The organism is Synechocystis sp. FACHB-383 (genome assembly GCF_014698605.1).
GTDB lineage: Bacteria > Cyanobacteriota > Cyanobacteriia > Cyanobacteriales > Microcystaceae > Synechocystis > Synechocystis salina.
The window spans coordinates 1-57671 of the sequence record NZ_JACJTJ010000032.1 but is presented as its reverse complement, the minus strand read 5'-3'; the positions used below and the strand labels follow the sequence as shown (position 1 = coordinate 57671).

Genomic DNA, 57671 nt, shown 5'->3' with positions numbered 1-57671 from the left:
TTTTTCCCAACAGGGCATTGCCACCAAAACCATTGAACGGGAAGGCATGGCTTCTTTCACCATCTGTGACGTGGCCGATGAAGTAAATGCAGACCTGATCGTGATGGGCTGTCGGGGTTTAGGTCTCACTAGCGAAGGAGCAGCGGAAAGCGTCACTGCGAGGGTAATTAATCTTTCCCCCTGCCCAGTTCTGGTGGTGCCCTAGGGTTAGTCCCCAATTCCCATGGCAGAAATCAGCAACGTTGGGGACGGGGATTGGCTCAACCAAGCTTGGCAGCAAGACCATGGCCAACCCCTATGCCTGAACCGCCCCGATATCCTCTCCGGGTTAAAGATTATCGCCCCTGCCTGTACCGACTCCACCAACCAACTGCTGTGGAACTTACGACATCAGGGTTATCAACCGCCCCTAGCGGCGATCGCCAGGGAACAAACTGCTGGTCGGGGGCAATGGGGTCGGAGTTGGCAGTCTCCACCGGGGGGATTATATCTATCCCTGTGGTTAGCTACCCATTTACCCATAAGCCACAGTCCCCACTTGGTTTTATGGAGTGCCTGGGGCATCGCCTACGCCCTAGTTCAGCACGGCATTCCGGTACAACTCAAATGGCCCAATGATCTGCTGTTACAAGGTAGAAAATTGGCCGGCATTAAAACTGAAAGCAAAATCAGTGGGGGCATAATTACCGCGGCCATCGTGGGAGTGGGCATTAACTGGACTAACCCGGTACCGGCCACTGGCATTGCCCTAGGGCCCTTTTGCAAAGCCCAATCAATCCAGAGTGTGACCAACCTGACGGACTTAGCTGAAATTACCCTGGCAGGGCTTACCCTCGGCTGGCACCGTTACCAAAGCGAGGGGATTGGGGCCATTGTGGCGGATTACCTGCAATTATTTGCCCATCGGGGTCGGAAAATCAGCTTACCCCAGGGTGTGGGCATCATTGAATCCATCACCCCCCAGGGGGAATTGGTGGTAGTGATAGATCAACGGCGGGAAATAATCCTCCCCGGCACCATTAGTCTAGGCTACGATCAGGGCGGATAACGGCTAAAATACGGACAAGTTAACGCCTACGCCCCACCATGAACCGACGCAACACCGAATTGGCCAATCCCATTCCCCAGGCCGCCTTGCGGGCCTCCGTCGACTTAACCACCTGGGGCAACATCGGCTTTTGGGTGCAGATTGTCCTGGGAGCCTTTTCCGTCGTCACATTTTTGTTTGCCGGTTTTAGTTTAAGTGGTCCCAATCGCACCACCGGCATTGAAGCGGGCATTCTTTCGGCCTTTATTTCCATTGTCCTGTTGGGCTTTGGCATTTTCTTTTCCACCCGTTACCGTCGTTTAGGGCGCAATCTCAAAGATTCGGAAGCCACCAAGCATCCCCGTCGGGCGGATATTCTCAAGCTGATTCGTATTGGCTTGATCATTAACTTGGTGGGCATGGGTACCGCCATCATTGGGGGAGCGGCCATGAGTGGCATTGTGTTGGGCAAAGCCCTCAGTGTGCCGCCGGGAACCTTTGCTTCCGCTGCTGACCCCAACCGTTTTGTGCAATCCACCGATTTACTGGCCATTCAGGCTAACATCAACACCATCATTGCCCACTTCACTGGTTTGTTGTCATCCCTGTGGTTGCTAGACCGTCTGAACAAGTAATTTTTAAACGTACTGTGTTGTTGCCATCCTCATCCAGGGGCACTTCAATCACTTCCTGGGTTAATCCTTCAATGGCCGTCAACAGGGAACGCAGGTTGGGGGTACTGGCTCCGGTGTCCACATAGAGGCGATCGGACAGGGTGGCTAAACGTTTCCAGGTGGTGAACAGTTTGCCCACAGACTGCTCCAATTGGGTGGCCTGTTTGAGCAGATCCGCCGCTGTGTTGAGGCAATCTAAGCGCAGGGCCTCCTCTAAGGCCAGTTCCATATCCAACGGGAAAGCTTTCAGGGTTTGTACCTTGGCTGCCGCATCTAGATATTTAGATAGATTGCGGGCAGAAGTGGTGAGATATTTAACTGTGTCCACATCGGGGGAGGCGATCGCCTCTTCCTGTAGAGCTTGTAAATGACCTTCTGGTACCTTTTCCAATTCCTTCACCAGGGGCGCCAAATGACGGGGAGGCACAGTACCATCGGTGGCCTTTTCCTTGAGCACATCGGGCAATAGTTCCGAACTCATGGCAGTCCACTCATCGGCCAACTGCTTCACTTCCCGTCGGGTAATCCGGTCGCCATTATGGGCCGCATCACTGACCAACTTTTGCACTTCTGGATCAGCTTTCGCTGTTTCCACAAAAGCCCGTTTGCTGAAATTGTTGATGGAACCGGGGTCCAGTTGTCCTTCGGCAATGAGGGTATCGGCACTATTGGCCAGTTGAATGAGGGCATAGGCTTGGGTTTTAGAAATTTCCCGTTGCTTGAGCCAATTTAAAAAGCCAGTACCGCGGCCGTCTCCACCAATTTTTTCCCGGTCCCGCACCGCCCGGAGAATGCGCCCCCGCCAAATTTCCGTCTGGAGGTCAAAGCGCTCACACAGTTGCCAAAAATCATCCAACTGTTGCTGAAACTCATGCTCTTGGATTTCCTCATCCGCAGGATCCGGCAGGGCAAAGTTAATGTCAGCGGGAATTTCCAGCGCGGCGGTAATGGCTTCGGGGGAAGGCGCAAGCTCAACCATAGGGCTAATTTTTAATCTAGTTAATGTTTGGGAACGGCAAAGCAAAGGCTTGGGGAAAGCAATGATTGCCAAAGCTTTACCAAGCTATCACAAGGGGGAGATCTTCCTGGTCGGTCGTCCCTAAATAGGGCTAAGCCAATCCTGTCGGGCGTTAATTTTGGGGATTTTCCACCGGGGGTAAGGCCGGTTCCGTCGGCACAGAAGACTCAACCCTAGGGGCGGGGGGAGCAACGGGGGTAATGGGGAGCGGGGACGGTTGACTAAAGCTACGCCATTCCTGCAGAAAATTTTGGGCACTACCATAGGCGGCACTTTCGGCAGGAATTTGCTGGAGGGCCCGGATGGCCTGCTGGTAGTTACCGGCCCGGGCCTGTTCCTGGGCTAGGGACAAAATTTGGTAACTCCAATTGTTGACCAACTGTAGGCGTTGACCACCGGCATCGGTGCTGCGGGGCACTTGGCGAATTAGTTGTACCGCCTGGCCGAGGGAATCCACAGTGCGGACAGAGGCCATTTCCTGGGCTCTCTTCAGGTTATTTTGGGCGTTAATTTCCCCTTGCCACCGGCTAATTTGTAGGCGGGCTTCCCCGGACAGGGCCCGGTTCCTCTCTATCTGACGGGCGGTGCTAATGGCTGCTTCATAATTTTTGGCATTGGCCAAGGCGATCGCCTGGTCGAGGATGGGTTGGTCAGTGCGGCGCTGGATGGTGGCCTGCCATTGATTAATACTTTGGCGAGCCTCGGAGTGTAAAGCTCGGCCGGCGCCGATCCGTTCTGCTTGCTGAATAGCCTGTTCCAGATTACCAGCAGCGGCCAATTGTCTTGCTTGCCGCAGAATGGGACGGTCTTCATCTATTTGGATCCGTTCTGTCCAGTTGGCAATGTCCCTGGAAGCTTCCTGGTGACGGGGATTGTCCTTGGTAATCAATTTCGCCTGGGCGATCGCCTCGTTGAGGGCGCTGATGGTGCCAATTTCAGCGGTGTTGCGGGCTTGGGCCAACTGTTGCAGGGCAGTTTCTTCCCGACGCCAATCCTTAACTAATTCTTGGGCAAGGTTGTAGTAGGGGCTATTGCTGTCTGTTAACTTTTCTGCGGTGGTGATGGCTAAACCCAAACCTTCCACAGTGCCCATTTGCGCTTCCAGTCCCGCCGTGGCAAGAATTTGCCAATCGTTCAAATCCTGGGCGGGGAAGTAGGACTCCGGCAAACGACTCAGGGTATTGTTCAAAGTTTGCCAATCTTGACGCTCAATCATGGTTTCAATGGAGCCGGTCAGTTTATCCACCGCCTGGGTAATTAATTTCTGAGCCTCTTGGTAGGCGTAGCTATCCTTGGGAATTTTGGCCGCATCCTCGATCGCCTTGAGCCAATTATCAGCACCCCCACGGCGGAGAATGCGATAGGCGTTGTCTAACTTACTGCTCTCTTCCTGGGCAATTTGAATATTGCGGATGGCTTGGTCATATTTAGTGGTAGCCCAAAAGACATTGTCCAGATTCAACAAACGCACCGCATTACGAAAAGCACTATTCCAACGGGAGTTACGCAAATCCGCTTCCACTTCAGCATAGATAGTTTCCCCTTCCTGCCAGAGCCCCCGCCAAGCGTTAATTCTTTCCTCCACTAAGTCGTAGGCCTGCACATGGTCTGGGATTTTTTCTGCAGCGGCGATCGCCTCTTCCAACAATCCTTTTTGGAAATAATCCTCTGCTAGATCTAATAAATCCGTGGCCCAGGTTTCGATATTGCGGTTAACTTCCACTGCCAAAGGATGATCCTTGGGCAAGGCGGCCAAAAGATTAATGGCCCGCAACAGGCCATCAACGGTTTTTTCCTCCGCCGATAACTGGGCACAGTAAAGCCGCATGGAGGCCGAAGCCACCGGCCAAAACACCCTGGAACATTGGGGGCTTTTCGGCAAAACTAACAACCAATTGGTGGAAACTAGACCGATGCCCCCCGACATCAAAATCAGAAAAATCGCCCAAAACTGTAGGGGTAACCGTTGCAGTGGCAGACCAGATCGAAAATAGCGGACAACGGGGAGATTAAAGGTCTTATTCATCTGCAATTACAGGGGAGAAAGCTAGTCAGCCTCGGCTATCTAGGCGATCGCCGGCCAGGCTCAAACAAAACCAAGTTACTAATGGGAGCCATATTTTTCTGGCCAATCTTAACATTAGTTGACCTGGAAGGATTTTAACTGAGAGATGGCGTTAGGCTAGGGTCAGACTGCTTTCTCTTACTTATTTTTGTGGCGGGAATCCGGTCAAAATTAACCAGAGTCGTAAAGTTACCGATGGGGGACGGAGCCATGGTTTTCTACAAAAAAGCGTTTCTTACCATCGGCGCGGTTCACTTTGCTGAGGTGGTGGCCTTTTACCAATCCCTCCTGGAGCAGGAGCCCCTTCCCTACTCCCCGGGACGTTATGCCCAATTTCAGTTACCGGGCATGGTTTTAGCTATTTTCTCTCCCCATCCAGACCATGCCTGGGAATTTTCTGCCCCTGAACGGAGTGGCTTGAGCCTCTGTTTGGAAATAGCAGATCTAGCAACGGCGATCGCCAAGATTGCTCAGTTCTATGCCCCCATCAAGGAACAAACTATTATCTATGCCAGCCATGGGCGGGAAATTTATCTCTATGACCCAGCGGGAAATCGCATTATTCTTCACGAAAGTTGCTAGATCTTATTCGCCAGTTAGCTCGCAATGGACTCTAACCGGGCGATCGCCAATTTGAAAAAAGGCATCGGGCAAAACTGAGGTTACACTGTGGAGGACTGCCCAATTTTCCTCCCCTGACCCAGGCCAATGGTTCTATCTACCGTTAACCTTACCCTGATTGAAGAACTTGCCGCCCAAGCCCTGGCCCTGGAAGACCTGACTCCCCAACAGGGTTTGCAACTCCTACAATGTAACGACCCCCAAAGTTGGGAATTAATCAAACAATATGGCGATCGCCTACGGCAGAAATTAGTGGGGGAAACGGTCACCTATGTGGTCAATCGCAACATTAACTTCACCAATATTTGCGAGCAACATTGTAATTTTTGCGCCTTTCGTCGGGATGACGGGCAAGCGGGGGCCTACTGGTTAAATGACTCGGAAATTTTCAACAAAACTAAGGACGCAGTGGCCCAGGGAGCAACGGAAATTTGCCTCCAGGGGGGGTTAAATCCCCAGGCAAAAATTAACGGTTCCAGCTTGGCCTATTACGTCAACTTGGTGGAAACCATCAAGGGACAATTTCCCCAACTCCATCTCCACGGTTTTTCTCCCCAGGAAATTCAATTTATTGCCCGCCAGGATGATTTGACCTATGGAGAAGTGCTGATGGCCCTCAAATCCGCTGGGCTGGATTCCTTACCCGGTACGGCGGCAGAGGTATTGGTGGACCGGGTACGGCGTATTATTTGCCCCGAAAAAATCGACAGTCAAACTTGGTTGGAGATCATTGGCTTAGCCCATCGCCACGGTTTACCCACCACCAGTACCCTCATGGCTGGCCACATTGAAACCCCAGAGGAGATTATTACCCACCTCAATCGCCTGCGACAAAGACAACAAACCAGTTTGGCCCGAGGTTATGCCGCCAGTATTACTGAATTTATCCTCCTGCCCTTTGTGGGGGAAAAAGCGCCCCCTAGCCTGAGGAAAAGGGTCGGTAGAGACCAGCCAGATTTAAATCAAGCCCTGCAAATTATGGCGATCGCCCGGTTGTATCTAGGAAAATGGATCGGCAATCACCAACCAAGCTGGGTCAAACTAGGGCTAACGGGGGCCACCACCGCCTTGGCATGGGGCTGTAACGATTTGGGGGGCACTTTGATGGAAGAACACATCACCACCATGGCCGGGGCCAAAGGGGGCACTTGCCTGACCGCAGCCCAACTGCAAAATGCCATCATAGCCATGGGCCGTCCCCATCAACAGCGCACTACCCTCTACAAGCATCTCAAGGCGAATTAAAATAAAATTGACCTAAAATAATTCTTTAAGCGTTTAAGCAGGTAATCAGTTGAAGCTCTGATTCCGTTTTTCCTTTGCTTGAGTTAGCCACAGCGGATCTTTACTCGGATTAGCAAGATTGACATTAGTAATTTCTATGAATCTATCAAATCCTACTGCCCTCACTGCCCGCTTTGGTGATGCTCTGGTATTGGCTAACCAATTACATGCTGAACAATACCGTAAGGGTTCCCGGGTGCCCTACGTCAGTCATTTGTTGGGGGTGACGGCCCTGGTGTTGGAAATGGGGGGCAATGAAGATGAGGCGATCGCCGCCTTACTCCATGATGCGGTGGAAGACCAAGGAGGCATGGAAACTTTAGCTATGATCGAAAATAAATTTGGCCAAACGGTGGCGACCCTAATCAGGGCTTGTTCCGACAGTACGAGCGTGCCCAAACCTCCCTGGGAACAACGCAAACAAGAACATTTAGCAAAAATGCGTCAGGTTTCCCTCGCGGTGCTGAAAATTTCTTTGGCAGATACCCTCCACAATGCCCGCACCATCGCCATTGATTTACGTCGCCATGGGGATGAAATTTGGCAAAAGTTCAATCGGGGTAAATCCGGTATTCTTTGGTATTATCAATCCCTCTGGAGCATTTACCAAGACCGTAACCCCAATGCCTGGTCCAATGAGTTGATTGATATCATCGATGGGTGGCGCTATGGCAAGTTGTGATAATTTTTAGCAGAAGTAATAAGGATTGCAAAAATGGCTAAATCAACCATCACTTACTGGAACCCATTAACTTCAAACAATCAAAACGAGTGGCATCCCATCAAAGGTCTTGAAGGCATGGCCGAAGAACTAACCCTTAGTATTGATTGCGAATCGGGGGAATATACCCGTTTAACCCGCTTCTTTCCCCGGGCCGACACAACGCCATTAGGAAGTAAAAGTCATGAATATCCTGAAGAGATCTTTATCGTGAGCGGTCGCCTATATGATTGTGCTTTTCAGATGTGGTTAGAAACTGGCCATTACGCAAGCAGACCCCCCGGCGAAATTCATGGGCCCTTTAAAACGGAGGAAGGGTGTGTGGTTCTTGAAGTGTCCTTCCCAAATAAAATCAGTAATCCACCAAATACTTAGCAAAAAGTGTATTTGGGTCAATTTTACGGCAAATTCCGAATTAACCTGATGCAAATAAAACAGTTGTAACGCCCATTCTGTAGAGTTTTTACTGTGCCCCCCTGATACCGCCACCGCTGTATTGGGGTGGAATTGCCATCGAAGCAAAGAAGTTAGACAACGATCGCCAAAGTTAGACATGGCCGTAAACAGGAACGTAGATCTGCCCCTGGGATAGTAGGGATAGGTCAACGGAGCCCCCTCCCAGACCGATGCCTCCTTCACCCCCTGGTAATCATTATGGCTAGCGCTGTTCAACTAATTGAAATGCCCGCTCTGTTTGGTCAAGCAGAAGTAGTTGCTCTCCATGATCAGTTAAGAAATTGGCTCCATCAAGAAATTAACGTAGAAGCCCAACTGCAACGAGTAATTTTTGATTTTGCTAAAACCCAGGGGTTGGATAGCAGTGCCATCATTTATCTACGACGGTTAGGGCGTTGGGCCCAGGCCCGGGGCATTGAAATTATGGGTTGGAGCGTGGGGCCAAAAGTACAGACCCTTTTCCAGCAGGCTGGCATTGACGAATATTTAACCCTGCCAGCGGTCACCAACCAAGTGATTGCCCCAGAAGAAAAATTAGCGCTGGAAGTCCACCCCTCAGTCCAGTCCAAGGCAAAACGGTTTATGGATATGGTAGGGGCAGTTATGGGTTTGGGAATCACCGCTCTGTTATTTGTTCCCATGGCGATCGCCATTAAGTTAGATAGTCCTGGCCCGGTGCTTTATTCTCAACTGCGCTGTGGCTATCGGGGTAAACAATTTCGGATTTGGAAATTCCGTTCCATGGTGGTCAATGCCGACGACCTGAAACAGAAAGTAGAAAACCAAATTGAAGGAGCATTTTTCAAAAACGAAAATGACCCCCGCATCACCAAATTGGGTCACTTTCTACGCAAAACCAGCCTGGATGAGTTTCCCCAATTTTTCAATATCCTATTGGGAGAAATGAGTTTGGTGGGTACCCGCCCCCCCACATTGGATGAAGTGGACCAGTACGAAATCCACCACGGTGAACGGCTGGAAGTCAAACCTGGCTTAACGGGGGAATGGCAGGTCAATGGTCGCTCCTCCATCAGTAATTTTGAAGAAGTGGTAGCCCTGGATTTGCAGTACCAACAAAAGTGGAGCATTTGGCATGACTTCAAGCTCCTGGTGAAAACCATCACCGTAGTATTTTCTAAACATAGCGGTGCTTGCTAGGTTGCCATTTTCCATCATTGCCCATCCTCACTAAGTTTCCCCTTCCCCATGGCTACTACCCTTTCGCCCCATCTCTCCACCACTGCCCAAGTCAACCGGTTGCCCAACTTCTTCATTGTTGGCGCGGCCAAAGCTGGCACCACCGCCCTGCACCATTACCTCCAACAACATCCCGCCATCTATATGACCCCAGGCAAAGAAACTAACTTTTTTGCCTACGAAGGACAGCAGTTAAATTTTCGTGGTCCAGGGGATGAGGCTGTGGCGGATTTTTCCATCACTAATCTGGCTGATTACCAAGCCCAATTTCAAGGAGTAACTACCGAAACGGCGATCGGGGAAGCCTGTCCTTTATACCTTTACGATCGCCAGGTAGCCCAGAAAATCCAGCACCATTGCCCCACCGCAAAAATTATTATTATTCTGCGGGAGCCAGTGGCCCGGGCCTATGCCAACTATCTCCATTTAGTGAGAGATGGCCGGGAAACAACCTTGGATTTTGCCCAGGCCCTAGCCCAGGAACCGGAGCGGACGGAAGCGAACTGGGAATGGTTTTGGCACTATCAACAGGCCGGCTACTACGCCGAGCAGGTGCGGCGATACTACGACCTTTTCCCTGCCAACCAAATTCGAGTTTACCTCTACGAAGACTTGCGGCGCGACGCCCAAGGGTTAATGAAAGATATTTTTACTTTCCTAGGAGTTGATGCCCAATTCCTGCCGGATTTCAGTGAACGGCCCAATAAATCAGGAATGCCAAAAAATCCCTGGCTCCATGGCCTGTTGACCAAACCCAATGTCCTCAAAACCCTTGTCAAGCCCCTATTACCGCAAAAACTACGGCAGTCCATCCAGCATAGTAATTTGATTACGCCCCCCCTCGATCCGGTGCTGAAGCAACAATTGCAAACCCAGTACCGAGAAGATATTCTGGCCTGTCAAGCGCTGATCAAGCGAGACCTAACCTCCTGGCTACCATGAAAACTATCTGGCATTTAATTGGCGATCGCCGGCCGGGAGGCTCAAACCACCTGGTCCGTAATCTGTTGAATTCTTCCCTGGGAGAGAGTTTTGCTAGCCAAACCCTGACCCTGGAGCAAGGGCTAAAGCGAGTCAAGGGGGAGTTACCAGACGCTATCATTTTCCATTACGCCAGTGCTTGGAAATATTTACCTGCCCTGTGGCGACTGCAGACCATGGCACCGGTATATATTTGTGAGCATCACTACTGTGCTGGCTTTGAACAGCATCAAGTTAAATCTCTCCAGCGCTTCCGGCTTTTACTTAAAACTGCCTACGGATTGGCTGATGGGGTGATCAGTGTTTCCCAAGCCCAAAAACAATGGCTAATCGGCCATAAATTAGTGCATCCAGCCAAGGTAAAGGTTATTCGCCCGGCCTCTCCCCTGGCCAACTTTTTGGCTTTGCCCCTGAAACCCCCCAGCTCGATCTTAACCCTGGGGGTCTATGGACGGTTTGCGCCCCAAAAAGGCTTCGATCTCTTGTTAAAGGAGATCGCCAATGTGCCCCCGGATCTCCCAATCAGAATCAAATTGGGGGGCTACGGTGAGGATGAAGCCTTGATTAGGCAATTAACTGCTGCCCTGCCTGCAGTGCAATTGGTGGGGCCAGTGGAAGATGTACCAACTTTTTTGGCCGATTGTGACGGGGTAATTATTCCCTCCCGTTGGGAACCTTGGGGCTTGGTGGCGTTGGAAGCCAAAGCGGCCGGAAAAGGTATCATCGCCACCGCCGTGGATGGACTGTCGGAACAGGTAGAGGGGTTTGGTCTGCTTTGTCCCCCAGAAGATCTGGAAATGTTGACCAAGGCGATCGCCAAGGTAAGTCCAAAACAGTTACAACAATGGGGCCAGGAAGGAAGGATAGCCGTGACCAATGCTTGGGAAAAATGTGTACAGGAATGGCATGACTATCTGACGGCGGCCATAGAGCCATAGATTAGGGCAATGGGAGCTAGCTAACTAGCGGAATGTCGTTGGCAATCTCTTACAATGAAGCCTTTACAGTCAAATCAATCCGGTGTCCAGGGACGGTTAGGGGAGAAGAAACCCGGGTGAAGGAATTAATCGCCAAGCTTAAAGCCAAATTTAGCCACAAAGACGGTACTTTTGTGCGGAACCTCGGTTGGCTGGGGGGATCGGGGGCGATTATTCGGGTTTCTCGGTTGATTGCAACGGTTATCCTAGCCCGGTTTTTGACCAAGGAAGATTACGGCCTAGCGGCGTTGGTGTTAACCACCAATGAGTTTGTGCGAGTTTTTACCCGTAACGGGGTGGTCATTCGCCTGATCCAAACTGAAGCAGAGCGGCTGGAAGAGTTGGCCGAATCGGCCTACTGGCTCAATTGGCTGATGTTTATTGGGTTATTTATGGTGCAATGTTTAGTGGCGTTCCCCATTGCTGCTTTTTACGACAATCAACGCCTAATTTTGCCCATCTGTGCCATGGCAGTGAACCTGCTCACCATTCCCCTGGGCATTATCCAAGCGGCCCTAATTCAGCGCGAAGGACGGTTTAAAATTATTGCCCTGGCGGAGTTAAGCCAAATTTCCAGCGACAATATCCTCTCCGCCATCTTTGCCCTGTTGGGGTTTGGTCTCTGGGCGATTATTTTGCCTAAAATTTTAGTAGCCCCCATTTGGGTTTACTTTATGCGCCGCTACCATCCTTGGCGACCCTCCAAAGGATTTCACCGTCATCACTGGGGGGATTTAATTGGCTTTGGCAAATCGGTGTTGGGGGTGGAACTGTTGAATACTCTGCGTAGTAATTTGGATTACCTAATCATTGGCCGCTTTTTGAGCGTGGAGGCTTTGGGGGTTTACTATTTTGCGTTTAATGCTGGTCTAGGTATTAGTTTGGGCATTATCACTTCCATTAAAGCGGCTCTGCTCCCCCATCTGTGCGACGTGCGGGATAACTTGGCCCAGTTCCGGGCCCGCTATTGGCAGAGTCAAAAAACCATTGCCATGGTGATTATTCCCTTTGTGCTTCTGCAAGCCAGTTTGGCTCCTTTTTATGTGCCCCTCGTTTTTGGCGATCGGTGGGCTGGAGCCATTCCTATTTTGATGTTAATTTGTCTATCGGCCATTCCTCGACCCTTTGCCGATGCTGCTTCCCAATTATTGCTAGCGGTGGATAAGCCCCAATGGGACCTTTGGTGGAATTTAATTTTTACTACCCTTTTTGCTGGTTGTTTAATGTGGGGAGTGCAAGGGGGCAATGTGGGGGTGGCGATCGCCGTTTTGGCCAGTCATTGGCTCTGTTTACCTCTATTTTCGCTTTGGGCCTCCCGCACAGTATTTCGACGTTTGGCTTTGGCCGGGGAAGTATAAATGATGGGGCGTTGGTTGCTTACTTTGGGATTACTTGCACTGGGTTGGCAACAAGGGGTCTGGGCCCTGCCCTTTTCCCCAGGCGATCGCCTAGAAGTTTCCATTCCCAACGAAAAATATTTTGCCGGCGTTTATGTGGTCAACCAGGCCGGGGCGATCGAAGTGCCTTTTTTGGGTCCTGTGGCCGTGGGGGGTCTAGAAAGTGCCGCGGTGGAGAAAAAACTCCATCAATTGCTAACCAATCAGGGTTATTTTCCCCCGGATAAACTCCAGCTATCAGTGCAGGTGCTGCAATGGGCGCCGGTACAGGTAACGGTGGCAGGGGACGTATTCCAGCCAGGGCGGGTACTAATTGAAAATCCTGGAGAACCCAGCAACGAAATTACAGTGCCCCCAGAAAGTCAGTCGGTGACGGGGGATTATCCCTTTTGGCGCTACGGCATTAACGCACTCCGGGCCGTGGGGGGCGTTTTACCCACAGCGGATGTGGCCAATATTGTGGTGCAACGGGGAGAGGAAGAAATTCCCCTAGATCTGTCGGGAGTATTCACTGGGGATGCGGTGGCCGATATTCCCCTCATGGCTGGCGATCGCCTAGTGGTGCCCAGCGCTGGCCAGGTGCAACCGGCCTTGGCCCGTCCCTCCCAAATCACTCCCCCTGGTATTAAGGTATTTATTTCCAACCTCACCGTACCCGCCAATAGTAATGCCACCTCGGCAGTGGGGAACCAACAAGAAGGCATCACCTTTCCCTATGGGGCCCGCTTTAGTCAAGCAGTGGTGGCGGCCAACTGTGTGGGAGGTACTGTCAATGTCAACGCCGATCGCCGGGCTATTTTGGTGCGGGTGGATACGGCCAGTGGAGCAACCCTGGTCACCGAAAAACCGGTGGAAGAATTGGTGCGTAATTCCCACAGCAACACAGACAATCCCCTGCTCATGCCAAGGGACGCCATTGCTTGTTACGATTCCGGTATGACCAACACTAGGGATATTTTCCGCTCCATCACTGATTTCCTCAGTCCCCTAGACCCCTTTTTGATTTTCCGTAATCTTTTCTTCCGTTAGGGGTTTTAACTACACCGTTAGGTTAATCGCTATGGCCACCACTTCCTCCTCCCCAACTAAGGACCGGTTTCCCAACGGTAATGAATCTGAAGCCCTTAACTCCCCCGAAGATGGTGCCATGGACAATGTTGAAGTAGGGGAAATGGATGGAGAAGAGGACATCGCAACAATTAAACCAAGATTAAGCTTGCCTTTGGGGCGCATTGCTAAATATTTAACTTTGGCAGTGGGGGCCAATACATTACTGTGGGCGGGAACGTTAAGTTACCTGAAGCACACCGCTCCCACCTACACCAGTGAATTAGTGGTGCATGTCGCTGGTAATGCCCTGGGGGTAAACCTCAACCTCCCCGACGTGGGCCAGGCAGCCACTTCCACCACCTCCGCCTTTGGCAGTTCTTCCGACCCAAGGGAAAATTACAAATTACTAGCCCTGGGGGATACGGTGATTCAAGAAGCGGCGGCCAGTGTGAGCATAGAAGTTAAAGAATTTGGTGATCCGAAAATTGTCCTCATTCCCAACACCACCACCATCCGCATTTCCCAATCGGGACCAAGTCCCAAAATTGCCCAACGCAAAGCCCTTAGCCTGTACCAAACCCTAGAAAGACGGCTTAATACCCTCAGGCAAATTGAACAAGAAAAACGGGATGGGGCTATTACTTCTGCCCTGGAGGATTCCCAAAACAAACTTACCCAGGCCCAAGCCCAGTTATCAAACTATAAAGCCCAGTCTGGCTTGAGTTCTTCCCAACAGGTGACTAATTTGATCAGCACCATCGAGACTCTCCGCAAACAACGGGCGGAAAAGGTGGCCCAAAGCCAACAAATTGGCGATCGCCTACAAAGTTTGACCTTAGCGGTGCAGTTAGCGCCGGAACAGGCTCCCACGGTGTTGGCCCTGCAAACAGACCAATATTTTCAGAAAAGCTTGCAGGAATATACCACCACCAGCACAGAGTTAAATGCTCTGTTGGAGGAGCGGGGCCCCAACTATCCCGATGTAGTGCAACTCAAACAAAAGCAAGGGGCAGCCCTGGCCACAGTACTAGAACGGGGCAAAGCTCTGTTGGGTAAGGCCATTACCCTGGAGGAGATTGAACGGTTAAATTTGGACAATAGTAACGAGTCCGGTGTGAAGCGGGGGGAACTCTTTCAACAACTAATTACCCTCCAGGCTGAGTATGAGGGCATTAGGGCGGAGGTGGATGCGTTAACCCAACAGGTGAGCGAGTTAGAAGCTCGGCTGAAAATTATGGTGCAAAAGGAATCAGTGCTGGAAAACTATCTCCGTAAAGTGCAAATAGCAGAGGCCATTTTTACTTCCACCCTGGCCAAGGCCGATTTGGGCAAAAGTGACCCCTTTGGTTCCTTTCCCCTCATGCAATTGGTGGAACCTCCCACCTTGCCCGATGCCCCCTCCGCTCCCAAAACTAAGCTGGTTCTGGCCGGGGCGGCGATCGGCTCTGTTCTGGTTACCTTCGGCCTGACATTACTGTGGTGGCGCAACACAATTTTAGTAGTACTGACCAAAATTTCTCGCCAAATCCTCGCGTGAACGATCCCATCAAGCCCGAAAATTTTCCCGAACGGCTGGTTTGGTACAGCATGGTCTATATCTATGGCTTTTACCTCCTGGGGGCCATCTACATTGTCGGGTCGGTGTTGGGGGTAATTCTGGGACTATACGTAGGGCTGAAATGGTGGTTGCAAACGGAAGCCACCCCGGAAGCGGAAAAAATTAAAATCCATTGGCTAATCTGGGTTTGGATCATTGGCATGGCCATGATGCAGGTGGCCCTGATAATTGGGCATTTGGATTTTGACCTGCCCACAAGCACCATTATTAAGTCCTCCATTGGCTGGCTCAAGGGATGGGCGGCCCTAGCCTTGTATCCCCTGGCGGGCTGTTTACCCATTCGGCCCCGACTGATTTACCGAGCCGTTTGTGTGATCTGTTTGCAAACCCTGCTCATTTCTCCCCTACTAATCATTGCGCCCCTACTCCATTTCCCCGAAATTCTCTATGTTTCTCCCCTCAAAGCGGTGGGAGGCCCAGGCACAACTTTTTTTGATGTTTCTTTTTACGAAGTGGATTTTGACGGTTCCATTCGCCAACGATTGTTTACCCCCTGGGGGCCGGCGTTGGGCTTTGTGGCTAATATCTATTTTGTGCTCGCTCTCAAGGAGAAAAATAAAAAATGGCGTTGGTTTGGCATTATCGGTTCTCTCTACCTGGCCCAAATTTGTAAGTCCCGCTTGGCGATCGTTTCCCTGATTTTGACCCCCATTTTCACCTTTTGCCTGGCCCGTCTCAGTCGCCCCTTTACCCTCATGGTGTTGGGCATAGGGAGTACCATTACCGGCATCATGGCGCCCTGGTTATTCAACTTATTAGATACCGTAATGCGAAAATTCACCGAGGCCCGGTCGGAATCTAGCCGAGTCCGCACCACCTTGAAGCAAATTGCCGGTTATCGCTGGGAAACGGAAGCACCCATTTGGGGCCATGGCATTGTGGAATCGGGACCCCACGTGGTGGAATATATGCCCATTGGCTCCCACCATACTTGGTATGGTTTGTTATTTGTCAAGGGCATTGTTGGTTTCTATGCTTTGGCCATTCCCATGGTTCTTAGTCTTTTTTTGTTGCTAATTAAGGCTCAACGCTATGCAGTGGCGGAGGCGGGATTGGCAGTATTATTTATTCTTTTTCTCTACACCTTTGGGGAAAATTTAGAAATCCTCGCCTATCTTTATTGGCCTGGTCTAATTATCATGGGACTGGGTTTTTATGCTTCTGGTGATCGCCCGGATTATCAATGAGTCAATGTCAACTAGCTAAGGTAAGTTGCTAGAAATTGATGGTGCATAAGTCAAGAGATTATTTTCCAGTTCTGCCTGCACAGCGGGGCTAACGTAACAACCACTGTGGAGACATTTATGGAAAAAAACTAGCCCATGGTAGTATTGCCGCAAAAGATTACTTTGGCTGGGGCTTAGTTCAGCTACACAACCAAGCTGATGATGTTGACACACGATGGTTTTCATCCCCCGGTACCAATCTGGCCCCTGCATCCGCCACCATTGCAACAAGGATGATTTCTCTTCCATGGGGGAAGGTAGTTGCTCTTTGCAAATTTGTAACGCTTTCGTCAAGGCAGGAGTGAGGGAAAATTTTCTTTCAATATCAAGGGCAAAACCAAGGTTCAAATACTGTTCAAAAGTAGGATTTTGGGCGAGGGACTGGGCTAAGGAGAGAATGCGGATCAATTGTAAATCTAGGGAAATTTCCTGGTGGGGATTTTCGCTCAAACTCCGGTCTAGACGGGTAGCTAAATTAAGTCCAAAATCGTAGAGAATGCCCAAATAAAAAGCCCTAATGGCCACTGGTTTATGGTTAGTTTGGAGCAATTTACTTTTGGTATCTAAATATTTTATTACAGCAATTAAACCATCATCACTGGCTACTAGGCGATCGATCTCGAATTTCAGTTGCAGTAAAAAATCATCCGCTAGGGGAACAAGGGAAATGGCCAGAGCAATAACTTCCTGCCAATGGGGATCGGTGAGCCGTTGGGCAGTAATTTCTGGGTCATTAACGACGGAATCTGCAATGGCTAATTTTTTGCAAAAAACCCACTGTTGAGCCGTTAGGTATTCCTGAAAAATGACATGGGAAAAGCAATACACTGCCTTGGCTTGCTCCACCAAAAGCCCATGTTGCACTTGAATAGCTCGTAGGACATTTTCGCTTTTGAGCCACAGCAAATCTCCACTAATGGGGGCGCTGGCAATGCTAGCTAAATATTGTTGAATAATTAATAAAACTTGATCTTTTTCAAAATAAAAATAACCCTGCGCAAACATGCGGGCAGCTATTTCTGATAATAGTTTTAACTTTTGGAGCAGAGTTAACTCGTTATAGCCGTAGTCTGTTTGAAATGCCTGGGAGCGGGAACCCCGGTTAAGCAGAACGTTTAGCCCTTCTTTATACAGTTTGGCGGGTTTACTGGGCAGTTGGGCCCTTTCTTGGAAAGCACAGCAAATTAACTCTAGTAAGAGGGGCGTTTTGGCTAGTTCGAGGACAAAGCGATTTTCTGGTCGTCGAAGATGGGCTAATAACTGGTCGCTTTTGCTAATTTTACCATTGTCTTCAGGGACACCGGACTGGTTAAACCAATTGTCAATATAGGATCTAATTTGTTGCTCATTGGCATTGGCAACTTCCAGGTATGTAAAACCAGTAAAAAAATAATTTTGAGCAGCAATGCGGGAAGTAATTAAGATATTATTGTTCGGAAAAGATTGCACAAACTCCTGGATTTTTTGCAGAAATTTTTCACTGGTTTTGCGGGGAATTTCATCCAATGCGTCCAACAGTAACCAGAATTTGCCCTGTTGCAGTAACTCAGTTTGTAGCTCCGGAGTAATCTCTTCGATCGCCAATAGGGTTTGGAGGTAATCTGCCACACTCCAATCTGGTTCATGCTGTTGGTAGCGTTCAATGTCCCGCAGGGGGATGAAAACGGGGATATGATCGGGCTGAATTTGGCTGTTGTAACACTGTAGAGCTAGGTACTTCAACAAGGTAGTTTTGCCGGAGCCGGGCCGGCCCAAAATGACCAAATGTCCATGGTGGTCGATGGCCTCCTGAATGGATAAACCGATGGGCTGGGGCTGGGTCACACCTTGGAGTAAAGACCCTTGTAAATCGTCCACCTCCAACCATTGTTGGTGGCTAAGGTGGGGCAACAAACTCAGATCGGTGTAAATGTCGTCTAAGGCAAACTGCTGAGTCAAATTAAAAGAAGATTGCACCCTGCTGTACTGTTTACAGAACTGGTGCCTCAACTTAGCTTTGACTGCTAAATAAGTTTCCTCCAAGCTTGGTGGGGGCTGGGACTCGGTGGCTTCCATAACCGGGCGATCGCCTTCCTCGGTGACAACGCCATCATTCCCAATGTCAGGGTCGTCGTCCCCCTGGGGAAGGTCCGCAATTTCTTCCCAATCCAAGCCCAACTGGAAGCATAGTTCCATAAAAATGTAACGCTCCACTGGCCGCCCGCTGAGAAACTTCCAGACCGAATTACGGGTGGAAAGTCCGGCTTCAGTGGCCAAATAGGCTTGGGTCCAGCCCCGCCTGGTCATGGCCTGCTTTGCCCTGGCCTGACCGCTAGACGAAGACTTGAGGGAGCGTTTGCTCATGAATTTTTCCACAACAACAGTTAGCAAACAAAAACGCCATTACCCCACCACTATCAACTCGGCTGCAGGGGGGAGGGGGCGGTCGGCTATCCTTTATTATCCATCGATTTCCTGGAGTAGGAATCCCAGAAGATGGGAAAGATTTTCTATTTGTTGGGGAATTTCTACTTCTGCAAGATCAAGATCCGATCGCCATTGGATAATCACTCGTCCTAGGGGCTGACCCCGCCAAGCAACGGGCTGGACCGCCGTGGGAAATAGGGCCATGGAAGGCAACTTGGTTGACCAATGGTTCTTTGCCGGGGGAGTCACACCGGCTTTAAACACAATGCCTCCATCTATTTGCAGGGAAACTAAGGCGGCAAAGTCATCATTAATGGCGGTGAAATCAATCCCCATAGACTCCACTTCCGGATCGATAACCACGAAGGGAATGGCATCGGCGATCGATGTCACCAGCACAATGCGCAATCCGTTGAAAAGTTTTAATGCCCCTGTGAGCATGGTGTTGAGGTAATTTTGGTTAGGACTAGTCTGGGCCAAAGACCGCCAATTTTCTTGCCAGAAACTATCCCAGCTCCTACGGGAAACCAACTCCTTTTGGGTTGCTTCTACTTCGTTGAACAAGGATTTGACATTAATTAGTTGATGAATGCGACGACGGAAAGAAGACCAATGGATCGGCTTATTGATGTAGTCCGTTGCTCCGGCCGTAAAGGCTTTATCAATGGATTCTTGATCATCCAAAAAAGTGATCATTAAAATGGGTACTTTATCCCCTCCAGGCAGAAGACGGATTTGCTCGCAACAGGTGAAACCGTCCATACCGGGCATAATCGCATCCAACAGTACAATGTCCGGCTGTAACTGGATAAATTTATCGAGGCACTCCTGACCGTTAGTGGCTTCCGCCAGCCCATAATTATCTTCTTTAAGGGCCATCAACAGTAGCGATCGGGTGACTCTATCGTCTTCAACCACAAGAACCTTAAAAGTGCGTTGCCCACCAGCCAGATCATCAGACAACATTATTGTGAATAAACCCTAAATTAACGAGAGATGATTGGGACCACTGCTTGCCTAAAGAAAAAATCCCACTATTGCCTGATTTTTCGGGAAAATAAAGCCCCACAGACCGCCAAAAATAGTTTCCGTGCTTGAGGAGGAGTGGTTTTGTCTTCGTTTCCTGCACGGGTTCGGCCCGGTAAACGGTGAGATAGGCTTGACGTACAGACTTTATTCTAACTATTTTGGGCAGGGCATTTCACCCCATTGGGTTAGACGTTTGGAACCGATTAATCAGAAGTTAGACAAATTTGCCCTGAAGTTAAACATTGGCGTCAACAGAAACGTAGATCCTCGTCCTCCATCATGGGAGTTATGGAAAACGTTTCGCCCCGAGGATGCCTACGATGAAACTGGTCTCTGTGATTATTCCCCTCCACAACACCGAAGCCTACATTGCCGATACAATTCGTTCTGTGCTGGCCCAAACCTATACCAATTTTGAACTCATAGTTGTGGATGATGAATCCAGCGATCAGAGTGCGGCGATCGTCCGTCAGTTCAAGGACCAACGGATTAAACTAATTCATCAGAAAAATCGGGGACTAGCGGGGTCGCGCAACACGGGAATTCGCCATGCCCAAGGGGAATATCTCGCTTTTTTAGATGCGGATGACCTCTGGTTACCAGAAAAATTGGCCAGCCACGTTGAACATCTAGACCAAAATCCCCACATTGGGGTAAGTTTTAGCCGTTCTTCCTTCATTGATGGTCAAGGTCAACCCTTGGGAATCCATCAAATGCCCAAGTTAAAAAACATTGATGCCGGCCATCTCCTCTGCCGTAATCCCGTGGGCAACGGTTCCGCTCCAGTGATCCGTCGCCAGGTATTGGATGATATTGGTTTTTTGGACGATCGCCATGGTTTTCCCGAGTTCTGTTACTTTGACGAAGCGTTCCGGTTGCGGTCAGAAGACATTGAGTGTTGGATTCGCATTGCTATCGTGACCAACTGGGTAATTGAAGGCATTCCCGCTGCGTTGACTCTCTACCGTGTCAATAATCAAGGACTGTCGGCGGATGTGGAGTTGCAATTCCAGTCCTGGCTCCAGGTAATGGAAAAAACTGCCCAGTACGCACCAGCATTGGTGGCCCGATGGGGCAAACCGGCCAAGGCTTATCAACTGCGTTACCTGGCTCGGCGGGCAGTGCGTTTCCAAGACACAGACCATGCTCTGAATTTATTAGGCCAGGCCCTCAGCACCCATTGGCAAATTATTCTGGTGGAACCCCGTCGCACCGGCCTGACCATTGCCGCTGCCTGTTTGCTCAAAATCTGTCCCCCTACTTTTTATCAATCCATCGAGGCGATCGCCATTAAAGTTACCGGAGCTCTGCAGGCCAGAAAAATTGAACGGGAAGCCAACGCTTCGTCCCAACTGGCCTAGGGAATTTACTAGGAATTTCATCAAAAGCATTAGGTTAGACAATTACGTAAACACGACTGTAAACATGCCCCCCTCATACTGAAAATTAAGGAAAACGGGGTATGCCCCCACCATCAATGGGATGCAGACAATGAAACTTTTACTGATTAGCTCCAGCGGCGGCCACTTCAATGCCTTATGTCAACTGGCTTCCTTCTGGCAAAACCACGATCGCCAATGGGTAACCTTCCCCACCGCCACCACCCGCAACTACCTCGCCCAGGAAGAAGTCCATTGGGCCTTTGGCCCCACCAACCGAAATTTGCCCAACCTCTGCCGCAATCTGGGTTTAGCTGTCCGCATTATCTATCAGGAACGGCCGGACATGGTGATCACCACTGGGGCCGGGGTAGCGGTGCCCTTCCTTTTATTCGCCAAACTGTTGGGCATTAAAACTATTTTTATTGAATCTTTCACCAGGGTTAATGACCTCAGCCTCTCTGCCAAATTAATTCTGCCCTGTATTGATGTGCTTTATGTGCAGTGGAAACAGTTACAACAGCGTTATCCCCAAGCTAAGTTAATCGAAGTTTTAGCCCAGTAAATAGTAATAATCTGATTATTTTTGCATCTTTTCTATTTAAATTTACTAAACCTAACACCCTTCTCAAACTCCAATAAAACCATGATTTTAATTACCGTCGGCACAGAAAAATTTCCCTACAACCGCCTCCTGCAATGGATTGATTATCTAATTCAACAGCAGTTTATTGATCCCCAACAAGAAAAAGTACTAATTCAATACGGCAGTTGTACATTTCTGCCCCAAGGGGGAGAGAAATATCAAGTTTTGGCAGAAGCAGATTTTAAAACCATGCTAGACCAGGCCCGGCTAATTATTTCCCACTGTGGAGAAGGCAGTTTCGATATTCTCGCCAAACTAAACAAACCCTTTATTTTGGTTCCCCGTAGCCATGGGTTCGATGAACATGTGGACAACCATCAAGTGGAACTGGCCCAAGCCTTAGCCGAAAAGGGAGTGCCCATTGCCCATACCCCCGGTGATTTGGTGCGGTTTCTGGCCAATCCTGTCCATGTTATCGTCCCGGCCCCCAGTCATTACTACGCCCAGGCTAGTCAGTGGTTAACTCAGACAGCCCAGACCACTCACTCACCTCGCAGAAGTTCTGTTTACCCAGGCTGGATCAATGCTGTAGTCGAATTTGCTAAGGGCCTGGCCCGTCGTCTGCCAGGGTTGGCCCAGGAAGACCAATGTTTTTCTCCAAGGTAATCTGCCGATAACTCGTAACCCCCTGCCTAACCATATTGTTCACCTTACCAACACTCCACTATGAATACTTCCTCCTTAGCCCCGGTCCCTGACCAACTAGAAATTGTTAATCAACCAATCTATTGCCCGTCGGAGCACATTGCCCCCCACGAAATGTTCGACTGGATTCACCATGCCCCTTTCTCTACATTAATTATTGATTTGGGACAGGTAAAAACTATTCATAGCAATTTACTGATGGTCCTAGCCAAAGCCCAGCATCAGGCAAGAAAAATCAGCAAAACCATCGCCCTGACTTCCGTTTCCCCAGAATGGAAAATTGTCCTGGAGATTTCCAAACTGGATGGCCTATTTCCAATCTTGCCGTCGTTGTAAGGCCAGTTATTATTCACATTCAACCAACTCTCAACTGGGGCGGTAATATAGCGTTGATTCACTCCTCGGCATAGTTGAAGAGAAAATATTGATTCCTGCCTGCCTGTTTGGCGCAATACAAAGCTTGGTCTGCTTGTTTAAGCAGTGTTTCCTTGTCACCTTCAAATCCAGAATGGGCCACAGCAATGCCAATACTACAGGTGACATTGGCGACCGAATCCACTGCTTGGTGGGGAATACCTGGGGTTTGCAGGGCAGTTTTAATTCTTTGGGCAATGGCGATCGCCCCGAGTTGGTCTACTTCCGGCAATACTAGGACAAATTCCTCGCCGCCGTAACGGGCGACAAAATCAGACCCTGGTTGACGGATGCAACTTTGCAATATTTGGGCAATCTCCGTGAGACAAATATCTCCCTGGCAGTGGCCATAGTGGTCGTTATAGAGTTTGAAATGGTCCACATCCACCATCATCACTGTTAAGCGCTGGCCCCTCTGGAGGAAAATTTGCCATTCGGCGGCAAATTGTTGTTCAAAGTAACGACGGTTAGGGATATGGGTCAGGCCATCAATGTGGGCTAGTTTATTGAGTTCAACATTGGCCAATTCCAAGGATTTGTTAACGGCGGTCAATTTGTCAGTTCTTTTCTGCACTTCATTTTCTAAACTTTTTACTGCTTGGTAGAGGGATTGTTGAGCAATTCTCTTTTCTTGAATAATGGCGGAGAAAAATAATGCTGTCATGGAAATCACCGCTGTAAACATCTGTAGGAATATTACCGAATTATTGCCGGAGTCATAGTTGAACACACCTTGACCTTGGGCAGTGGCAAAAATAGCAAAAAAAGCAAAGAACGCCACAAAAACACTAGCAAAAAAGTCGCCAAAATGAAAAACCACAAATAGAATTAGTGGCAAAAACATGTAGGCGAGTGGGTAGGATTTATAAAACGATAAAAACCAAACTAAAACGGTTAAAGCAATGGAGATAATTAACTTGGTATTGAACAGATGATGGCGACGAAAACGATAAAAGCGAATATTAATTAACACCGGCGTGAAGACAATAATTGCCAGCACGCTATTAGACCACCAAGTTATCCAAGAGTAGAGAAAGTTTTCCTTGGCAACAATGCCCAAACACAGCAGCGTGGTAACACCAATAACCGCTGACAAAAACGGACCAATGACAGCCCCCTGGACAAAAGCAATGGTGGTGGAAACCCTTTGGAATGGATTGAGGACGGCCAATGGTTCTCGTATACTCTCACTGTCCTTGATAATAGGGAACGATTCCCTTTGGGCTAAGGACCTCAGTTTTCTTTTTAGCCATAGATCCCCCACAAAGGGTTGAAGAATATTGGCAAAAGCAAAGGCTGTTTCTAGCATCAGAAATTGAGCAATGCTGGGGGGAGGATCAAAGGTAGAAAATACTGAAACTAAGCCTAACACTGACCCAAGAATAATACCTGGGGTGACCCAATGGCCGAAGTGAAAAAACACCCCAAAGGTAAGGGCAGAGGGAAACCAAACGGGGGTAATTCTTCCTGGCAATAGGGTGCTAACTAGCTGATCACTTAGCTTAATGCCTACAACATAAAACAGAGCTACCAGAAGATTTAAGAGAATATTATGAAGCAGGGGACTCTGCAAAAAACTCGCACTGCCATTGCCCTTAATCCAGCGGACTAGTTCACGATGGTGGATGGGAAACCAGTAACCCTGTTTATTCATAATTGCACTGCCCCCACAGCTTAAAATTTCCCGATGCTTCAGTGTGCCAATCTGTCGATAGCTTTGCAGTATAGCGTCCGACATTGGAGTAAGTATAGGCTTAATTGCCTAGACTTTTTATTTGTGCTAAAAAGGACCGGGGCCAACTGGGAAAAGTTGTGCTGGCAAAATATAAAGATGAAGCCGAAGATGGGATTTGAACCCACGACCAACTGATTACGAATCAGACCTAAAGATAATATCAAAATCTTGTAACCACCGCAAAACCTAAATCCTGAGGCATTTTTAGCCGTTGCCATCTCCACGTTTTGCACGGCAATAAAACGAATTGCTAGGGAAGGTTTAGGGACAAAGATTGCCGCCGTATAAATCCACAATGGCTTTGATTCTCATTGCGGGGGCAGCATGGCCAATCGGTATTTCAGGGGACAGGGCACGGTCAAAATTGGTACTAGGGACAGCGCTGGGGCCCCGGTGGGACTGCGTTCTATTGGTAACTGTCCTATGCTCAATATTGCGATCGCCGAAGAATTTTCCGAGCATTACGAATCCGAAACCGGCGATCGGCGCATGGACTTAAAGGTGCGGACAAGCTTAAAAGTAGACATCACCTTCATGATTGAAAGCTTCGACTTGGCCAATTGGCTGATGGCTTTTAATGGAGCGGCGGGCACCGGCGGCGCAGGGGAAGAAGTGGTCGAAGCATTCAACGCTGACCGGGTGGACTACTATATGCGCTTTGAAGGCATGAATACCCTGGAGGGTAAAAATCCCATCACAGTCAATTTGTTTAAAGTTGACCTGTCCCCGCCATCTTCCCTGGATTTGATTTCCGATGAATTAGTGGGGCTGGAAATGACCGGCAGTGTTTTGTACGACAGCCTAAACGAAGACCTTGGTGGCTACTTCACCATCACCCAAGTAGCGCCAGCGTAGGAATAACTAAATGGTCTGGAATTTAGTTGCTGGTCTGGGGATTTCCTTTGGGGCCCGTCTGCTGGGGGGGCTATTTGGTGGTGGCCGGCAAACCACTAGCCAAATTAATGAACAGGGATTTGTCAGCGACCTCACCCAGCCTGCCAGTCAATATGGGGCGCATATCCCCAGGGTATGGGGAAATACCAGAATCACCGGCAATATGGTCTGGTGCGCTGAGCCCCAAGAGCGGGTAGACCAGTGGGACACAGAGCAGGTCAGCGGTGGTTCCCGCACCATTACCACCAACCGCCAAGCCTATTACTATGGCCATGCTGTTTGGGTATTGTCCAGGGAGATTAGTTCTTTTCGACGGGTGTGGGCCAATGACATCCTAATTTGGGAGAAAAACACGCCCGATGACAACATCCACCCCGAACAAAAAGCTAAATATTTTTCCGACCCCAATCTTCCCCTCAATTCCGGCAGTATTATTTCCCCTGGCCTTGATGCTTCTTTTTGGAATGGGGACGGCACCAACCCAGCCTTCCTTGACGATCGCCCCTACGGCTGGAATGACCGGGCCGTAGTTCAACTAGAAGAATTATTTCTAGGGCAATTTAATAATTCCTACCCGGCGATCGCCGTGGAGACCTATCGGGAAACGCCATTTTTCCTGAGCGAGATTATTACCGACTTAATGGTGGAAGCGGGCTACGAGCCAGAACAGTTCGAGGTGGGGGAATTAGACGATATTTTTGTGCGAGGCTTTAGAACGACCAGCGCCGACAGCACCGAATCCTACCTGAGGCAACTCCAGCAAGCGTATTTTTTTGAATATTTTGAAAGCAACGGCAAAATAAAATTCATCAAAATATTGCGCCCTTCGGTGGCCGCTAGTATCCCGATCGCCGACTGTGCGGCCCATGAAGCGGGGGGACAGGTGCCCGATGAAGCGGTACAAGTGGAGGTCACCGCCGAGGATGACCTACCAAGCCGGGTGGAATTAAGTTACATCAGCATTTTTGACTCCGTTTATGAGCGAAAAACCATCCTTTCTCCCCCAGTTAGGGTGGATCGGGAAAATATATTCTCTGTCAACTTAGAAATCAGCCTGGCTGATTCAGATGCAGAAATTATAGCCAATCGCCTACTGCAACTAGCCTGGAGTCAGCGGCGAACCTATAAATTTTCCCTGCCCCCTAAATACGGCTACCTGGAACCTGGGGATGTGGTGGCGCTGCCTTGGTTGGGGGATGGGCCCCAGCAAGTCCAAATTACCCGCACCGATTGGGGAGCCAACGGGTTAATCAAAATTGAAGCCCGCAGCTACAATCCCACGGTATTTAATGGGGCTTGGGTGTCTGCCCCCTCTGAACCAGAGCCGCCTCCTGGTGGGGGCAATTTCCCCGGCAATCCTGGCACCGGAATCCCCCCCATAGTTCCCACAGCCTTGGTGGCCCAGGAATTGGAAGCCAATGGCATTGGCCTATTTATTAGCGCCGATCCGGGTTGGGTGGGAGCACAGCTTTTTTACGCCCGGGACGACGTTGATTATTTCCCCCTGATTTTTACCAAAACCCTATCCACCTCCGATGGTGGTAGCGGCTTCCTGTTGACGGGCTTTTACGGCAAATTCGATATTCTCCCCAGTGACGTGGGGGAAACTCTTTATTTCAAAGCGGTATCCGTCGGGCAGGACATTGACGATGTTACTGCGGTCACCATTGTCCCCACTGGGCTAGGACTCCGAGGGGCGATCACGGGCTTTTCTCCCAGCCAAGGCCCAGAGGAAACAGAAATTTCCATCTATGGCTATGGGTTCATCACCGCTACCGGCGCAGAAATTAACGGTACTGCCATAACTAGCTTTGTTGTAGTGGACGATGGCACTATTACAGGCATTGTCGCAGTCGGAACTACCACCGGCAAAATTGTTGTGGCGACTCCGGCGGGAGACATTACCAGCATTACTGATTTTTCGGTTGTCGAGCCAGGTATTGACTGGGGCCAGATTGGTGGACAAATTCGTGAACAGTTAGACCTACAGGACAGGTTCAATCGCATTCGCCGCTACACCAACCTTATCGGCGACGTGACTATCCCCAGCGTTGGGGGGACAGTCAATGTCACCCTGGAAGACCCTGACGGTTTTGCCCCCACTGTCCCTGTTTGCCTATTCCGAACTGATTCTGTGGGCAGTGGCAGTGGCTATGCCCAAATGTTGTGCATCGGGCGCACTGGTAATGTTCTGACTCTGGAACGGGATGCGACAGGATTAGTTACTCAGACCAACTTTTTAGACGGGGATATTATCGCCCCTATTGTTGATCGGGAAGTCAATATTTATGGTGGGTTATCTGTTATCAGTGGAACAGCAACTAAGTCTAAAAATATTGAATCAATTTCTACCACAAAGTCACTGATTTTAACCTCTGAATACTTTCAATTTTTAACCCCTACTGCGGCCAGTGTTGCTGTTCAATTACCTGCGGTTACGGGTAGCGATTACTTTGAAGGGGAAATAATTAATGCGGGGGACGGAACAAATGCGCTGGAAGTTCAAGAAAGTGATGCCACCCCAATTATCACCCTATCCACTGCCGATTTGATTCGTTCCATTTATTATTATTGGGATGGGTCGATTTGGCGTATTTTTGAGAGGAATGTTTATGACTAGTGTTATTTACAAAATAGGTGGGGTTGGTGCCCCTGGCGGTAGCTCAACCAAAACTCAAAATATTGAGTCAATTTCAGCCACAAAAACGCTGTTATTAGACGACGATTATTTTCAGTTTTTAACTCCCACCGTTGCCAGTGTCGCAGTTAAACTTCCAACCGCTGGAGGTTCAGATTACTTTGAATGTGAGATTGTTAATATATCTACGACCAATGCTATTGAGGTTCAAGAACCTGACAACACACCAATAGTTACATTAGAGAATGATGGCGACCTGGCTCGTTCTGTTTATGCTTATTGGGACGGCTCCATTTGGCAAGTTTGGATTAGAGGATACTTTTAATGGCTAGTATTTTGTATAAGGGAAAGACAGAATTTAATGGCTATATTAGCTATTGGTCAGATCCCCCCGCACCAATTGAGCCGGAGCCATGGAACCCCAGCTTAATATCCACAGCCCTATGGCTGGATGCTTCTGTTCCGACTAGCATAACCCTAGACTCTGGAGCCGTATCCCAATGGGATGACTTGTCAGGCAATAATCGCCATGTAACACAATCAACCAGCACTAAACGTCCAACTTATACCGATCAATTTTCCGTTGATTTTGACGGTGTAAATGATGAACTTAGAGGTGCTAGTGCATCGACAGGATTTTTTATAGCAGTAATCACGCCATTTGGGTATCAATCCTTTGGAGCTTCGCTGGGGTTTACGTCTAGGCATGGTGTCATTCGAGATGACATAAGTAATGTTTGGTATCATTCCACTGCTAGTTTATTTCCATCTAGTACAGCAAGACGCAACGGGCAGTTATCTCTGTTACTTGCAGACGTTAGAGCGATCTTTTCTAATGGCGGCACCGCTACATCCGTAGCTATATCATTAGGCAAAGACGATGCTGGAGCTAATTTTGCCGCTTGCAATATTCATGAAGTGGTGCTAACGGCAAATGATCCATCAACGGGCGATCGCCAAAAACTAGAAGGATACCTGGCCCACAAATGGGGGCTCACTGGTGGGCTGGCATCTGATCACCCTTACAAAACAAGCTATCCGCTGTTTTAAACTTCTGGGCAACCAACATTTATGGTCAATTCCCAATTGTCAATACCAACTTGTGTGTAGGCAATAAAAGATTGAGACAATTCGTGCCCATTTAACCTAGCAAAACCGAATCGAAGTTCAACCCCCGGGATTGGATATACCCCCATTTCAGACAAGCTGATATTGCTTTGGGATTTATTTGTCCACTCAGCGTCCCCCACATTTCCCGCAAATCCTGCGATTTGGTGCTGATACCGAAAAGGACATTGCCACACAACCAGAAAAATGCTTTGCCCTACGTGCTCCCAGCTACCCTCAAACCTCTTAACGTCTTCTGAGTAGTCAATTGTTATTATCTCGTCCTCAGACTGAGGAACATAGGAGAACGGAGACAGCCAATAGCCAGTAACTCCCGAACCGAGATTGCCACCAAAATCTAATCGAATAATTCCATATTCTCCAGGATTTCCACCATCATTTACTAATTGCATGGAAGCCATTGGGTTTAAAGATCCGCCGCCTCCCTGATCTAGGTTTTCCACAGAAGCAAGAGAAAAATCTTTTGCCGTTGCGCTGTACGTCAGGGTTTGTGGAGTACATACACCTGTTGTTGGCTGAACCGGACACGTAACCTTTACAGGTAGTCCATTGAGGGCAAAGAGGCTTTCCCGATCGCCGATATTTTCACCATAATAATTTTCGTCATGGGCTTCAAATTGGAGACCGAGGGAATCGGAGTCAAAGCGGACAAGCTTGGTAGATTCGGTTTGCCAGTCGTAGAAATTGAAGGGGACAAGCTGGCCACGACAGAGGCGAAACATGGTAATCATCCTGGTCATTTCCGCCACATTGACCAGCTTTGCCCCAATATTCCATTGGCTCTTACTGCCGGAATAGTTTGCTTGGCGGTCATCCCAGCCGGAAGGTAAAGCCATGATGGATGTGGAGTAGGCTTGTCCGCCCGTTGTGCCGTAGTCTTTGCCTATACCCAAATCGGCATCAATGGAGGCAGGGGGAAGTTGCAATGGGGCATCGGGCCATGCCTTGCGGATTTCGGTACAGCTTAGCTCCTGAATACTGAATAATCTTTCGCCATCAGGGGAATAGGCTTCAAAGGTGAGGGGGAAGGCATCTTGGTCGAAGCGGACGGGCACATTAAATTCACAACTGATGACACCGCCATCATCAACAATGGTTTCCTCCACCACAGCGGTAAGTAGACGCTGAATGGATTCTCCCCCCAGGCTATAGGTTTTAATCACAGATTGTCTGCCCTCAATAACGGGGCCAAGGGATCCGTCGGTTACCTGGTAATCTGTCCAATCCCGAATTTCAAACTCATTCAATCTGCCCTGGGCCGCTTCAAAAAAAGCCAGCAGATAATCCAATTCCCCTTTGTTGACCATGCGATTGCCGATCGCTACTTTGAGGAGGGGCTGTTGGTAGAGGGCCCGTCGCTGTTCGATGCCTTCCCGATTGCTAATGATGTCGGTGGAGAAGTTCAGGGAATAGCTGGCTCCATAATTAATGCCTAAATCCAGTAGCGCCATTAGTTGGTCCCCCATTTAGCAAAGCCAGCTTGACCAGGGATGATTCCCTCCCCGCCAAAGTTCAGAATATTGGACCAACGGTTTTCGCATTCTTCCTCGGTCTTTAGGCAATTTTCGTAGGTCTCGAAGCTGTCCCCCACTTGGATCGAATAGGGAGTGGGGGAAGCCAATCGTAGGGTGCTGCCATTTGAATAAATCACATTGCCCATATAGCCCGCATTATCCCCCGTCAACCATTCCACCGTTGACCCTGTAAAGCGATTGTCGTCAAACGAATCAGCAACGGTGAACTGTAGGCGATCGCCGTTAGATCCAGTCACGGTCTTGCTGACGTAGGTCAATGCCTTTTTGCAATACTGATCGCCAAATTGATAGCGACATTCCTTCTGGCACTGCCAACCGTTGCGGGTGTTGAGCCGATCCGCCAATCCTCGGAATTGCAGAGTGTAACGGCGATCGCCATAGTTGGTGATGCCCACTTTGCCCCGCACCAATAGGTCATATTGCCGGGGTTGGGCTTCCAAATCGGTGGGGAGACTGGCCCAATTAACCCGCATAAATTCCACCGTGGCATCCTCAAAAATGCCGCCATCCAATTCGGGGCGAGTCACCTGATCGCCAAAAAAACTGCTGATGGAAACTTGGCCGGATCCACTGAAATTACTATCCACATCGGTGGGGGCAAAGCCCTCGGCAGAAATGTAGGTTAGCCCGGCAAAGGTAAGGTCATGTTCAAAATCGGTGAACCCGAGGATTTCCCCGTCCTGTCGGATTACTCGCCAACAATGGGCGATGGTTTGGATGGTGCCGTTATTGCCTGCGGTGTAGGTACTGGCTAAAGCTTTCATGGTTCCTCCCAGATTCCCTAGCCAGAATAAATTTATACGGGGGGAGAAAGGATTGCGATCTTAGTCTTTAACGATTGCCCAACCCAGCATTGTTTCTTCATCGACAAAAAAACGATCCTCGGCTCTAGCCATGGCTATTTGCATTTCAGTTAGCCGATCAGAGGAAACAATTTTTGCGTTATCGGGGCATTTCAACAAAAAATCTCTTGCGTTCATGGTTAATCATTTAGTAAAACAACACTTGTATTTTAAGCGGGGCCAAGCTGGTCCAATTGGCGGCCAAAGGGACAATCCTTTCACAGACTGGGTTTTGGAGAATAGTAGCCGAAAAAGCGAAATAATCGCCAGGCGTGGCTGAAAGGATGGCGCGTCAGTGAATAAAAATTCTTCAGATATAATCTGCGAACCCCTCACGGAACGACTAATTCCCAGGGGCTGTAACACCTTCAGAGCAGGTATCACCATGACAGATATCGTAAGGCAAACTGCCACCACCCAAGAGTCTCCATTTGATTCCATTCGCCAAGTTGATGAGCACGGAAAAGAATTTTGGATGGCACGTGATTTGATGCCCATACTGGGTTATGCAAAATGGGGCAACTTTAAATCTGTCATCGAGACAGCACAAGAAAACATTGAAACCGTTGCCAGTTCTACGGTTGAACACTTTTTGCCGCTAGAGATAAAAAGTCAGGGGCGACCTGCATTGGATTACAAGCTTTCCCGGTTGGCTTCTTATCACGTGGCCCTTTGCTGTGATTCCCGTGGCAACGACCATGTGAAATTTGCCAAGCATTATTTTGCTGTCAAAACTCATCAAGCGGAAACGGTTATTCCCGAACTAGCCCAGGAAAATGAAACCCTACGGTTAATGCTGGAATTGGAGCGGGAACGCAACAAAGGAAAGCAGTTGGATTCAACAATGCTTCAACTCCATGGCGATCGGGTTGTGTTGGCATTGCGGGGACAGTCTGACGTAATTGTGGAGAAGGAAACTGTCATCACTGAAGTGGTGGAACCCGACACAGGTAAAAGTTCCAAAATCCTAACGGCCGAACAATTGAAGCGGGCAGTTAAGGAAAGGACAGGGCAAAAACTATCCACTGCCAAACAATTCACCGATGCCTTGCGGAAAGCGGGACGGGATGATCTACTTGAACCGGTTCGCCGCTCCCAGGTAGCAGAATATGTCAAACCGGAATTTCTAAATGAGGCGATCGCCGTTGTCTATGGCAAATGTCGGCAACGATTGATTGGGGAATAGGAACTCTTCGCCGTTAAGGAGGGAGTGGCGACCCTGAATCTGAATAGAGGACATTATTTACTCCCGATCGCCGTTTTAGCCGTGTCGGGATTTTTTTATTCCTTCCGTTCCCGTTTGAGGTATCCGGCCACTGCGCCCAGCCCAAAGGTAACTATATTTTCGGCGGCAGATAGGAAGTCGGTGGAATCCTTCCACAGTGCCCCAAACCACACTGCCACCATGAAGGCGATAACAGCCAAAATCAGATAGTCTTCATCAAAATCAGGTAGCATAATTCCTCCTAACGAATGGCCCGCCGCATTGCTTCCGCCTGTTCCCTGGCCAAGGTATTGGCCGAAGCGTTGAACCGATCCACCGGAGCATGGAAATTCTGCTCAATGGTGATATTCGGTCGGCGATCGCCGTTGGCCTTTTGGCCTTCTGCGGTGGCCAGGGCGGAGGGGTTGAGGTTATAGCTGGGGCGGGAATTTAACCCAGACAGCAGATTACTTTCCAGGTTCATCGGGGCCACCAGTCCCCCCAGGGCATAACCGGGTTTGATGCCTTGGTTGAGGGCATTTAGCAGTGGCAAGCCTAATTCCCTGGTAGCTTCCTTATTGACCACAAATTCCCCAGCATGGACAATGCCCGCTGGTTGATATTTGCCTCCCGGACCTGTGTAACCACCCTCGGAAAAGCCAAATAGACCACCGACCAAACTTTGTACCCCAGTGTTAATTAGGTTTTTACCAATCTCCATCAAGGATTCCATCAGGGCATTGCCAAAGGCCTGCAACGCATTTTCACCCCGGAGCAGGGCATCAAAAAAGCTGTTAAATGCCCCGGCTACCCCCATGCCGATACTCTCGGTTAGGTCGAGGAATTGACGGTCAACCAACTGCAAATTCTGGGCCAGAATATCTGCTTCCCGGTTGATCGCCGCTTGCTTTTCTGCCGCTGTGCCATAGCGGGGGTCATTGAGAATTTCAAATTCTTTCTTGGCAAATTCCGCCCGTAGCCGCTCCTCCTCCATACCTTGCTGCATGGTGGCCGCAGTGTATGGATTCCGCTCCAAGCTGACCGCATTGGTGTTGAACCGTTGTTCCCGTTCAAAGGCCAAATCCGCCCGTTCAATTTGCCGTTGCCCGAAATCCCGCTCAATTTGCTCGATTTTGTTCAGGTAGCCCAGCCTGTTTTCTTCTAGCAGTGCATTCTTTTTGTTCGTCTCAAAAACCTCCAGGTTGATGCGGGCTTCCTCTTGCTTAAATTCAATGGCCGCCTTGGCTTGTTCCAGTTGCAGTCTCCGGGCTTCATTCCCCTCAAATTCTGCCCTGGTAATTGCTTTGGTGATTATCTCCAAGGCGATTGCCGCATCAGCACTTTCCCTTTCATACACTGCCCTCTGAGCCGAAATATCCGCCGACTTTTGCAGATTAGCCAGGTATTTTTTCAGATCCTCTGGCCTGTCGCCCATGGACAAGGTGGCCTCGTTGGCCATGCTTGCCCGGTTCAACTCAATCCGTTTCAGTTCAGATTGCAACCTGGCTTCATTGTTGCCAGAAGCTTGGGCTATTTCCGCCTCTAGCCCAACGGTTTGCAATTCCTGTTGGATAGTCCGCTGTTGGGCTTGAATTTGAATAAATTGCTCCGCCTGTTTCCTCACTTGGTCCAATTGGCCCAATTGCCCTTGGATTTCCGACAAAGCAGATTTGGCCGCCGTAACCGATGCCCCAATCGTTTCCCGGGTCGCATTGTATCGTTCCAGAATCGGTTGCAATAATTGCTGTTGTTCTGGGGGTAAAGAACCAAATCCAGCGGCGATCGCCTCCATTTCTTGCTGAAATCTTTCTGTCCCCTTCAAGAAATCATTAATGTCTCTGACCTGTTGTTCTAACCCCATCCGTTTATTGCGGAAAGTTGCCTCCAGTTCCCGCAAATCTGCCTCTGCCTGACTGGTCAAAGTCTGGCCGCCATAACGGGCGATCAGGTCAGCAAATTCGTTGCGGGCATCCTGGGTAGCGTTAACGGTGTCCCTGGTAAAGCCCCCAAATTGTCGGGATATTTCCTCAAACCGCTGCTGGTTATTTAGCAAAAATTGCTCGACTTTCAAAGCCGCATCAGCATCACTGAGATCCGCCAATTGATTATTCAAGCCCTGCATCTGACTGGTTAACCCCCTAGCCCGATCCACCACGGGGTCATTAGCTGGAGTAGTCGCCGCCGCTTGGTTAGCTTGGGCAGTGGTAGGAATGGAAGCCCCAATCCCTGCTCCCCGAACTTGGTTTAAGGCTTTTTCGTATTTAGTCCTGTATTGTGGGTCGGTAGCATAAATGCCATACTTGCCCCGGAAATTGTTCGCTATAAATTGTTCCGGGGTGGTGAAGTTGAAATTTTTCTTTAACCCCTGTGCGGCCGCCAAAAGCCCGGCCCGCATATTAGGAAATCCTCGATTGTTTCCTGCATCATCATTGCCCCAGTTGAGAGGGTTGTTGTATCTTGCCCCCCGACCTTTTGTGCCAAAACCAGATTCGATCATGGCTTGCACAACTAAGGCATCAACCCCCACTCCCGTTTGTTGGCTGACAGCATAAAAGTCATCAGGGGTCATTGACGAACCAAATTTTTTCAGCAATGCAGCCAAGGCATTTCTGCTTTGACTTTGCTGAGCCGTGGTCGCTGAGGTGCCAGCAGGCTGGGCAGATGGAGCGGAAGCCATGCCACTAGGACGCACAAAATAAGCTCCAGGTTGACGACGGAAATAATCAAAGTCGTTGTAAACGTCGGCTCTGTAACCACGGGAGGCGGAGGAATGGAAAACCTTTTTCCCACCCAAATAGACTCCGGTGTGTTCATCGCCATGCCTTGCCGACTTATCCCAGCCAATAATGTCTCCGGGTTGAATCTTGGAGAAGTCAGTCATCACCTGCCCAACTTTTTTGGAACTGTTGGCCGTGGCATCCATGGCGGAAGTGTTCAATCCTAATGCCTGGGTAAATGCTTTTACTGCGAGAGCGCAGTTATTCACCTGTCCGTTGAATCGAGATGCGGCTTTTACTGCGGATTGGATATTGGCCGGGGTCAGTTGACCAGAGGCATTAGCGGCACTTGCTTGGGGTGCGCCCGTTCCATACAGCGCTCCCAAAATACGATTGGAAGCTTCCTGGGCCGCTTGTTGCTTTTGTTGGGCGTTGAGTCGATTAATTGCCCCCATTTCGTTAACTTCTAGGATACTGACATTGCGCCGGGGAAGCCCTAGCTCATATCCCCGTGGCTTCCATGGAGTGGGAAAACCGCCAAACTCTTTCCGTAGCCGTTGGTCCATCTCGCTAATCTGATTGCCGACAATGACTCCTGCCTTGCCGCCCGCCATGTCGTTGTGAATTTCAAAGGCATAGAATCCCTCTTTTTCCTTTTGCTGTAACCAGGCTCCCACCTGATCTAGGCTCATCTTGGCGGATTGTTCCACCGTCAAATAGGCGACTTCAATGCCCATAGCTTGGGCATCCTTGATTAATTTTTCAAAGATGATTTTGTTGTATTCTTTCTCGCCAGGAGCACCGCCACCCAAGGTATTCCAGTGCCCTGCGGTGATCGCCAGCTTCCGAACCACTCCAGGCTGATTGATTCTGCCTGCCCAATTGCCCTCACCAACTTTTGCGCTGGCAAAATTACGGGTAATTGTCCGCCCAGTTCCTCCGGTTGTTGCCGATCGCCCGGTGGCGGCCGTAGTGGTGGCAGTTGCCGTGGTTCCAGTGGAAGTTGTTGCCGTTCCCCCACCCAAGGAAGCCCGGAACGCATTCACCGCTTCCGTTGCCCCTGCCACAGACCTTTGGAAATCCTGCATTTGATTTTCCAAGCTGTAATTAGCTCCGGCCAGTTGGAAGCGTCTTTGCTGGGAACCCAAAATCGAATCCAGCACCCCGGCCGCTTCATCAAATAAGCCCTGGATGGATTGCACAACCCCATTGAGGAAACTATTGGAACCAGGCACCAATGCCCGTTGCAGTCTCAGTTTTAGTTGCCCGGATTTTAGTTGGTTGGTAGCTTTGGCAATTTCAAACTGGGCATCAACTATCTGCTGGGTCAGGTTCTGGAAAAAGTCATTTACCTGACGGGTAAGCCCAAATACGCTTTCCTCTAGGTCGATGGCATTCTGGGCGATCGCCTCTTGGGTTTGTTGTAATTCCTGGCGGGTTTCGATGATACGCTTGGCCAATTCCGCTACCGCTGTGGTTTGCGGATCTCGATTTTCGCCAATGACTCTTTCCAGGGAAGCCAGATTCATTTCCAGCCCCCGTTCTAGTAGTTGCCGTTCCAGTTCCTGGTATTCTTTGGCAAATTGGTCATCCTGCAATAGGGTTTCCTGTTGCCCCAACATTTGCTGTAAAAAGGCTTCCCGTTGCTGGGCTTCCTGCTGGGAAAGGTTGGCTAAGCCCACCCCCCGCACCGCTGACCCCGTGCCATCCTGCAAAGCTGTGGTCAAGTAATCAATGCGGCGACGACTGGAAATTCGCTCCAGGGTTTCGGAAAATGCCGCCATACTTTCACTGATTTTCTCCAGTTCCCGGCTCAGGGCATTAGTGGACATCTGGACAGAATTAACCAATTTATCGAAACCTTGCTGGGCTTCTTTCAATGCCCCCAGGCGATCTTCTAATGCCGCCCGCTGGGTTTGCTCTGCCGCCCGGGTGATACCTCCCCGAGCTACCAAAGCATCTAAGTCAGACAATGCCTGTTCCGTAGCGGTAATATCTTTGGTCAATCGTTCACCATAGGCAGAGGTGGCCGCCACCAAATCTTCCCGTTGGGCCAATAACTTTTTCTCTTCCTCCACCGATTTTTCGTAGGCTTGGCGATCGCCGGCGATATTTTCAAAGCGACGGGAGCGGACAACATTAAGTTGTTCCTCAATGGCGAGAACTTGCTCTACTCGTTTCTTCTCTTCATTGCCTGCCATCACCGTTTGGTCAGCGGCCAACATTTGGCCACTGCTTTGAACGATGAAATCATTCATCTGCTTTTCGCCCAGGGTGGTCAGTCCCAATGCTTTGCGAGTGCCTTCTAGGTTTAGCCCCGTGTCAAACCCAAAGGGCTTCCAGGTTTGATCCGTAACAACGCCCCGGCCGTCAGTGGGTAGTGGATTTGATTGCGAGGTAGTCTTATTGAGCTTTGCCACTGCCGCTTCATGGGCGATCGCCGCTTTAGTGGCTGCGTCAATAGAATTGGCATATTCCTTGAATCGGTTTTGGGTAACATTGAATGCGGCCCCGAGAGCATCAAGCGCTAATTGCAATAGCAGGGTTTTGGCGATAAATACGCCTAATTGGGGCAATATCGCCTTAATGAATGCCATGATCGCCGACTTGAGCGTGGTTAGGATGGCCATGGCAAGCTGGCTATTTTTAATCACCACAATCAAAGCTTTAGCCCAGGACACGCTATTCCAAGCCAGCACCAATCCCAGAGCAGAAACAAATTGGATTAGTCCTGGCAATAACTTGGTGAACCATTCCACAGCTACGGCCGCCGCATTAATCGCCTCTTTAACACCAAAGAACCAGCCACCCATCCCCCGCTGCATTTCTAGGATGGCGTTGTTATAACGGGCGATCGCCTGGGCGGTGGTTTCAGCACTATTGGAAACGGCAGCATTTTCGGCGGCATATTGAGCGGCCACCTTGGGCAACACATCGGCGGCATTGAGGGAACCGGAGGACATTGCATCATCTAACTGGGCCACCCCAATTCCCATGGAACGAGCGAGGGTGCCCTGGAAATCTAGTCCGGCAATTTCCCCTAATTGCCCCCGAACTTCCTCAGCAGATACCTTTTGCTTGCCCAGCATTTGTTGGATAGCGGCAAACATCCGCCCTTGTTCCTCGGTGGATAGCCCCCGCACCGAAGCAGTTTGGGCAAAAATATCGAATATTTTCTTGGTTTCAGTTCCCTCTAATGCCGTCCCCCGGGTGGTAGCCAGTAGTCCTTGATAGGCTTGCTCGGCAGTTTGTAGGTCAATGCCCAGTTTTTTGGCGGTGTCACTAACAAATTGCAGCTCGGATTTTGCCTTAGCAGAACTACCAGTGAGGGCAACAAAGCTACGGTTCAAGGATTCAAAGCCAATCACAGCCTCAAAACTAGCGCTGGCCAGTTGAGCAAATGCCTGAATGGCCGCCCCAAGCACATTCTCCAAAATCATCCCGCCAAAAACAGCAAGGGCTAATTTACCAATTTGTCCAAAGATGGGGAATGCTTCATTCAATTGCCCTAGCAGTTCCTTCATTGCCCCTTGAAAGGAGCCGACCGCATTGTTAGCACCTTCGTCCACATCCCGCAGGAATCGGCGCACATTATTGGCCGCCCCATCCCCCAGGGCTTCCAAGCCACCATTCCAGCCTTCCACCACCATATTGGCGATTTCAAAGAATTCCTGGGACGGTGATTTGATGCCCAGGGCTTTTTTCGCTCCGGCGATCGCCGCTTCGCCAATATCTACTCCGGACTGTTCGGCACTTTTTAGGTCGGATTCAATGCCAGCGGTGAATCCTTCATCAACACTATTGCCAATTTCCTGCCATAACCCAGTGGCGGCCCGCCCTTTCATATTGGGCTGACCTTTGATTACTTCGTTTCGGAGCTTAGTAGATTCCCCGGCTTTACCGCTCCAGAGCTTTTTGCCCTTGGCGGTGGTGACCTCTTGGCTCATCTGCTGATAGAGCACCTTCACCTGCTCGGTTTGCTCCAACAATTCCAGCCCCAATGCCTTAGCCAGAACTTTATTCCCTTCGGCGATCGCCTGACGGAATTGGGCTTTTTTCTGGTCTAGTCCTTGGTTGAGGTTATCAATTTTGCCCCGGACGGCTTGGGCAATGTCGGCACCGGATGCCCGTAACTCGGTCAGTTCCGTATCTAGTCCGGTTTTGAAGCTATCCCGGATACCCTCTAGCCACTGATGCAGGTAAGCCAAATATTTATCGGCTTGCTGTTTCGGGTCAATGGCAGGGCCCCATGCCGACTTATCGGCCCCACCAAATCCTTCTGGTTTAGGGGCGGCCGGTTCGTCCCAAATATCGTAATCAGCTTTGGGTTCCAGCGCCTTAGTTTTTGCCTTGGGCTTAGCTCGACGACCACGACGGCGATCAGGTTCAGTGGTGGGAGATTCTGGTGCTTGGCTTGATTTTTTGCCTTGGAACACGCCACCCAGGGCATTCATGGCCATGCGTCCCCATTTAACGAGGTTGCCAATGAAGGGGATTTGCTCCAGAAAATCGAGGACTCCATTAAAGGCATCCATCACTGCTTGGCGGCCAGCTTCCACACCATTAACCAGTCCGTCAATGGATTGCTTACCGACTTTTGCCATCCGCTTGGAAGGAGAGGAAATATCCAAGCTTTCCTCGGTTCCTTCCACCAGAGCATCCCCCACCGCAGCCCCAGCACCTAGGGCTTCAGTAACATTGGCCAATACTGCATTAATAAACGATTGGGCCGCATTGTCCCCCGCCGCCGCCATTTCTTGGGCAGACTCCAAATTTTGGAGCAATCCCTCTGGCGATCGCCCCCTCATGTTGGGCTGACCCCGTAGCACCTCATTCTCCACAGCGGTGAGGTTGCCCTTCATGCCCTGGATAGATTTGCGCCCAATGTTCTGGGAAGCCGGATCGGAGAGGATGGTGTCGTAAATTTTGCGGACGGATTGGATTTGTTGCAGTAACCCAATACCCAACTCATTAGCCAATTGCCTTTGACCATCGGCGATCGCCTTGCGATATTCTGCCGCCCGTTGATTGATGGCAGTGGAGAATGACTTAGCAAAATCCTTTTTGCCCTGGGTGGTCATGGTGCGAAAACCGGACAGCATCACCTCGACTTGCTGTTCCGCCGCATCCCTGGCATTTTGCTGGATTTGTAGGAGGTAGGTAGCGAATTGTTCTAGGAGTGGTGCTTCCTCGATTTGCACCTCCGGCACTGGAGAATTCCGGGTTGGAACATCAATCCCTAGGCGATCTTGGGCCATATCCGGGTCAATATTCCGCACCCCACCACGATCCGCTAGCATCCGCTCAATGGAACGTTGCAAATCCCGCATCGCCTTGGTGTTTAGGTTCAGGGCACTAACAACCCCCACCTGAGCCCCGCCCCTGGCCCCTTGGAGCAATTCAGACCGCAGGGCATTCAAGTCCTGATTTCTGGTTTCCGCTAGAACCCCTTGACGGCCAGCATCTAAATTCATCCGACGGGCTTGTTCAATCAACGGAATTAGTCGCTCCGCCTCTGCTTTGAGCGCAACCATATCACCGCTGGCGGCAATATCCCGGAAACCGCCCATCTGTTCTTCTAGGGAACGATATTCCCGATCCGCCAATGCCCCCCGCTCAGTGGAGGACATTTGGTTATAGCCAGGAATCCGCTCGGAAATACCTTGGCTGGCATTATTGCGAGAACGTTGGACTAATCCGTATAAATACTTAATGTATTCTTCTTTTAGCCGCTCGATTTCATAGTCCTGTTGGCCAATCTCCCTAGCTACCCGTTCCTGTTCCCTAGCCCGTTTTGCTTCCCGTTCCTGGGCCTTGGCTAACCGTTCCTGGTTCAAGCGGGTGCGGCGTTGGGACTCACTCTCCGGCTGTGGCGGATCTTGCCAATCAATGGGAATTTGTTGGGGTGGAGGCATTTGGGGCACCGGTCTAACCCGTGGCCGCCCCTGCTCAATGGGAATGGCTACCGACTGGCGATCGCCTGCCTGTTCTGGCTGGAGGGCATCCGTTTGGGCTTGAACCTGGGCTACTTCCCTTTGGGCATTTTCCAGGTCTTGCTTGATTTTGTTGCGGGCATCAATAAACTGATTGGCAACGGCATTAAGCTCGGCAAATTCTGTCCCCAGGCTAGGAAATACACCGGCCAATTGTCGGGAAAGTTGCCGGTAGTAGTCCATCAATGGAGCGATGGATTCCTCTTGGGCAGTTTGGATTAGCTGCTGTCCATCCTTAATTTCCGCTATTAATTTTTTGCCGATGGCTTCTAGCGCTTGGTCGGATAACTGTCCCGCTTCAGCCATATCCGCCGCCACATTGCCTTGATTAACAATGCCGCCAATTTGCTGGCGCAGGCTCTTTTTAAGCAGTGCCCCCCGTTGCTCTGGGGCGATGCGCTCCAACGTTTCTGGGTGGGCGAGGTAGGACTTGATGCCATGGCCCGTCAAGTCGGAAATGCCTGCAACATTATCAGCATCCCGCTTTTTTCCTCTGCGCCCAAAAAGACCGGTTAGCCCAGACTGTTGAACTTCATCGGTTTTGCCAAAAATAGACCGATACCGACCCTTGGTTTTGAAGCCCACTCCCATATTGGGGGAACCCAAACCAGTACCCACCACATCATCAATGCCCGCCTCCATCAAAATGGCGATCGCCTCTTCGACCACATCGCCACCCTGACTGTGGGCCACTAGCTGAATGTTGGCGTTTTTATTTTTTTGCTTGGCGGCAATTACCTTGGCGGCCAACTTAATAGCATCGGGGTTGGCACCCTCCACAAACATATTGCGGAGATAGTTCCAATACAGTTGGAAGGAAAACTGTAAAGCCTCTTCCTTGGCATCCACCAATGGGTCAGTGCTTTGGGTCTTGAAAGGAATGGTTTTCACCTTATCCTTGCCCAACATATCCTTCAGTTTTTTGGCAATATCAACCCCACCCTTGCCTTTGGCACCCATACCCCCAACGGTGAAGATATTTTCCTTATCGTCGGCAATATCAACGTTTTCAAATTGGGCCAGGCGTTGGGCTTCCTGGACGGAATAATTTCTTACCTGCGATCGCCGTCGGGCCCTGACGGTTTCCCTAGCGGACTCTTTGGGATTGCCGACAAAGCGACCAACGCCAGCCCCGGCGGTCTTAGCGTCAAAACCCGTTCTTTCCTTGAACCCTTTTTGCAATCCCTTAGAAATATCAGAGCCAATCTTGAAGCCGATGCCTGCCACTAGCCCTTGGAACACCAAGCCCAGGGGATTATTGCGCCCACCATCAACCTGAATTTTTAGGTTTTTGATTTCTCCGGCCAGGGACTTGGCTAAGCTAGCATTATCTTTTTGCTGGGATTCCTTCGACTTGGCGCTTACCGCTACCCGATCCGCTGTCACCGTTAAAAAAGATGACCGGATGCTGATTTTTTCTGAACCTAAATCTTTTTCCCTGCGTTGTCTCTCCATGGGACGAATGGGACGCAGGGCTTGCCCCCGAATGTCCGCCACCAACGCCCGCATTTCCTGGGTGGTGACTTGCTTAATATCCCCTAGGGCAACTTTCCACTCTGCCAATAACTGATTGGCAAAATCATCCGGCACCATTGCCCTGGCAGGGGCGATCGCCTTTGACTTCCTGGCGGAAATATACCGGCCCCGTTCATCCCTGGGGCGTTCCTTGGGGGATTGCTTAGGGCCAGTAAATGCCTTCGCGGCCCGTTCCTTGCGATTAGCCCCGTCAATAGCTTTGCGGATCGCCCGCAACTCATCGGTCTGCCGACGTTCCTCAGATAATCGAGTGCGACCATAGGCGGCCCGGCGGGAAGCGTCGCCAATCAGAGAATCCCGCAGGCGTTCGATGGAACCAACAACTGCCGCAAAACCCTGATTATTAGCCATGGCCGCCCAATCCCTTCAACGCTTTTTTGATAGATTTGTCATTTCCCTGGGCACCGATCGCCGTCAACATCAACTGATTGCGACGGTCTTCGGCTTCTAATTCAGCGGAACATTCCAGGAAAAGTTTGATTTGGGCAAAGGTGTAATTTTGAATTTCTTCCCACCGATGCCCCGCTTTAATCAATCGGGAAATGGTTAGTCCCCAGTCTTCGCCGGGGCCGCCTCTTCCCCGCTGGCCTCTGCCTTTTTGGGATTTAGTCGTTTGCTGATTGCCGTGAAAAAATCCATATTCATTTGCAGGATTTCCGTCAGTAGGCAGATCACCTCGTCATAGCCAAAATCATCCAGTTCAGAAACACCGGATACCAGGGTGATTAGTTTGGCAATATCGTCCATGACCGCATAACCTTCCTCCTGCTTTTGCAATAGGGCGGAGATCATCTGGTCGGTGGTCAATTCCGGATTAGAGATAATTTGCAGGTATTTATCCACCAACTCCAATGCCTCATTCAATTGCTTAAACTTGAACGGCTTGAGGGTGATGGTCCCGGCGCTGGTGGCGAAGGATTCAGCGGGAATTAAAACTGCTAGTTGTTTGCTGGCCATAAAAATTGTGGTTAAAAAAATGATTAGCCCGAAATCCCAAACGGCGATCGGGCTGAAAAATGAAACCGATTATTAGTCAGCCAAAACGTAATTACCGTAACCAGCCAGGTTACCAGCGGTGGACTGAAGCGGTTCAAACAGAGCTTCAAATGGGCAGGTCATTTGGATAATTTCATCCCCCAACAGGTTGCCCAGGGAAGCAGCATCAAAACTGACCTTGTAGAAGTCCAGGCTCACCCGTTTTTTGTTGATGGTGTTGTAGCCCTGGAAAAACAGGTAATACTCTTTGAAGTTTTCCCCAAAGAAAGATGCTTCGGTGCTATCACCGGAGGTGTAGTTGACCAAAATAGGATCGCCGGCCATGGCAGAACCTTCGGGAACGTAAATCAGACGACCATCCACCACATAATCGTCCCCGGCCACAAAGGTCGTACCAGTGGGATCCGAGGTAATGCTGGTGACCGCATTAACAATGGGCTTGGTCAGCAAAAAGCTACTGCCAGCAGCGGGGGCGGTGTGGGCTTCGGCGGAAACACTAGCACCGGTATCAGTGGCCAAGGTGCCCCGAATAAAGGTTTTAAAGTTTTGGGAGCCAGTGTTATCCAGAATTAGGTTGCCGTTGATGGTGGTCATCCGGGGGATTTTCACATCCTTTTTACCGTCACCGGATTGGTGCTCCATGTGCTCCACAAATTCCTGGGAGGTTTCAAAGGTCAACTCGGACGCATCCCCCAGAAAGGTTAGTCCAGTGGCCGCTAGGGTGCCGGTGGTCAAATCTCTTTCACCAATGTGTACTGTGCCGCCTAGTCGCTGATAATATTCGGGCAATCCAAACGCCATGGTCTTTTCCTCGCAAAAGTTGAAGTTGCCCTAATTGTGGATTTATACAAACTCCCTCTTCTCCGTATAAGCCCACAATAAAAGGGTAAATGCCCCGCTAGTGCCATGCGTTACCTACTGCAAAACTCCACCCTTCCCAGTTACCAAGTCAGCACGGACGACATTCACATCCCCCTACCCTGGATCACAGGGACACTTTTGACGACTACTGCTATATTCTTTTCAATTATCTGGTGGGTGCGGGGACTCAAATCCAATGTGGATGAGTCGAACAAGCGTCTAGATTTGCTGGAGAAGAAAATAACCGAAGGACAAGTACTTGAGTCGAATCATAGAAACGAATTAAAGGAGGATCTGCGAATTTCTCTGCGGCGAGACATTGCAGAATCCGCTAGCGATATTTGTCATGGATTTGAGTTGTTTGCGGTGGAAAATCGGCAAAACATTAAGCAACTTTCTGAGAAACTGGAATCCAGAGACAAGCAGCTTGAAAAGCTGGATTCCAAGGTAGAATATTTGGCGGATGAATTTGCCGGCTTGATAATGCAGCTTCAGTCCCAAGGCTTAGGTATCCACTCCCGTCAAACCAAGGGCCCCGGTGATCAGCGGCCCCGTTGACGGTATTCAATCTCTACACTTAATTCCACCAATATCCCCTGTTTTCCCTTAGCGGCAATTATTTTGCTGTCTCGCATGGCCCGGACGGCAATGACATTGCTATCCCACGGCTCCACCACTACTGCTTGATATAAATCCTCTAGCAAGTTGCAGGAATCCACCAATTTATTCTCTTTGGTTGTCCAACTGAACGCAGACAATTCCACATTGACTTTCTGTTGGTAGTTCTGGTTAATCCTCTCGTATTCGGTGTCGGTGTCACGGAAGGCGATCGCCGGTGGGCCATTGTAATCGTCGGGGTAAACGTCCCAATATTCCACATTTTGGCCAATGTCGGTGCTGTAACCGTTGGCAGTGGTAATGGTGCCCAGTTGGGTTTGTAGGGATTGGAGGATGGCAAGGCGCATAAGGAAAAGCCCCTGAGGAGATAGGGGCATGACACTAAGGAGTTTATGGAGGTCTCGGCTGTGGCTTTATTTTTGATTTATACGGGGTCAGATGGTGATCGCTCTAGATGGGGAGGAATTTCTGGTCGTAGGCGAAACTCCCACCATTGACTATCCACTTCGTCATCTTCGACAAATTCCAACCATCCGCCCCCTTCAAACCAAACGACTCCATCCATCAAAGTGCCAATTTCATAGCCATACTCGAAGCTCAATTTTTCAAGAAATTCTTTATACTCTGCCTCTGTGTATCCTGTTACAAGGTTGACATGGATGGCGTTTTCCTTTTTGTCCCTTGTCCAATAGAAAATGTGAGCGCATCGAATTTGCAGACCTGGAGGTAGGTGTTTGAGTGCCCACAACAACTGTTTTTTTGCGGTATTACGGTAGATTTTTCTGATCATTTTAGCCGGTGGGATAGGTGACAAATAATGGAACCTTGGCGATCGCCGTCAATAATTCCATCTAATGCGCCCAGGGCGTAAGTCGCAGTGGACAAAGCCCTTGCTTGCCCCATAGCCCATGGCAAATGTCCAGCGGGCATCAAGCCAAGATTGGAAATGATGGATATTGCCACTCGCTGGCCTAATGTCAGCAGCCAAACCATAGAGGTGCTGGGAATTCTTTGCCCCTCCTACCCGTTGGTTTACTGCCGGGGGACGATACCAACTTGTCACAATAATTGGACTTCCCCATTCTTCCCTCACCGTATCCAGTTTCTGTGCCAAGAGGATGGCATTCTTGCGATGCTCTGGATTGGTAGGAATGCGCTCTCGCTGATTTAATGCCACTTCCCCAACGGTGAAATACTTGGAGATTTTTGAGTCAAAATTAGCCCAATCAATAGCTGGATTTTTTTCAGCTTCCTCTTTTAATTGGCGATAACTGCCGGGACCAATAATAGTGGGAAATTCTAGCCACCGATCACCTTTCCATGAGGCAAAGGCATGGGCCGTATTTTTGCCAAATTTGCCGTCAATGGTGTCGTCATAGTAGCCCAAAGTCTTTAGGTATTCCTGAATTTCCTTGAGCAGAGCAAACCCCAGCTTATGCAGTTCAATATTTTCCCTGATGACTACCATGGGCGATTCCTCTGGCTTGGATGTCGGTACTGGGTGCAAGTTAAAGAAACGGTGCCGCCCAATTACCGAAGATGGGGTCTTTCCCCTGGCCCAATTGGGGGTGGCAATCCAATCGGCATAGTAATGATCAGCCCCATTGGTGGGGTCTAGCACCAAGTCCTGCAAAACCATATCGACACAGCGACGCACTTCGGCGATCACAGGGTCGGCGGATTCAGTATTGAGATTATTCACCCTGCCCCGGTTGGGGTCATTGTCATTCCAACAACTAAACTGCCAGGGCTGGAGGCAAACTTCCCTAATGGTGTTGGGCCATTGCGGTTTGCGAGTGCGATTGAGGATTACCCAGGCAACTGCCATCTTCCCGATCGCCTTTTCGCCCCTAGCTTCTCCCCAAACTGTTTTGATCAGGATGTCCCGGTCTTCTGGTGTGTAGGAGATCATGCTTCCTCTAAAAAGATTTTGACCAAGCGCCCATCTTGAATGGGATTAATTTCTGCCACGGTGTAATCCTTGTCCCGGATCGCCACGGCATCATTGGGCTGAATACCGGGAACATCAATTTTTTTAACCAAGGCAGAAATGGCCAATCCATTGGCGGCAATAGTCAGGGGGTCATGTTGCTCATTGAAAATACAGGTGAGGGTCTGGCCATTCCAGTCAAAATCCTCACCGAAATCAGCAAAGAAAATCGTTAGATCGTCTTCAAACATCAGCTTCCGGTTCAACCTCAACGGAAACTGTCTCGGCTTCTGGTTCGGCAGGAACTTCCACCAATTCCACATTGACCAGATGAACGTTCAACTCTGGGACGGACATAGGGGGCAAAATATCACCGACCTTGTACTCCACCCCCCGATGCCAACAGCTATATTTCGCCACCCGATAGGCGATCGCCGTTGGTTCTTTTTTCCTGGCCATTACAGAGTCTCCGCTGTGATGTAGGTAATCAGCACATCCACGGATTGGCCAGTCCCGCCAATGGTGCCAGCGGCGGCCCCGTTGGTATCGCAGGCAAACAAGCCAATTTCTTCGTCAGCAGTAACACTGGCGGCCGTATCCAGCAGAGTTTTGGCAGTATTCACAGCGGCTAGATTGGTGGACAGCCAATATTTGTCGGGGTCAGCGGTGGCGGTCAAGCGCCCAATACCAAATTTGACAGCAGTGGTGGCAGAGATAGTTTGCGGATTTTTCACAGCCGCACTGGCCACTACACTCCCAGCGGGGATGGTGCCAATGCTGAAATTAGCAGCGGCGGTGGAAATATCGATGGTCTTGGCGATCGTGCCGGTGGTTAAGCCCTGGGGCAAGAAACTGACGTTGCGGTTGGCGGTTAAGGACATCCCTCTTTCTCTCCAAAAAGTTTGTCTTCATTGTCGATTTATACAGGAGAGGTGCTGGCGGTTAATAAAAAAAGAACCCCCAAAACAATCCAATGGCTAAGCCCAAAAGAGAGGGGGAAAGGTAGCCATCAGCAAATTGCCAAAATTTAGTCCAATTTTTTTGAGGTTGCTTTTCCTTAAGCAGTGAGTCGATTATTTTTTGCGTTTCACTCATTTGCTTGTCCAGCTTGGCATATTGCTCATTTCTGAGTTTTTGATTTTGCTTAATGAGTTGCAGTTGGTCAGCAATCTGTCGGTTAAGTTCAATTGCTTGCTCTTTTAATTCTTGAATGTCAGATTCAATCATTGCTTAATTCCAAATTAAGTCTGCAAAGTTATCTGGTAACAATCCGTTTTTGTTCATTTTGTCCCGCATGGATTTATGTTTGCGGTCCTCTCTGAGTGCATGGCAAACGGGGCAAAGGGTTCTTAAATTACTGACATGATTAGAACCGCCGGAAGATATGGGACGGATATGGTCTATGTGGGCTTTGTCGTAAGGCACTTCCCGCATACAAACCCCGGTTTTTTTGGGCTTGCCATTTTCGGGTGATTCACACATCCCGCCTGATTTTTTCCACACTGCCGCCCTGGTATGTTTCCAGATTTCTAACGGTTGCCGCTTCCAATGATTAACGGGCAAGTTTGGATAACGACGGCGATCCTTTATTTGCTGATAAATTTCTTGGGTATCCATGGCTTTAATTTGATGGGTAAACATGACATAACAAAACAAGACGTGACTCGACCTAACGTGACGCGACAAGCCCTAACAAAACCCGATTCGACTTGACTTGACCCAACCAAACGGGTACAGCCAAAAGCTGTGGGTAAACATGACACAACGAAACACAACCCGACATAACCGGACATAACAAGACACGACTTGGCTCGACTGAATCGGACAGCACCGGACTCGTACAGCCAAAGGCTGTTGATAAACATGACATGACGTGAAAGGACAAGCGGCGACTAGACTGAACCAGACACGACTTGTATAGCCACCGATTGTTTTAAACATGACAAGACGAGACTCAACTTGATGCGACGCAACCTGACACGACGAGACGTGACATAACACAACATGTACAGCCTAAAACCTAATCCTGAATATCAAAGGACTGGATTACATAACGGCCATAGCCAATTGAACCACGACCATCTGCAATCCCGACCAGTTGACCGGCGGCATTTAACGCCTGTTGCATTTGGGTTCTGGCAACAATGGTTACATCCCAAAGAATGGTGAATGTCATTTCCCAACCTGGCTTAACCGCTACTCGGTAACGAATATTTCGGGCTTTGGTGGATGGGTTTTTAACTCCAATCCGTTCAACGTAGGAGGATGGTAGTTCATCACTGGGAACACTGTAGGCGTCAAAAACATCTGGTTCCTCCGGCAACACAATCGGCTCACCATCCCGGCAAAGCTTAATCATGTCGTCTTCAATCTGCAATGTGGCGGCAATGTCATACATGATAGAACCCCGCCCTTTCTTCACATGGCGGCCGCCCTCCTTGATGGAACCAAAGAAATAGGTGGGGGGTAAAAATAATTCTCGTTTCTTGGTCAGCAATACCGAGCGTGTCCATTCAATGGGGTCATGCCCTGCAACGCCGGTCTTTTCTTGTTTCTCTAGCGGTAGAGCGTCAGGACCAAAGTGGTGAATGGCTAGAGTTTTAATTCCTGAAATGGCAACTTTTGCCGCTACAATACTCATTGTGCAACTGCTCCTTAACATGAAGTTGTACTGCCCTTGGGGACGGCCATCCCGCGAAGGGCTCTAACTTTCTGTTTATAACACGCAAAAAATATTACTGTCAATAGGCAAACACTAGCAATAAAAATAACCCCACCAATTTAATGGCAGGGGTAGAAATGCTATTCTTCGGTCTTGGACTTGGTCTTGCGGGTAGTAGTCGGCGCCGGCTTTTGTTCAATGACGACCTCTTCTAACTGGTGCAAGTAGCCATCCACATCAGCATCCGATAATTCGACAATTGCCCCCGGTTGCAGACAGGTTCCGTTTTTTAGGAGTGGGTAAAATCCCTCCCTTACTTTATAAAACATAGGTTTTAGACGGTAATTAGGTCAGTCAAGGCGGCGAAACTCTCGGTATGGCGCAATGCCATATCCAGTGTCTTGATTGCTCGTAGTTCAATATTACCATTTTCATACCCTTTGCCATAGGGATTTGGTAAAATTTCCAGTACGCCCCATTCCGCCACGATGAGCTGATCCCAGCATCCCAGAATCAGAGCAGACAGGTTGGTGCCGTTACCCTTGGCTAGGTTGCTGGGCACTTGGTTGGAAACATTGAATCCGTAACCCAACATACTAGCGGAATCTTTCAGCACAAAGTTCCCTTCCACGCCACTGGATTGCATGGGGGTGAGCATCAGTTTTGCTTTCACTCGGGGGTTGGTAAGCCAATTCATGGTGCTAACATCCCCATTGTCAACTTCGATTTCGGAACAGAGCTTGACAAGATTTTCGTAAGTAGGAGCAGTGCCGTCAGCACCCAAACCAGAGGACAAGGTATTGATGGCGTAATTCAAGACACCCCGAGGCTCATTATTGGTACCGCTACCATAAATTGCCGCCCGATCTACGCCCAATGCGATTTGCTTAACCATATCCTCACGCACTAGCGCCTCTGCACTAAGACTTGCTTGAAGCATGAGTTGGCGGGTCATAGACATCCGAGTAACAATATTTTTGGGACTCAAGCCAATTTGCCCAAAAGTAATATCTGTACTCGGGATTGTGCCCCCTTCCCCTACCCAGTAGGTAGCCGCCACTCCGGTTTGCTTGGGAATTTCCACATTGCCTTGCAGTCCAGTCAAAAAGCGGGCCCCAAGCTGAAAGACGATCGCCTTATTGCGGAGAGCTTCGATAAAGTCCTGGGAGCGGAGTTCGGTGTCAACCAACTGACCACCATAGGCAGTGGCGGCGGTGTTGAGGGCATCCCGTTTTTGATTTCTGCCCACGGTGAGATGGCGGACGGGGATGTATAAACCAGCGGTAGTTTTGCCAATTTTGCGGCCAATTTCTTCGGATACTTCCCGCTCAAAACATTTCTGTTGATATTCAGGGAAGCCAGGGCAAATTGAGCGCAAAGCATTGAGCAAAGAATATTGCTTATCTTCCCTTTCGCCAAAGCCAGAAATATTGGCATCACCTAGGGGGGCACCCAGGGGAACAGGATTGTAATTGCGCTCAATTTTATCCAGGACGATGGAGCGGGCTTCATCAATGCTGGTGCCTTTTTCAATTAATTCATCCCCCAAGGAGGCTAAATTGTGCTTTTTGCAAAGGGCGGCGATGCCCCGGATGCGGTCAGATTCCTGTTGACGGAGCTTGGCCCGTTCTGCCTCCACGTCAAACTGAATTACCTTTTCCTCGTTGTTTTCGGTTCCCATGGCTTCCCCTATAGGTTCGTTGTTGGTCTCAATTGTGGATTTATACGGTGGAGCCTCCCTGGTTTCAGGTTGGGCCGTGACTTTTTCTTCCACCGGCTCTGGTTCAGGAGGTTTCAGGTCTGGTTCCCAACTGCGACCCACGCCCACGGTATGGTCGGCCGGCACCGAAACTAACGAGATCTCCACGGGGGTCCAACGGGTAATTACCACGGTGTCGTCATCATCACCGGGCACTACTCGGTAATCGTCCACCTGATAGCCAAAGCTGATATTTGTTAAAACCCCTTCCTCTACGTCTTGACGAAACTCCTGCACCATTTCCTTTTTTGACCAGCGAATGGAGGCAATGGACCGATCGCCGTCTAGTTTCCAATCGAGGACTTTCCCGAGGGGGCGACGGCCAACCTTGGGGTCACAGCCATGGTCCCAGAGGAAAACCATGCCATCAAGCCGCTCCAGGTTCATCGCATCGGGGGAATGCTGCAAAACTTCCTTTCCCCACCATCGCTCTACGGGCAATTCTGAACTGACGGAGAAGGTCAAAACATCCGGGTCTGTCTCCCGTTCTGCCTCCGACATCATTGGCTCAAGCTGCAAAAACCTTGTCTGTGGCTGTTTTAATGACGTTTCTAGTTTTCTGGTTTCCATGGCACCTTCCTATTCCTAGAAAAATGATGGATTTATACGAACTCCATTAAGCCCATTTTTTAAGGCGTTTTTTGCGCTTGCGGGGTAGTCGTTTTGGTGGCGCTAAATCCTCCAGGTCTTCCTCTTCCGATTCGTCCTCCATTTCATCTTCAGCTTCCATAGCATCCAATTCCGCAACAACGGCGATCGGGGCAGCAGGTTCCACTTCCGCCACCAGTTCTAAGCCATACTTTTTCCGCAATTCTTGCTCTTGGGCCAACTCAGCGAAATGCTCTTCAATGTCGATGCCTTTTTCCTTCAGGATTTTGGTCACAGTGGTAGTGCCCATTTCCAATTCGATTTGCTTGGCTCTGGCATCCTTGCCCGGATCTACCCAAGGCCACGCTTCTCCCACCCAACAGTCTTTAATATAGTGTCCTTCATTCCATTCCCAATCCGCCGGGAATTTGATGTAGTTGGCGATCGCCGCTTGCTTGATAAAAATATGAAAAATCTTATGGTTGAGGTCTTCGTTGATGTCATCCCGAAAAATTTCAAATTGCTTACGCTGCTGGAGTAGTCCGACTCGCATGGAGGAGTAATTGGCATCGGCCAAGTCTCCAGACACCAAATAGCTAGAAGTATTAAGCCCTCGGGCTACGCTCCTTTGCATGGTCCGCACAAATTCCGGCAAGTTGGGATTAGGGGAAGAGGGATCAAAGGGCACCAACTTTTTGCCGGGGGGCAAATCGTCAATCATGCCCGGCTCCATCTGGCGATAGTAGTAGCCATCATCATCTTGGGGCAAACCGATTTCGTCGGGGGCTTCATTCTCGAAAAACATCCCAATGCAGGACTGTATGCGGGCTTTGACGATTTCCGATTCTTGATAACCCAACAAATTCCGGGCTTGGATAATCACTGAATGCAAAGCGGGAACGCCCCTGGTCTGTCCCGGCCGCCAACCCCGCCAATTAAAGATGTGCAAAATTTCTGAAGCTGGAATCCGTTGGGATGGCCCCTGATGCCCCTGCCAAATATCCCCTGGGTGATAGGGACGCACCCAATAGGCCACGGGACGGCCCCATTCATTCACCTCCACCCCCATGCGGACATGGTTGCCGTTGGGAGTTTGTTGCACGGTGTATTGGTCGTCCAGTTGGTCAGCTTCAATTAGCTCCAGGGCGAAGGGTAACGGCGAATCCTCAAACCGTTTTTTCACTATCCGCACCAATATTTCGCCACTCACAAGCACGGATAGGAGGACGGTTTTTTGCATTTTCCAGAAGGTAAGCTTCCCCGCCGCATCGCACCATTTAGGATTGTCCGCCCACCGATTAAATGCTTCTTCTATGGCGGTGTTAGTTTTAATATCTAGCCCGCTGCCCCGCTTCTTGGTCACCTTGGACTGAAGCAGAATGCCTTGGCCCACCGTCTCGGACACAATATCATTCACCGCCCCGCATACGTTAGGGTCATTGCGGTATAAATCCCAACTTCGTTGCCGCAGGGTAACCAGCGCACTCCACAATTCACTGTCCGCACTGCCTCCCCCAGTGAACCACCCGGACACACTGGCCCCATCCCGACGGCCACCGTCATAGCCTCGCTGCTTTTGCTCTGCCGTGGGAATTCGGAATAATTTGGCTAATAACTGTTGAAATTTGTTCATGGCCACTGGCGATCGTGCTGTGGCCTAATTCTCAATTTATACGTTTCTTAAACCATGGTGCTGTGAACTTGCATTAAAACTGTTTTTCCGGCAAAGGTAGCCACGGGCAAAAACCAGGGACTACTGGTGGTGATGGAGCTAATTCGTACTGGTTTAAGTAGGGTATAACTCCCTTGAGCCAAAAGTAATCCCGGCAGTCTGCCGATGCATGGATCGCCAATGTCGGTATCACTATCGAACACATAAAAGTCGGTGGCCCATTGGGCGGTAGGCTCTTCCTCGTTGGCGCAAACAATTTCGTATTCTGCCCTTCCGGTACTCAGGGCCGCTTTGCTTGCGTCGGCTATGTAGTGGGAAAGGTCAAAAGGAAGAATGGTGTTGGCCCCGGTGGCTCCTGTTGAAGCAGATGAACAGCCTCCAACCACTGTTTGAGTTAACAGGCTAGCGTTGTAGTAATCAAATCCGGTGTTGATGTCCTGAACTTTGCCAGCATAACTAAACCGATAAACGTACCCTTCGTCGGCATATTTGTAGTTGAACTCCAGAATTGCCGTGTGGTTGGCACTGGCTCCAATTACCACATTGGAGTTAATATTTGCGCCCGTGGGAAAGCTCAAAATATCGTCAATGGCGATCGCCACTTTTGCTCCGCCGGTTCCGGTTCCATCCCAGGACTTCCCAGCCCAAACCCCATCTAAGGTACTGAGGCTAGCGGTGGGGGCACCATTGGCGATCGTTGGGCCACCTGGAAATCCATAATGGGTAGACAGAGGGGCAGAACTAGCCGTGGCTACTCCCCAAAATCCCCCACTTTCTCCTGCTGGTGTGTATGAAAGGTCGCTGTAAAGTGTTGCGATGGCAGTTCTAAGGGCGGCAATGTCGGCAGTTTTGGGGAATCCAGCTAGGTGAAAATCTGTCCGAAAAACTGGATTGTGATTGCTCCAAATGCAATTACCTAGGTATTTGTTGCCTGCGCTATCGGTATGGGTAGTCATGTCAATTGGGGTCTTGGGTGATGGTGTAATCGGGCGGCTCTAACTCGCATTGTTCACACTCGTCAAAACCATCCTCCTGAGTCCAGACAAATTCGTAATCTGGAGTTTCCAGGTCACAGTTTTCAAGGTTGTCAAAACCAGTTTGTTGATCCCAGGTAAAACTGTAGTCTGGGGCTGTTAATTCACAGCTTGCACCTAGATCAAATTGCTCCTGACGGTTCCATGTAAAGCTGTAATCTGGCGTTGTCAGGGTGCAACTTTGTCCTGCGTCAAAGCCCGTTTGCTGATCCCAGGTAAAGCCATAACTGGGTGGTGTCAGTTGACAGAATCCAGACTCACTGCCACTCCAGGCGATCGGCGAAACTTCAACAAAATACTGGTAAGCAATCCAGCTATTGCCACGGTTGAGAGTCAGGAAGAAAAAGTAATGTCTAACCCCAGGAATCAATTCTGGTTCCCCACGGGGCCAAATAATTGCACTATCCCACTGGACATCACCGCCAAGGTAATCCAGCGATAGGTAAACTAACCGGAAAAACAGGAAGCGATTATAAACAAAGTCAATATCTGTGTTGCCCGTTATGGGCGCATTAAACCTAGTTCTGTTAGTTGAATCAATAGTCAAAACTCCAACCGGATCAGGCTCAACCGGAGGTTCTTCGGGATCGCCTTCATCACCGCCACCACCCCCGCCGCCACCGGGAGGATTAACGTCTTCTGGGTCAATTTCGTTGGTTTCCCCTGGTATTAATTCCTCATCTAGGTCTACCCCAAACGGGAAGAATCCCCGCTCCCAGACGTACCAAACCCCAGTAAAAAAGTAGACATAAATTGCCCTTAACCCTGTATTAGCAACGTCTTCCCCATATTTGTTCAAATCAACAACCGGGGTGCCGTCAAACTCTTGAATTTTGAGGGTCTTAACCCCATTGCCTCCATGGACAATTTCAAATTCACAATACCCAAGCCCATCTGGGTTAGGGAGCTTGACGACAGTGTTGTTTTCAAGGGGCCTTAAAAGCTGGAAATATTCGTCCGTTGCGACCAATTGTTTTTTGGTTATCAACTGAGCGACAATACCCTTTAAGGGTTGCTTTCCGTTCAATTCGGATCGCAACCCTGTTATTTGTTTAATCGGGATTCCCGGCATTAGCTGGCAAAGTAGTAAGCGACGACATTATCAGTCGTTTGCAGCGAGAACCCTGCGTTAGCCGCACTCCAAGTTAAAGCTAGTCCGCTACGACTAAAGGCCGGACTGGGTTCAGTAGAAGCAAAAACTTGCCCATTCACAGAAAGCTTCATAGCACTGCCGGTGGCAGGGGTAGTGGACAAGTCATCCAGGGTATCTGCTGCAGTAACAGCGATTGGCTCTGCTATTTCAGGATTGGCCCCACCATTGCCTGGGGTAGGTTCAGAATAGACGTTTTTTAACGTTAAGGCGATCGCCGCATCAACAGGGTATTTATCGGCGGTGAATCGGTAGGGAAAATAGAGGTCAATGTCCGTGGCGGGACTGATGCTGTGGGCAGTTTGGGCACCGGCATCCAAAACATAGTAGGTCAGGGTATAGGCCCCACCAGATTCAGTAATTCGACCGTAAACTTCGTTGCCGGAACCATCAACCAGTTTTTCTTTAGTGGCGCTGTCGTAAATTTCGACTCGGTTATGATCGCCGGTTGCGATTACGCCTTCCCCCTCGCTGGCGCTGATTTGCACAGGGACAGCGGTTCCACCTCGTCCAGCGGTGCCTAGGGCGGCGGTAATTTCAGTTGTGATTACGCCACTGCCGCCGGTTGCCTCAAATGCGGCAATACCAACCCAGCCAGCGTTAATCCAATCTAATTGTTTGCGTTGTAAAAGAGTCATTTTTTTGCTCCTAGTAATAGTAGATTTCGAGGCGATCGCCAGACTCAAGGAATTGAGGGGCTAGCCAATAGATCACATTGCCAGCGGCGTTGTAATCCTCTCCATAAAACAACTTTTGTCCATTTAAGAAGAGTTTTGACCTAGCAGGGGCAAGGGGGGAATAGTCCAGAATAAATTCATCTTGTCCATTGGTAATTGGCAAAACCTGATAATATTCATCAATTTCATAGACAGAAATAGCAGTAGTCAGGTCAGATAGTTCTATTTCTAAAACCTCGTTTTCTACCACTATTTCTTGTAAGGTAACAGGCTCTAAATGCAATCCAATGGAGGGCTGGGGATTGATTTCGATTAAGAGTATTTCTGGTTCCAGTATTAGCTCATAATTTACATCCTGAGCCGTTAATTCATGGGTGGAGCAAACCGATATTTCTATGGTCGAACAGGTCATGCGACAGTGACCTCCTCTATCACTTCCACATAAGAAATCGTAATTACGGCGGATTCTATGACGAGGTGGTACAATGAGGGACAAATATTCAGGGGAGTTCATCGAAAAGTAAAATGCCAGCTCTATCAGTTGATCTAAGAGAAAGGATAGTCAAGACCTATGAAGGTGGTGGAACCTCAATTAGAAAAGTAGCAGAGCAGTTTCAAGTAAGCAAAACGACCGTTCAGGATTTGCTTAAATTGAAACGAGAAACGGGACA

The 57671-nt window shown here is 49.6% G+C and carries 53 protein-coding genes and 1 tRNA gene (1 of these 54 running past the window's edge); 24 read left to right on the top strand and 30 right to left on the bottom strand.

Annotated features, from left to right (window positions below):
- The 3 genes in view from H6G45_RS09440 to H6G45_RS09430 are tightly spaced (at most 38 nt apart) and all read left to right on the top strand, a layout consistent with a single transcriptional unit that may run on beyond the window.
- Positions 1-205 carry the 3' end of a universal stress protein gene (locus H6G45_RS09440; RefSeq protein ID WP_190598200.1) on the top strand. Its footprint begins 206 nt before the window's first position, so the window shows 205 of its 411 coding nt (coding positions 207-411); its start codon lies beyond the left edge, outside the window; it ends in the stop codon at positions 203-205.
- An 18-nt stretch (positions 206-223) separates the two neighbouring features.
- Positions 224-1048 (top strand): biotin--[acetyl-CoA-carboxylase] ligase, encoded by an 825-nt coding sequence (locus H6G45_RS09435; protein ID WP_190598199.1) that lies wholly within the window; start codon positions 224-226, stop codon positions 1046-1048.
- A gap of 38 nt (positions 1049-1086) precedes the next feature.
- Complete coding sequence (locus tag H6G45_RS09430) at positions 1087-1662, top strand: DUF3611 family protein (RefSeq protein WP_010871460.1); 576 nt, start codon at positions 1087-1089, stop codon at positions 1660-1662.
- Here H6G45_RS09430 and H6G45_RS09425 read toward each other — a convergent pair.
- A complete protein-coding gene (locus H6G45_RS09425) occupies positions 1613-2680 on the bottom strand; it encodes a hypothetical protein (protein WP_190598198.1) in 1068 nt (355 codons plus the stop codon). The genes H6G45_RS09430 and H6G45_RS09425 overlap by 50 nt on opposite strands.
- A gap of 151 nt (positions 2681-2831) precedes the next feature.
- Positions 2832-4745 carry a chromosome segregation ATPase gene (locus H6G45_RS09420; protein ID WP_190598197.1) on the bottom strand — a complete coding sequence of 638 codons (1914 nt, stop codon included), beginning with the start codon at positions 4743-4745 and terminating at the stop codon, positions 2832-2834.
- 249 nt (positions 4746-4994) lie between these two features.
- Between H6G45_RS09420 and H6G45_RS09415 the strand changes: the two genes are divergently transcribed.
- The 11 genes from H6G45_RS09415 to H6G45_RS09365 all read left to right on the top strand — a co-directional run bounded on the left by H6G45_RS09415 (position 4995) and on the right by H6G45_RS09365 (position 16273).
- The gene (locus tag H6G45_RS09415) at positions 4995-5366 is read left to right on the top strand and encodes a VOC family protein (protein ID WP_190598196.1); all 372 of its coding nucleotides are present in this window, start codon (positions 4995-4997) and stop codon (positions 5364-5366) included.
- A gap of 126 nt (positions 5367-5492) precedes the next feature.
- A complete protein-coding gene (gene cofH, locus H6G45_RS09410) occupies positions 5493-6650 on the top strand; it encodes a 7,8-didemethyl-8-hydroxy-5-deazariboflavin synthase subunit CofH (protein ID WP_190598195.1) in 1158 nt (385 codons plus the stop codon).
- Positions 6651-6786: 136 nt separating this feature from the next.
- Positions 6787-7371 (top strand): HD domain-containing protein, encoded by a 585-nt coding sequence (locus H6G45_RS09405; RefSeq protein WP_190598194.1) that lies wholly within the window; start codon positions 6787-6789, stop codon positions 7369-7371.
- 33 nt (positions 7372-7404) lie between these two features.
- Positions 7405-7785 (top strand): cupin domain-containing protein, encoded by a 381-nt coding sequence (locus H6G45_RS09400; protein WP_190598193.1) that lies wholly within the window; start codon positions 7405-7407, stop codon positions 7783-7785.
- 279 nt (positions 7786-8064) lie between these two features.
- On the top strand, positions 8065-9024 hold the full coding sequence (locus H6G45_RS09395) for a sugar transferase (RefSeq protein ID WP_190598192.1): 960 nt from the start codon (positions 8065-8067) through the stop codon (positions 9022-9024).
- 48 nt (positions 9025-9072) lie between these two features.
- Complete coding sequence (locus tag H6G45_RS09390; protein ID WP_190598191.1) at positions 9073-10005, top strand: sulfotransferase; 933 nt, start codon at positions 9073-9075, stop codon at positions 10003-10005.
- Positions 10002-10982 carry a glycosyltransferase family 4 protein gene (locus tag H6G45_RS09385; RefSeq protein ID WP_190598190.1) on the top strand — a complete coding sequence of 327 codons (981 nt, stop codon included), beginning with the start codon at positions 10002-10004 and terminating at the stop codon, positions 10980-10982. The genes H6G45_RS09390 and H6G45_RS09385 overlap by 4 nt, the downstream gene beginning before the upstream one ends.
- 32 nt (positions 10983-11014) lie before the next feature.
- Positions 11015-12379 carry a lipopolysaccharide biosynthesis protein gene (locus tag H6G45_RS09380; RefSeq protein ID WP_190598189.1) on the top strand — a complete coding sequence of 455 codons (1365 nt, stop codon included), beginning with the start codon at positions 11015-11017 and terminating at the stop codon, positions 12377-12379.
- The gene (locus H6G45_RS09375) at positions 12380-13447 is read left to right on the top strand and encodes a polysaccharide biosynthesis/export family protein (protein ID WP_190598188.1); all 1068 of its coding nucleotides are present in this window, start codon (positions 12380-12382) and stop codon (positions 13445-13447) included.
- Positions 13448-13478: 31 nt separating this feature from the next.
- Complete coding sequence (locus H6G45_RS09370) at positions 13479-15005, top strand: hypothetical protein (RefSeq protein WP_199309668.1); 1527 nt, start codon at positions 13479-13481, stop codon at positions 15003-15005.
- On the top strand, positions 15002-16273 hold the full coding sequence (locus H6G45_RS09365; RefSeq protein ID WP_190598187.1) for an O-antigen ligase domain-containing protein: 1272 nt from the start codon (positions 15002-15004) through the stop codon (positions 16271-16273). The genes H6G45_RS09370 and H6G45_RS09365 overlap by 4 nt, the downstream gene beginning before the upstream one ends.
- A 15-nt stretch (positions 16274-16288) precedes the next feature.
- Here the strand turns inward: H6G45_RS09365 and H6G45_RS09360 are convergent, their stop codons facing one another.
- On the bottom strand, positions 16289-18655 hold the full coding sequence (locus tag H6G45_RS09360; RefSeq protein ID WP_190598186.1) for an NACHT domain-containing protein: 2367 nt from the start codon (positions 18653-18655) through the stop codon (positions 16289-16291).
- 96 nt (positions 18656-18751) lie between these two features.
- On the bottom strand, positions 18752-19684 hold the full coding sequence (locus tag H6G45_RS09355; protein WP_194019958.1) for a response regulator: 933 nt from the start codon (positions 19682-19684) through the stop codon (positions 18752-18754).
- Between the two features lie 383 nt (positions 19685-20067).
- On the opposite strand from H6G45_RS09355, the gene H6G45_RS09350 reads away from it, so the two are divergent.
- From H6G45_RS09350 to H6G45_RS09335, 4 genes are all read left to right on the top strand, one after another.
- Positions 20068-21108, top strand: coding sequence for a glycosyltransferase family 2 protein (locus H6G45_RS09350; RefSeq protein WP_190598184.1), 1041 nt, complete (start codon positions 20068-20070; stop codon positions 21106-21108).
- A gap of 130 nt (positions 21109-21238) precedes the next feature.
- Positions 21239-21691 (top strand): PssD/Cps14F family polysaccharide biosynthesis glycosyltransferase, encoded by a 453-nt coding sequence (gene pssD / locus H6G45_RS09345; RefSeq protein ID WP_190598183.1) that lies wholly within the window; start codon positions 21239-21241, stop codon positions 21689-21691.
- An 81-nt stretch (positions 21692-21772) separates the two neighbouring features.
- On the top strand, positions 21773-22378 hold the full coding sequence (locus tag H6G45_RS09340) for a glycosyltransferase (RefSeq protein ID WP_190598182.1): 606 nt from the start codon (positions 21773-21775) through the stop codon (positions 22376-22378).
- Between the two features lie 60 nt (positions 22379-22438).
- On the top strand, positions 22439-22753 hold the full coding sequence (locus H6G45_RS09335) for an STAS domain-containing protein (protein WP_190598181.1): 315 nt from the start codon (positions 22439-22441) through the stop codon (positions 22751-22753).
- A gap of 58 nt (positions 22754-22811) precedes the next feature.
- Here H6G45_RS09335 and H6G45_RS09330 read toward each other — a convergent pair whose 3' ends face one another.
- Together H6G45_RS09330 and H6G45_RS09325 are read right to left on the bottom strand one after the other, a co-directional pair.
- Complete coding sequence (locus H6G45_RS09330; RefSeq protein ID WP_242018117.1) at positions 22812-24569, bottom strand: MASE1 domain-containing protein; 1758 nt, start codon at positions 24567-24569, stop codon at positions 22812-22814.
- A 97-nt stretch (positions 24570-24666) separates the two neighbouring features.
- A tRNA-Leu gene (locus H6G45_RS09325) sits at positions 24667-24766 on the bottom strand.
- Positions 24767-24890: 124 nt separating this feature from the next.
- On the opposite strand from H6G45_RS09325, the gene H6G45_RS09320 reads away from it, so the two are divergent.
- The 4 genes from H6G45_RS09320 to H6G45_RS09305 are packed head-to-tail and all read left to right on the top strand — an operon-like array spanning position 24891 to position 29148.
- Positions 24891-25421, top strand: coding sequence for a hypothetical protein (locus tag H6G45_RS09320; protein ID WP_190598180.1), 531 nt, complete (start codon positions 24891-24893; stop codon positions 25419-25421).
- Positions 25422-25431: 10 nt separating this feature from the next.
- Positions 25432-28080, top strand: coding sequence for a phage tail protein (locus H6G45_RS09315; RefSeq protein WP_190598179.1), 2649 nt, complete (start codon positions 25432-25434; stop codon positions 28078-28080).
- Positions 28073-28423 (top strand): hypothetical protein, encoded by a 351-nt coding sequence (locus tag H6G45_RS09310; protein WP_190598178.1) that lies wholly within the window; start codon positions 28073-28075, stop codon positions 28421-28423. Before H6G45_RS09315 ends, H6G45_RS09310 begins: the two co-directional genes overlap by 8 nt.
- Positions 28423-29148, top strand: coding sequence for a hypothetical protein (locus H6G45_RS09305; RefSeq protein WP_190598177.1), 726 nt, complete (start codon positions 28423-28425; stop codon positions 29146-29148). The genes H6G45_RS09310 and H6G45_RS09305 overlap by 1 nt, the downstream gene beginning before the upstream one ends.
- Here H6G45_RS09305 and H6G45_RS09300 read toward each other — a convergent pair.
- The 3 genes from H6G45_RS09300 to H6G45_RS09290 are packed head-to-tail and all read right to left on the bottom strand — an operon-like array spanning position 29145 to position 31741.
- Positions 29145-30677: a DUF2460 domain-containing protein gene (locus tag H6G45_RS09300; RefSeq protein WP_190598176.1), complete on the bottom strand. Its 1533-nt coding sequence runs from the start codon at positions 30675-30677 to the stop codon at positions 29145-29147. The two genes, H6G45_RS09305 and H6G45_RS09300, sit on opposite strands and share 4 nt — an antisense overlap.
- Positions 30677-31525: a DUF2163 domain-containing protein gene (locus H6G45_RS09295; protein ID WP_190598175.1), complete on the bottom strand. Its 849-nt coding sequence runs from the start codon at positions 31523-31525 to the stop codon at positions 30677-30679. The genes H6G45_RS09300 and H6G45_RS09295 overlap by 1 nt, the downstream gene beginning before the upstream one ends.
- A gap of 60 nt (positions 31526-31585) precedes the next feature.
- The gene (locus H6G45_RS09290) at positions 31586-31741 is read right to left on the bottom strand and encodes a hypothetical protein (protein WP_190598174.1); all 156 of its coding nucleotides are present in this window, start codon (positions 31739-31741) and stop codon (positions 31586-31588) included.
- Between the two features lie 247 nt (positions 31742-31988).
- On the opposite strand from H6G45_RS09290, the gene H6G45_RS09285 reads away from it, so the two are divergent.
- Positions 31989-32789: a hypothetical protein gene (locus H6G45_RS09285; RefSeq protein WP_190598173.1), complete on the top strand. Its 801-nt coding sequence runs from the start codon at positions 31989-31991 to the stop codon at positions 32787-32789.
- 95 nt (positions 32790-32884) lie between these two features.
- On the opposite strand, the gene H6G45_RS09280 is transcribed toward H6G45_RS09285, so the two are convergent.
- The 5 genes from H6G45_RS09280 to H6G45_RS09260 all read right to left on the bottom strand — a co-directional run bounded on the left by H6G45_RS09280 (position 32885) and on the right by H6G45_RS09260 (position 44850).
- Positions 32885-33061 carry a hypothetical protein gene (locus tag H6G45_RS09280; protein WP_190598172.1) on the bottom strand — a complete coding sequence of 59 codons (177 nt, stop codon included), beginning with the start codon at positions 33059-33061 and terminating at the stop codon, positions 32885-32887.
- An 8-nt stretch (positions 33062-33069) separates the two neighbouring features.
- The gene (locus H6G45_RS09275) at positions 33070-43404 is read right to left on the bottom strand and encodes a tape measure protein (RefSeq protein ID WP_190598171.1); all 10335 of its coding nucleotides are present in this window, start codon (positions 43402-43404) and stop codon (positions 33070-33072) included.
- Positions 43397-43588, bottom strand: coding sequence for a hypothetical protein (locus H6G45_RS09270; protein ID WP_190598170.1), 192 nt, complete (start codon positions 43586-43588; stop codon positions 43397-43399). The genes H6G45_RS09275 and H6G45_RS09270 overlap by 8 nt, the downstream gene beginning before the upstream one ends.
- An 11-nt stretch (positions 43589-43599) precedes the next feature.
- Entirely contained in the window at positions 43600-44010 is a 411-nt protein-coding gene (locus H6G45_RS09265; protein WP_190598169.1) for a hypothetical protein, read from the bottom strand.
- A gap of 72 nt (positions 44011-44082) precedes the next feature.
- A complete protein-coding gene (locus tag H6G45_RS09260) occupies positions 44083-44850 on the bottom strand; it encodes a hypothetical protein (protein WP_190598168.1) in 768 nt (255 codons plus the stop codon).
- Between the two features lie 105 nt (positions 44851-44955).
- Here H6G45_RS09260 and H6G45_RS09255 point away from each other — a divergent pair, with 105 nt between their 5' ends.
- A complete protein-coding gene (locus tag H6G45_RS09255) occupies positions 44956-45468 on the top strand; it encodes a hypothetical protein (protein ID WP_190598167.1) in 513 nt (170 codons plus the stop codon).
- Here H6G45_RS09255 and H6G45_RS09250 read toward each other — a convergent pair.
- The 16 genes from H6G45_RS09250 to H6G45_RS09175 all read right to left on the bottom strand — a co-directional run bounded on the left by H6G45_RS09250 (position 45453) and on the right by H6G45_RS09175 (position 57412).
- Positions 45453-45875, bottom strand: a complete 423-nt coding sequence (locus tag H6G45_RS09250) for a hypothetical protein (RefSeq protein ID WP_206754990.1) — start codon at positions 45873-45875, stop codon at positions 45453-45455. The genes H6G45_RS09255 and H6G45_RS09250 overlap by 16 nt on opposite strands.
- 77 nt (positions 45876-45952) lie before the next feature.
- The gene (locus tag H6G45_RS09245; RefSeq protein ID WP_190598165.1) at positions 45953-46318 is read right to left on the bottom strand and encodes a hypothetical protein; all 366 of its coding nucleotides are present in this window, start codon (positions 46316-46318) and stop codon (positions 45953-45955) included.
- 48 nt (positions 46319-46366) lie between these two features.
- Positions 46367-47440, bottom strand: a complete 1074-nt coding sequence (locus tag H6G45_RS09240; protein WP_190598164.1) for a D-Ala-D-Ala carboxypeptidase family metallohydrolase — start codon at positions 47438-47440, stop codon at positions 46367-46369.
- Positions 47437-47709 carry a hypothetical protein gene (locus tag H6G45_RS09235; RefSeq protein WP_190598163.1) on the bottom strand — a complete coding sequence of 91 codons (273 nt, stop codon included), beginning with the start codon at positions 47707-47709 and terminating at the stop codon, positions 47437-47439. Before H6G45_RS09235 ends, H6G45_RS09240 begins: the two co-directional genes overlap by 4 nt.
- Positions 47702-47917, bottom strand: coding sequence for a hypothetical protein (locus H6G45_RS09230; protein ID WP_190598162.1), 216 nt, complete (start codon positions 47915-47917; stop codon positions 47702-47704). The genes H6G45_RS09235 and H6G45_RS09230 overlap by 8 nt, the downstream gene beginning before the upstream one ends.
- The gene (locus H6G45_RS09225) at positions 47917-48339 is read right to left on the bottom strand and encodes a hypothetical protein (RefSeq protein WP_190598161.1); all 423 of its coding nucleotides are present in this window, start codon (positions 48337-48339) and stop codon (positions 47917-47919) included. The genes H6G45_RS09230 and H6G45_RS09225 overlap by 1 nt, the downstream gene beginning before the upstream one ends.
- A 61-nt stretch (positions 48340-48400) precedes the next feature.
- The gene (locus H6G45_RS09220) at positions 48401-48685 is read right to left on the bottom strand and encodes a hypothetical protein (RefSeq protein WP_190598160.1); all 285 of its coding nucleotides are present in this window, start codon (positions 48683-48685) and stop codon (positions 48401-48403) included.
- A gap of 3 nt (positions 48686-48688) precedes the next feature.
- Positions 48689-49099, bottom strand: coding sequence for an HNH endonuclease (locus tag H6G45_RS09215; RefSeq protein WP_199309667.1), 411 nt, complete (start codon positions 49097-49099; stop codon positions 48689-48691).
- 379 nt (positions 49100-49478) lie between these two features.
- Positions 49479-50099 carry a hypothetical protein gene (locus H6G45_RS09210; protein ID WP_190598159.1) on the bottom strand — a complete coding sequence of 207 codons (621 nt, stop codon included), beginning with the start codon at positions 50097-50099 and terminating at the stop codon, positions 49479-49481.
- Between the two features lie 161 nt (positions 50100-50260).
- Complete coding sequence (locus H6G45_RS09205; RefSeq protein ID WP_190598158.1) at positions 50261-50449, bottom strand: hypothetical protein; 189 nt, start codon at positions 50447-50449, stop codon at positions 50261-50263.
- Between the two features lie 5 nt (positions 50450-50454).
- Complete coding sequence (locus tag H6G45_RS09200) at positions 50455-52449, bottom strand: phage major capsid protein (RefSeq protein WP_190598157.1); 1995 nt, start codon at positions 52447-52449, stop codon at positions 50455-50457.
- A gap of 46 nt (positions 52450-52495) precedes the next feature.
- A complete protein-coding gene (locus tag H6G45_RS09195; protein WP_190598156.1) occupies positions 52496-54100 on the bottom strand; it encodes a phage portal protein in 1605 nt (534 codons plus the stop codon).
- A gap of 47 nt (positions 54101-54147) precedes the next feature.
- Positions 54148-55095 carry a hypothetical protein gene (locus tag H6G45_RS09190; RefSeq protein WP_190598155.1) on the bottom strand — a complete coding sequence of 316 codons (948 nt, stop codon included), beginning with the start codon at positions 55093-55095 and terminating at the stop codon, positions 54148-54150.
- Position 55096: 1 nt separating this feature from the next.
- Positions 55097-56200 (bottom strand): hypothetical protein, encoded by a 1104-nt coding sequence (locus H6G45_RS09185; protein ID WP_190598154.1) that lies wholly within the window; start codon positions 56198-56200, stop codon positions 55097-55099.
- Positions 56201-56244: 44 nt separating this feature from the next.
- Complete coding sequence (locus H6G45_RS09180; RefSeq protein WP_190598153.1) at positions 56245-56961, bottom strand: hypothetical protein; 717 nt, start codon at positions 56959-56961, stop codon at positions 56245-56247.
- 10 nt (positions 56962-56971) lie between these two features.
- Positions 56972-57412, bottom strand: a complete 441-nt coding sequence (locus tag H6G45_RS09175) for a hypothetical protein (protein ID WP_190598152.1) — start codon at positions 57410-57412, stop codon at positions 56972-56974.
- Positions 57413-57671 lie beyond the last annotated feature (259 nt).

Excerpts from the sequence above, each read along its gene's own strand:
- H6G45_RS09435 (WP_190598199.1), top strand. The coding sequence starts at position 224 with ATGGCAGAAATCAGCAACGTTGGGGACGGGGATTGGCTCAACCAAGCT.
- H6G45_RS09430 (WP_010871460.1), top strand. The coding sequence starts at position 1,087 with ATGAACCGACGCAACACCGAATTGGCCAATCCCATTCCCCAGGCCGCC.
- H6G45_RS09425 (WP_190598198.1), bottom strand. The coding sequence starts at position 2,680 with ATGGTTGAGCTTGCGCCTTCCCCCGAAGCCATTACCGCCGCGCTGGAA.
- H6G45_RS09420 (WP_190598197.1), bottom strand. The coding sequence starts at position 4,745 with ATGAATAAGACCTTTAATCTCCCCGTTGTCCGCTATTTTCGATCTGGT.
- H6G45_RS09415 (WP_190598196.1), top strand. The coding sequence starts at position 4,995 with ATGGTTTTCTACAAAAAAGCGTTTCTTACCATCGGCGCGGTTCACTTT.
- cofH (WP_190598195.1), top strand. The coding sequence starts at position 5,493 with ATGGTTCTATCTACCGTTAACCTTACCCTGATTGAAGAACTTGCCGCC.
- H6G45_RS09405 (WP_190598194.1), top strand. The coding sequence starts at position 6,787 with ATGAATCTATCAAATCCTACTGCCCTCACTGCCCGCTTTGGTGATGCT.
- H6G45_RS09400 (WP_190598193.1), top strand. The coding sequence starts at position 7,405 with ATGGCTAAATCAACCATCACTTACTGGAACCCATTAACTTCAAACAAT.
- H6G45_RS09395 (WP_190598192.1), top strand. The coding sequence starts at position 8,065 with ATGGCTAGCGCTGTTCAACTAATTGAAATGCCCGCTCTGTTTGGTCAA.
- H6G45_RS09390 (WP_190598191.1), top strand. The coding sequence starts at position 9,073 with ATGGCTACTACCCTTTCGCCCCATCTCTCCACCACTGCCCAAGTCAAC.
- H6G45_RS09385 (WP_190598190.1), top strand. The coding sequence starts at position 10,002 with ATGAAAACTATCTGGCATTTAATTGGCGATCGCCGGCCGGGAGGCTCA.
- H6G45_RS09380 (WP_190598189.1), top strand. The coding sequence starts at position 11,015 with ATGTCGTTGGCAATCTCTTACAATGAAGCCTTTACAGTCAAATCAATC.
- H6G45_RS09375 (WP_190598188.1), top strand. The coding sequence starts at position 12,380 with ATGATGGGGCGTTGGTTGCTTACTTTGGGATTACTTGCACTGGGTTGG.
- H6G45_RS09370 (WP_199309668.1), top strand. The coding sequence starts at position 13,479 with ATGGCCACCACTTCCTCCTCCCCAACTAAGGACCGGTTTCCCAACGGT.
- H6G45_RS09360 (WP_190598186.1), bottom strand. The coding sequence starts at position 18,655 with ATGAGCAAACGCTCCCTCAAGTCTTCGTCTAGCGGTCAGGCCAGGGCA.
- H6G45_RS09355 (WP_194019958.1), bottom strand. The coding sequence starts at position 19,684 with ATGTTGTCTGATGATCTGGCTGGTGGGCAACGCACTTTTAAGGTTCTT.
- H6G45_RS09350 (WP_190598184.1), top strand. The coding sequence starts at position 20,068 with ATGAAACTGGTCTCTGTGATTATTCCCCTCCACAACACCGAAGCCTAC.
- pssD (WP_190598183.1), top strand. The coding sequence starts at position 21,239 with ATGAAACTTTTACTGATTAGCTCCAGCGGCGGCCACTTCAATGCCTTA.
- H6G45_RS09340 (WP_190598182.1), top strand. The coding sequence starts at position 21,773 with ATGATTTTAATTACCGTCGGCACAGAAAAATTTCCCTACAACCGCCTC.
- H6G45_RS09335 (WP_190598181.1), top strand. The coding sequence starts at position 22,439 with ATGAATACTTCCTCCTTAGCCCCGGTCCCTGACCAACTAGAAATTGTT.
- H6G45_RS09330 (WP_242018117.1), bottom strand. The coding sequence starts at position 24,569 with ATGTCGGACGCTATACTGCAAAGCTATCGACAGATTGGCACACTGAAG.
- H6G45_RS09320 (WP_190598180.1), top strand. The coding sequence starts at position 24,891 with ATGGCCAATCGGTATTTCAGGGGACAGGGCACGGTCAAAATTGGTACT.
- H6G45_RS09315 (WP_190598179.1), top strand. The coding sequence starts at position 25,432 with ATGGTCTGGAATTTAGTTGCTGGTCTGGGGATTTCCTTTGGGGCCCGT.
- H6G45_RS09310 (WP_190598178.1), top strand. The coding sequence starts at position 28,073 with ATGACTAGTGTTATTTACAAAATAGGTGGGGTTGGTGCCCCTGGCGGT.
- H6G45_RS09305 (WP_190598177.1), top strand. The coding sequence starts at position 28,423 with ATGGCTAGTATTTTGTATAAGGGAAAGACAGAATTTAATGGCTATATT.
- H6G45_RS09300 (WP_190598176.1), bottom strand. The coding sequence starts at position 30,677 with ATGGCGCTACTGGATTTAGGCATTAATTATGGAGCCAGCTATTCCCTG.
- H6G45_RS09295 (WP_190598175.1), bottom strand. The coding sequence starts at position 31,525 with ATGAAAGCTTTAGCCAGTACCTACACCGCAGGCAATAACGGCACCATC.
- H6G45_RS09290 (WP_190598174.1), bottom strand. The coding sequence starts at position 31,741 with ATGAACGCAAGAGATTTTTTGTTGAAATGCCCCGATAACGCAAAAATT.
- H6G45_RS09285 (WP_190598173.1), top strand. The coding sequence starts at position 31,989 with ATGACAGATATCGTAAGGCAAACTGCCACCACCCAAGAGTCTCCATTT.
- H6G45_RS09280 (WP_190598172.1), bottom strand. The coding sequence starts at position 33,061 with ATGCTACCTGATTTTGATGAAGACTATCTGATTTTGGCTGTTATCGCC.
- H6G45_RS09275 (WP_190598171.1), bottom strand. The coding sequence starts at position 43,404 with ATGGCTAATAATCAGGGTTTTGCGGCAGTTGTTGGTTCCATCGAACGC.
- H6G45_RS09265 (WP_190598169.1), bottom strand. The coding sequence starts at position 44,010 with ATGGCCAGCAAACAACTAGCAGTTTTAATTCCCGCTGAATCCTTCGCC.
- H6G45_RS09260 (WP_190598168.1), bottom strand. The coding sequence starts at position 44,850 with ATGGCGTTTGGATTGCCCGAATATTATCAGCGACTAGGCGGCACAGTA.
- H6G45_RS09255 (WP_190598167.1), top strand. The coding sequence starts at position 44,956 with ATGCGTTACCTACTGCAAAACTCCACCCTTCCCAGTTACCAAGTCAGC.
- H6G45_RS09250 (WP_206754990.1), bottom strand. The coding sequence starts at position 45,875 with ATGCGCCTTGCCATCCTCCAATCCCTACAAACCCAACTGGGCACCATT.
- H6G45_RS09245 (WP_190598165.1), bottom strand. The coding sequence starts at position 46,318 with ATGATCAGAAAAATCTACCGTAATACCGCAAAAAAACAGTTGTTGTGG.
- H6G45_RS09240 (WP_190598164.1), bottom strand. The coding sequence starts at position 47,440 with ATGATCTCCTACACACCAGAAGACCGGGACATCCTGATCAAAACAGTT.
- H6G45_RS09235 (WP_190598163.1), bottom strand. The coding sequence starts at position 47,709 with ATGTTTGAAGACGATCTAACGATTTTCTTTGCTGATTTCGGTGAGGAT.
- H6G45_RS09230 (WP_190598162.1), bottom strand. The coding sequence starts at position 47,917 with ATGGCCAGGAAAAAAGAACCAACGGCGATCGCCTATCGGGTGGCGAAA.
- H6G45_RS09225 (WP_190598161.1), bottom strand. The coding sequence starts at position 48,339 with ATGTCCTTAACCGCCAACCGCAACGTCAGTTTCTTGCCCCAGGGCTTA.
- H6G45_RS09220 (WP_190598160.1), bottom strand. The coding sequence starts at position 48,685 with ATGATTGAATCTGACATTCAAGAATTAAAAGAGCAAGCAATTGAACTT.
- H6G45_RS09215 (WP_199309667.1), bottom strand. The coding sequence starts at position 49,099 with ATGTTTACCCATCAAATTAAAGCCATGGATACCCAAGAAATTTATCAG.
- H6G45_RS09210 (WP_190598159.1), bottom strand. The coding sequence starts at position 50,099 with ATGAGTATTGTAGCGGCAAAAGTTGCCATTTCAGGAATTAAAACTCTA.
- H6G45_RS09205 (WP_190598158.1), bottom strand. The coding sequence starts at position 50,449 with ATGTTTTATAAAGTAAGGGAGGGATTTTACCCACTCCTAAAAAACGGA.
- H6G45_RS09200 (WP_190598157.1), bottom strand. The coding sequence starts at position 52,449 with ATGGAAACCAGAAAACTAGAAACGTCATTAAAACAGCCACAGACAAGG.
- H6G45_RS09195 (WP_190598156.1), bottom strand. The coding sequence starts at position 54,100 with ATGAACAAATTTCAACAGTTATTAGCCAAATTATTCCGAATTCCCACG.
- H6G45_RS09190 (WP_190598155.1), bottom strand. The coding sequence starts at position 55,095 with ATGACTACCCATACCGATAGCGCAGGCAACAAATACCTAGGTAATTGC.
- H6G45_RS09180 (WP_190598153.1), bottom strand. The coding sequence starts at position 56,961 with ATGACTCTTTTACAACGCAAACAATTAGATTGGATTAACGCTGGCTGG.
- H6G45_RS09175 (WP_190598152.1), bottom strand. The coding sequence starts at position 57,412 with ATGACCTGTTCGACCATAGAAATATCGGTTTGCTCCACCCATGAATTA.